The organism is Pseudomonas sp. NFR16, assembly GCF_900108875.1.
Classification (GTDB): domain Bacteria; phylum Pseudomonadota; class Gammaproteobacteria; order Pseudomonadales; family Pseudomonadaceae; genus Aquipseudomonas.
In genome coordinates this window covers 897,557-951,244 of the sequence record NZ_FNYJ01000002.1, presented here as the reverse complement: position 1 = coordinate 951,244, position 53,688 = coordinate 897,557, and the positions used below count along the sequence as shown (strand labels likewise).

General features: G+C 60.1%; 49 protein-coding genes, 2 tRNA genes, 1 rRNA gene and 2 pseudogenes. 19 read left to right on the top strand and 35 right to left on the bottom strand.

The features are described from left to right. The first annotated feature begins 19 nt into the window (after positions 1 to 19). Positions 20 to 135: ribosomal RNA gene (rrf, locus tag BMZ10_RS13035) — 5S ribosomal RNA — on the top strand. Between the two features lie 244 nt (positions 136 to 379). Here the strand turns inward: rrf and mksF are convergent. From mksF to mksB, 3 genes are read right to left on the bottom strand one after another with little or no spacing between them, the layout of a single operon-like run. Continuing rightward, positions 380 to 3,214: an Mks condensin complex protein MksF gene (mksF, locus tag BMZ10_RS13030; RefSeq protein WP_093462446.1), complete on the bottom strand. Its 2,835-nt coding sequence runs from the start codon at positions 3,212 to 3,214 to the stop codon at positions 380 to 382. Beyond that, positions 3,211 to 3,918, bottom strand: a complete 708-nt coding sequence (mksE, locus tag BMZ10_RS13025) for an Mks condensin complex protein MksE (RefSeq protein ID WP_093462443.1) — start codon at positions 3,916 to 3,918, stop codon at positions 3,211 to 3,213. Before mksE ends, mksF begins: the two co-directional genes overlap by 4 nt. Further along, positions 3,908 to 5,185 (bottom strand): Mks condensin complex protein MksB, encoded by a 1,278-nt coding sequence (mksB, locus tag BMZ10_RS13020; protein WP_093462618.1) that lies wholly within the window; start codon positions 5,183 to 5,185, stop codon positions 3,908 to 3,910. The genes mksE and mksB overlap by 11 nt, the downstream gene beginning before the upstream one ends. A 144-nt stretch (positions 5,186 to 5,329) precedes the next feature. On the opposite strand from mksB, the gene BMZ10_RS13015 reads away from it, so the two are divergent. Together BMZ10_RS13015 and rimI are read left to right on the top strand one after the other, a co-directional pair. Continuing rightward, positions 5,330 to 6,139, top strand: coding sequence for an energy transducer TonB (locus BMZ10_RS13015; RefSeq protein WP_093462440.1), 810 nt, complete (start codon positions 5,330 to 5,332; stop codon positions 6,137 to 6,139). Further along, positions 6,132 to 6,584 carry a ribosomal protein S18-alanine N-acetyltransferase gene (gene rimI / locus BMZ10_RS13010; protein ID WP_074759276.1) on the top strand — a complete coding sequence of 151 codons (453 nt, stop codon included), beginning with the start codon at positions 6,132 to 6,134 and terminating at the stop codon, positions 6,582 to 6,584. Before BMZ10_RS13015 ends, rimI begins: the two co-directional genes overlap by 8 nt. 136 nt (positions 6,585 to 6,720) lie before the next feature. Here rimI and BMZ10_RS13005 read toward each other — a convergent pair whose 3' ends face one another. Continuing rightward, positions 6,721 to 7,134: a serine kinase/phosphatase gene (locus BMZ10_RS13005; RefSeq protein WP_093462615.1), complete on the bottom strand. Its 414-nt coding sequence runs from the start codon at positions 7,132 to 7,134 to the stop codon at positions 6,721 to 6,723. A gap of 151 nt (positions 7,135 to 7,285) precedes the next feature. Here BMZ10_RS13005 and can point away from each other — a divergent pair, with 151 nt between their 5' ends. After that, entirely contained in the window at positions 7,286 to 7,927 is a 642-nt protein-coding gene (gene can, locus BMZ10_RS13000; protein WP_093462437.1) for a carbonate dehydratase, read from the top strand. Positions 7,928 to 8,075: 148 nt separating this feature from the next. Here the strand turns inward: can and BMZ10_RS12995 are convergent, their stop codons facing one another. The 5 genes and pseudogenes from BMZ10_RS12995 to BMZ10_RS12980 all read right to left on the bottom strand — a co-directional run bounded on the left by BMZ10_RS12995 (position 8,076) and on the right by BMZ10_RS12980 (position 12,497). Then, a complete protein-coding gene (locus tag BMZ10_RS12995) occupies positions 8,076 to 9,242 on the bottom strand; it encodes a hypothetical protein (protein WP_093462433.1) in 1,167 nt (388 codons plus the stop codon). 178 nt (positions 9,243 to 9,420) lie between these two features. Then, positions 9,421 to 10,209 (bottom strand): methyl-accepting chemotaxis protein, encoded by a 789-nt coding sequence (locus BMZ10_RS28305; RefSeq protein WP_371265967.1) that lies wholly within the window; start codon positions 10,207 to 10,209, stop codon positions 9,421 to 9,423. A 69-nt stretch (positions 10,210 to 10,278) separates the two neighbouring features. Then, a pseudogene (locus BMZ10_RS28300) lies at positions 10,279 to 11,094 on the bottom strand (MCP four helix bundle domain-containing protein); the annotation flags it as partial. 196 nt (positions 11,095 to 11,290) lie between these two features. Further along, positions 11,291 to 11,941: an HD domain-containing protein gene (locus BMZ10_RS12985; RefSeq protein ID WP_093462428.1), complete on the bottom strand. Its 651-nt coding sequence runs from the start codon at positions 11,939 to 11,941 to the stop codon at positions 11,291 to 11,293. Between the two features lie 92 nt (positions 11,942 to 12,033). Continuing rightward, positions 12,034 to 12,497 (bottom strand): annotated as a pseudogene (locus BMZ10_RS12980) (Lrp/AsnC family transcriptional regulator). Between the two features lie 123 nt (positions 12,498 to 12,620). Here BMZ10_RS12980 and mdeB point away from each other — a divergent pair. Beyond that, positions 12,621 to 15,326 carry an alpha-ketoglutarate dehydrogenase gene (mdeB, locus tag BMZ10_RS12975; protein WP_093462426.1) on the top strand — a complete coding sequence of 902 codons (2,706 nt, stop codon included), beginning with the start codon at positions 12,621 to 12,623 and terminating at the stop codon, positions 15,324 to 15,326. Positions 15,327 to 15,353: 27 nt separating this feature from the next. Here mdeB and BMZ10_RS12970 read toward each other — a convergent pair whose 3' ends face one another. Genes BMZ10_RS12970 through BMZ10_RS27720 form a run of 4 tightly spaced genes read right to left on the bottom strand, consistent with a single transcriptional unit; the run spans position 15,354 to position 18,020 of the window. Beyond that, the gene (locus tag BMZ10_RS12970) at positions 15,354 to 16,241 is read right to left on the bottom strand and encodes a metal ABC transporter substrate-binding protein (protein WP_093462424.1); all 888 of its coding nucleotides are present in this window, start codon (positions 16,239 to 16,241) and stop codon (positions 15,354 to 15,356) included. 26 nt (positions 16,242 to 16,267) lie between these two features. After that, positions 16,268 to 17,137, bottom strand: coding sequence for a metal ABC transporter permease (locus tag BMZ10_RS12965; protein WP_093462421.1), 870 nt, complete (start codon positions 17,135 to 17,137; stop codon positions 16,268 to 16,270). Then, positions 17,134 to 17,886: a zinc ABC transporter ATP-binding protein AztA gene (gene aztA / locus BMZ10_RS12960; protein WP_093462612.1), complete on the bottom strand. Its 753-nt coding sequence runs from the start codon at positions 17,884 to 17,886 to the stop codon at positions 17,134 to 17,136. The genes BMZ10_RS12965 and aztA overlap by 4 nt, the downstream gene beginning before the upstream one ends. Next, positions 17,883 to 18,020: a hypothetical protein gene (locus tag BMZ10_RS27720; RefSeq protein WP_177182087.1), complete on the bottom strand. Its 138-nt coding sequence runs from the start codon at positions 18,018 to 18,020 to the stop codon at positions 17,883 to 17,885. The genes aztA and BMZ10_RS27720 overlap by 4 nt, the downstream gene beginning before the upstream one ends. A 177-nt stretch (positions 18,021 to 18,197) precedes the next feature. Between BMZ10_RS27720 and BMZ10_RS12955 the strand changes: the two genes are divergently transcribed. Next, positions 18,198 to 18,800: a flavin reductase family protein gene (locus BMZ10_RS12955; RefSeq protein WP_093462419.1), complete on the top strand. Its 603-nt coding sequence runs from the start codon at positions 18,198 to 18,200 to the stop codon at positions 18,798 to 18,800. Between the two features lie 73 nt (positions 18,801 to 18,873). On the opposite strand, the gene BMZ10_RS12950 is transcribed toward BMZ10_RS12955, so the two are convergent. From BMZ10_RS12950 to BMZ10_RS12935, 4 genes are all read right to left on the bottom strand, one after another. Next, positions 18,874 to 20,454 carry an aldehyde dehydrogenase (NADP(+)) gene (locus BMZ10_RS12950; RefSeq protein ID WP_093462417.1) on the bottom strand — a complete coding sequence of 527 codons (1,581 nt, stop codon included), beginning with the start codon at positions 20,452 to 20,454 and terminating at the stop codon, positions 18,874 to 18,876. 13 nt (positions 20,455 to 20,467) lie between these two features. Beyond that, positions 20,468 to 22,126, bottom strand: coding sequence for a thiamine pyrophosphate-binding protein (locus BMZ10_RS12945; protein WP_093462414.1), 1,659 nt, complete (start codon positions 22,124 to 22,126; stop codon positions 20,468 to 20,470). 126 nt (positions 22,127 to 22,252) lie between these two features. Further along, positions 22,253 to 22,957 carry a hypothetical protein gene (locus tag BMZ10_RS12940; protein WP_093462408.1) on the bottom strand — a complete coding sequence of 235 codons (705 nt, stop codon included), beginning with the start codon at positions 22,955 to 22,957 and terminating at the stop codon, positions 22,253 to 22,255. Positions 22,958 to 23,224: 267 nt separating this feature from the next. After that, positions 23,225 to 23,301: transfer RNA gene (locus BMZ10_RS12935), tRNA-Met, on the bottom strand. A gap of 444 nt (positions 23,302 to 23,745) precedes the next feature. Here BMZ10_RS12935 and BMZ10_RS12930 point away from each other — a divergent pair. Both BMZ10_RS12930 and BMZ10_RS12925 read left to right on the top strand, forming a co-directional pair. Then, positions 23,746 to 25,803 carry a methyl-accepting chemotaxis protein gene (locus BMZ10_RS12930; RefSeq protein WP_093462404.1) on the top strand — a complete coding sequence of 686 codons (2,058 nt, stop codon included), beginning with the start codon at positions 23,746 to 23,748 and terminating at the stop codon, positions 25,801 to 25,803. 293 nt (positions 25,804 to 26,096) lie between these two features. Continuing rightward, on the top strand, positions 26,097 to 26,753 hold the full coding sequence (locus BMZ10_RS12925) for a class I SAM-dependent methyltransferase (RefSeq protein WP_093462401.1): 657 nt from the start codon (positions 26,097 to 26,099) through the stop codon (positions 26,751 to 26,753). A 217-nt stretch (positions 26,754 to 26,970) separates the two neighbouring features. Here BMZ10_RS12925 and ychF read toward each other — a convergent pair whose 3' ends face one another. The 8 genes from ychF to BMZ10_RS12885 all read right to left on the bottom strand — a co-directional run bounded on the left by ychF (position 26,971) and on the right by BMZ10_RS12885 (position 33,803). Continuing rightward, complete coding sequence (ychF, locus tag BMZ10_RS12920; RefSeq protein ID WP_093462398.1) at positions 26,971 to 28,071, bottom strand: redox-regulated ATPase YchF; 1,101 nt, start codon at positions 28,069 to 28,071, stop codon at positions 26,971 to 26,973. Positions 28,072 to 28,092: 21 nt separating this feature from the next. Continuing rightward, the gene (pth, locus tag BMZ10_RS12915; protein WP_093462395.1) at positions 28,093 to 28,677 is read right to left on the bottom strand and encodes an aminoacyl-tRNA hydrolase; all 585 of its coding nucleotides are present in this window, start codon (positions 28,675 to 28,677) and stop codon (positions 28,093 to 28,095) included. 75 nt (positions 28,678 to 28,752) lie between these two features. Then, positions 28,753 to 29,361, bottom strand: coding sequence for a 50S ribosomal protein L25/general stress protein Ctc (locus tag BMZ10_RS12910; protein ID WP_093462392.1), 609 nt, complete (start codon positions 29,359 to 29,361; stop codon positions 28,753 to 28,755). Positions 29,362 to 29,500: 139 nt separating this feature from the next. Then, positions 29,501 to 30,442, bottom strand: a complete 942-nt coding sequence (locus BMZ10_RS12905; RefSeq protein ID WP_093462390.1) for a ribose-phosphate pyrophosphokinase — start codon at positions 30,440 to 30,442, stop codon at positions 29,501 to 29,503. 47 nt (positions 30,443 to 30,489) lie between these two features. After that, positions 30,490 to 30,564: transfer RNA gene (locus BMZ10_RS12900), tRNA-Gln, on the bottom strand. Positions 30,565 to 30,599: 35 nt separating this feature from the next. Next, on the bottom strand, positions 30,600 to 31,451 hold the full coding sequence (ispE, locus tag BMZ10_RS12895) for a 4-(cytidine 5'-diphospho)-2-C-methyl-D-erythritol kinase (RefSeq protein WP_093462388.1): 852 nt from the start codon (positions 31,449 to 31,451) through the stop codon (positions 30,600 to 30,602). Positions 31,452 to 31,453: 2 nt separating this feature from the next. After that, on the bottom strand, positions 31,454 to 32,071 hold the full coding sequence (gene lolB, locus BMZ10_RS12890) for a lipoprotein insertase outer membrane protein LolB (protein ID WP_093462386.1): 618 nt from the start codon (positions 32,069 to 32,071) through the stop codon (positions 31,454 to 31,456). 4 nt (positions 32,072 to 32,075) lie between these two features. Next, the gene (locus BMZ10_RS12885) at positions 32,076 to 33,803 is read right to left on the bottom strand and encodes a tetratricopeptide repeat protein (protein WP_093462384.1); all 1,728 of its coding nucleotides are present in this window, start codon (positions 33,801 to 33,803) and stop codon (positions 32,076 to 32,078) included. Positions 33,804 to 34,061: 258 nt separating this feature from the next. On the opposite strand from BMZ10_RS12885, the gene hemA reads away from it, so the two are divergent. The 6 genes from hemA (at position 34,062) to BMZ10_RS12855 (ending at position 39,445) form a co-directional block, all read left to right on the top strand. Beyond that, entirely contained in the window at positions 34,062 to 35,339 is a 1,278-nt protein-coding gene (gene hemA / locus BMZ10_RS12880) for a glutamyl-tRNA reductase (protein WP_093462382.1), read from the top strand. Further along, positions 35,336 to 36,418 carry a peptide chain release factor 1 gene (gene prfA / locus BMZ10_RS12875; protein ID WP_093462380.1) on the top strand — a complete coding sequence of 361 codons (1,083 nt, stop codon included), beginning with the start codon at positions 35,336 to 35,338 and terminating at the stop codon, positions 36,416 to 36,418. Before hemA ends, prfA begins: the two co-directional genes overlap by 4 nt. Next, complete coding sequence (prmC, locus tag BMZ10_RS12870) at positions 36,419 to 37,252, top strand: peptide chain release factor N(5)-glutamine methyltransferase (protein WP_093462377.1); 834 nt, start codon at positions 36,419 to 36,421, stop codon at positions 37,250 to 37,252. Beyond that, positions 37,246 to 38,001, top strand: coding sequence for a molybdopterin-synthase adenylyltransferase MoeB (locus BMZ10_RS12865; protein WP_093462375.1), 756 nt, complete (start codon positions 37,246 to 37,248; stop codon positions 37,999 to 38,001). Before prmC ends, BMZ10_RS12865 begins: the two co-directional genes overlap by 7 nt. 10 nt (positions 38,002 to 38,011) lie before the next feature. After that, positions 38,012 to 38,812, top strand: coding sequence for a glutamate racemase (gene murI / locus BMZ10_RS12860; RefSeq protein ID WP_093462373.1), 801 nt, complete (start codon positions 38,012 to 38,014; stop codon positions 38,810 to 38,812). A 114-nt stretch (positions 38,813 to 38,926) separates the two neighbouring features. Continuing rightward, on the top strand, positions 38,927 to 39,445 hold the full coding sequence (locus BMZ10_RS12855) for an acyloxyacyl hydrolase (protein ID WP_093462609.1): 519 nt from the start codon (positions 38,927 to 38,929) through the stop codon (positions 39,443 to 39,445). A 143-nt stretch (positions 39,446 to 39,588) separates the two neighbouring features. Here BMZ10_RS12855 and BMZ10_RS12850 read toward each other — a convergent pair whose 3' ends face one another. The 7 genes from BMZ10_RS12850 to BMZ10_RS12820 form a co-directional block, all read right to left on the bottom strand. Then, on the bottom strand, positions 39,589 to 39,897 hold the full coding sequence (locus BMZ10_RS12850; protein ID WP_093462371.1) for a YkgJ family cysteine cluster protein: 309 nt from the start codon (positions 39,895 to 39,897) through the stop codon (positions 39,589 to 39,591). A 176-nt stretch (positions 39,898 to 40,073) separates the two neighbouring features. Then, positions 40,074 to 40,499: a nuclear transport factor 2 family protein gene (locus BMZ10_RS12845; protein WP_093462606.1), complete on the bottom strand. Its 426-nt coding sequence runs from the start codon at positions 40,497 to 40,499 to the stop codon at positions 40,074 to 40,076. Further along, positions 40,492 to 41,937 carry a deoxyribodipyrimidine photo-lyase gene (gene phrB / locus BMZ10_RS12840; protein WP_093462368.1) on the bottom strand — a complete coding sequence of 482 codons (1,446 nt, stop codon included), beginning with the start codon at positions 41,935 to 41,937 and terminating at the stop codon, positions 40,492 to 40,494. The genes BMZ10_RS12845 and phrB overlap by 8 nt, the downstream gene beginning before the upstream one ends. A 9-nt stretch (positions 41,938 to 41,946) precedes the next feature. Then, on the bottom strand, positions 41,947 to 42,885 hold the full coding sequence (locus BMZ10_RS12835; protein WP_093462366.1) for a MerR family transcriptional regulator: 939 nt from the start codon (positions 42,883 to 42,885) through the stop codon (positions 41,947 to 41,949). A gap of 5 nt (positions 42,886 to 42,890) precedes the next feature. Beyond that, on the bottom strand, positions 42,891 to 43,871 hold the full coding sequence (locus BMZ10_RS12830) for a YbgA family protein (RefSeq protein ID WP_093462363.1): 981 nt from the start codon (positions 43,869 to 43,871) through the stop codon (positions 42,891 to 42,893). A 105-nt stretch (positions 43,872 to 43,976) separates the two neighbouring features. Then, positions 43,977 to 44,192 carry a TIGR02450 family Trp-rich protein gene (locus BMZ10_RS12825; protein ID WP_093462360.1) on the bottom strand — a complete coding sequence of 72 codons (216 nt, stop codon included), beginning with the start codon at positions 44,190 to 44,192 and terminating at the stop codon, positions 43,977 to 43,979. After that, the gene (locus BMZ10_RS12820; RefSeq protein ID WP_093462357.1) at positions 44,189 to 45,175 is read right to left on the bottom strand and encodes an NAD(P)/FAD-dependent oxidoreductase; all 987 of its coding nucleotides are present in this window, start codon (positions 45,173 to 45,175) and stop codon (positions 44,189 to 44,191) included. Before BMZ10_RS12820 ends, BMZ10_RS12825 begins: the two co-directional genes overlap by 4 nt. Positions 45,176 to 45,475: 300 nt before the next feature. Between BMZ10_RS12820 and BMZ10_RS12815 the strand changes: the two genes are divergently transcribed. Both BMZ10_RS12815 and hemH read left to right on the top strand, forming a co-directional pair. After that, positions 45,476 to 46,378 (top strand): TIGR01777 family oxidoreductase, encoded by a 903-nt coding sequence (locus BMZ10_RS12815; protein WP_093462354.1) that lies wholly within the window; start codon positions 45,476 to 45,478, stop codon positions 46,376 to 46,378. 14 nt (positions 46,379 to 46,392) lie between these two features. Next, the gene (gene hemH, locus BMZ10_RS12810; protein ID WP_093462351.1) at positions 46,393 to 47,421 is read left to right on the top strand and encodes a ferrochelatase; all 1,029 of its coding nucleotides are present in this window, start codon (positions 46,393 to 46,395) and stop codon (positions 47,419 to 47,421) included. A gap of 123 nt (positions 47,422 to 47,544) precedes the next feature. Here the strand turns inward: hemH and BMZ10_RS12805 are convergent, their stop codons facing one another. Beyond that, positions 47,545 to 48,825, bottom strand: a complete 1,281-nt coding sequence (locus BMZ10_RS12805) for a uracil-xanthine permease family protein (RefSeq protein WP_093462348.1) — start codon at positions 48,823 to 48,825, stop codon at positions 47,545 to 47,547. Then, positions 48,825 to 49,463, bottom strand: a complete 639-nt coding sequence (gene upp, locus BMZ10_RS12800) for a uracil phosphoribosyltransferase (RefSeq protein ID WP_081565524.1) — start codon at positions 49,461 to 49,463, stop codon at positions 48,825 to 48,827. The genes BMZ10_RS12805 and upp overlap by 1 nt, the downstream gene beginning before the upstream one ends. Before the next feature lie 257 nt (positions 49,464 to 49,720). Between upp and BMZ10_RS12795 the strand changes: the two genes are divergently transcribed. From BMZ10_RS12795 to BMZ10_RS12785, 3 genes are all read left to right on the top strand, one after another. Then, the gene (locus BMZ10_RS12795; RefSeq protein WP_093462345.1) at positions 49,721 to 50,278 is read left to right on the top strand and encodes a hypoxanthine-guanine phosphoribosyltransferase; all 558 of its coding nucleotides are present in this window, start codon (positions 49,721 to 49,723) and stop codon (positions 50,276 to 50,278) included. Positions 50,279 to 50,972: 694 nt separating this feature from the next. Next, positions 50,973 to 51,458 carry a hypothetical protein gene (locus BMZ10_RS12790; RefSeq protein WP_093462342.1) on the top strand — a complete coding sequence of 162 codons (486 nt, stop codon included), beginning with the start codon at positions 50,973 to 50,975 and terminating at the stop codon, positions 51,456 to 51,458. Between the two features lie 68 nt (positions 51,459 to 51,526). Next, on the top strand, positions 51,527 to 51,814 hold the full coding sequence (locus tag BMZ10_RS12785) for a PA4642 family protein (protein ID WP_093462339.1): 288 nt from the start codon (positions 51,527 to 51,529) through the stop codon (positions 51,812 to 51,814). A gap of 290 nt (positions 51,815 to 52,104) precedes the next feature. On the opposite strand, the gene mqo is transcribed toward BMZ10_RS12785, so the two are convergent. Beyond that, complete coding sequence (gene mqo, locus BMZ10_RS12780) at positions 52,105 to 53,610, bottom strand: malate dehydrogenase (quinone) (RefSeq protein ID WP_093462336.1); 1,506 nt, start codon at positions 53,608 to 53,610, stop codon at positions 52,105 to 52,107. Positions 53,611 to 53,688 lie beyond the last annotated feature (78 nt).

Sequence of the window (53,688 nt, the reverse complement as noted above, 5' to 3'; positions counted from 1 at the left end):
CGGTTCGGTACCCGAATTTCTTGACGACCATAGAGCATTGGAACCACCTGATCCCATCCCGAACTCAGAAGTGAAACGATGCATCGCCGATGGTAGTGTGGGGTTTCCCCATGTGAGAGTAGGTCATCGTCAAGATTAAATTCCAGAACCCCATTTGCGAAAGCAGATGGGGTTTTGTTTTTGCGCGTGAAAAACCTGCGGCGCCTGCCCCGTATCCCCTACTCTGCAAGTCCGCTTTACCCGTCACGGGCTATCATTCGTCGGCCCGCGCCACCCCTTAAGCTTTGCTAATGCGCCTGTCGTACCCGGCGGTACAAGATAGCGCCCATAAAAAACCCCGCATCGCTGCGGGGTTCAGTTGACGCTCATGCTATCTGGGTTACCCAGCGGTTTCCGCCGTCACTTCAACGGCCTTTACCGCTGTGACTTCGTCACGACGACGAATGTATTTCCAGTCCGCTTCGTCGATATAGATCCCGGCCGGTCCACTGCCGCCTTCAAGGTCGATTGCGACATGGGCCGAGACCTGCGGCTTTACGCTCGCCAGGATCGGCACGAAGCCCAGTTGCAAGCTGGTTTCAAGCAATGCAGCCTGGTTTCGTTCGTCGATGTCCGCTGCTTCATCCAGGTAATAAGGCAACCGCACACGACCGGCTTGTTCGCGATCCATCAAGTGCAACAACAAGTACATGTTGGTCAGCGCTTTGATCGTCATGGTCGTGCCATTGGATGCCGCGCCATCGATATCAGTGTGGATAACCGGTTGGCTGTTGACCTTGGTGATTTCGAATGCAAGTTCGAAGAGGTCTTTGAGACCCAGCTGGTTATGGTTGGCAGCCACGAGGCGCGCCAGATACTCCTTCGCTTCCTCGTTCTTATTATCTTGCTCAGCGCTTTGGCTCAGATCGAACACAGACAGTGTTTCGCCTTCCTCGTACTGACCGGCGCTGTGGATAATCTGATCGATGTGCTTGAGCGCTTCCTTGTTTGGGGCAAGGACGATACGGAAGCTTTCGAGGTTGGAGACCTGGCGGCGGTTGATTTCACGGTTGAACAACGCCAATTGATGCTCGAGGCTGTCGTAGTCGCTACGGATATTGCGCAGTGTGCGAGCGATATCGGTAACCGCCGCACGGCGGGCCTTGCCCAGCGTCAGAGCTTCGTCCTGGCGATGCGCGTAAGCGTTGATCAGCAACTGGAGGCGACGCTCCATGTCATCTTCGCTGTCGAACTTCGCCACGCCTTTGAGACGCACCTGCGCGTACAGCGCCTCAATCTGGCCATCGCAACGCAGCAGTCCTTGCCAGCTGTCCTGGTAATCGTTGAGCAGCGGCAGCAGGTTTTCGAGCGAGTCATCCACCGGTTCTATGAAAGGCGTGCCAAACGGCAGGTCTGCCGGAAGCAGTTGACGCCGACGCAACGCATCGTCCAGCGTGCGTTGCTTGGATTCGAGGTCGCCAATCTGACGACCGACCAGCTGCAGTTTTGCCGACAGTTGCTGGACGCGTTCGGTGAAAGCGTCGCTGGAACGTTTGAGTTCGTCCTGCGCTGCTTCCATCTGCGCGAGCTGTTCGAGCTTCTCGCCTTCCTCTGCGCTCAGGGTCTGTGTACGGCGGAAATCTTCCAGCGCCTTTTGCGCATCCAGCACCTGTTGGTAAAGCGCTTCGGTCTGGGTCTTGCTCGCTGCTCGGTCAGCCGCAACGGCTTGTTGCGTTTTGAGTTGCTTGAGTTCTTTCTCCAGACGCTCTTTCTGATCACGCAGGGCAGCACGATCGGCCAGCGCTTGCAGGGCAGGTGGCTCTATGTGGGACAAGTTGATCGACAGGCCCGGGACTTCGAAGCGCTCGCCCTTGAAACCATCGAGGATTGCTTCGAGCGATTTGACCCAAGCCTCGCCGTCGTCCAGTGCGATCCCTTGTTCACCCAACGGCAAACTGAACAGCGCGCTGTTGAACAGGCGCATCAAACGCTCGACATCCGGTTGTGAGAATTCTTCGCGCAGCCGGGCATAGCTGTTGTTGTCTGCGTGATCGAGTTGCTGTTTGACCGACTTCAGGCGCTTTTCCAGATCGCGCAGACGCTCATCCAGATCCTCGGCGCTGAACTGACGGGACTGAGCCAGCGCACCGGCCAGTTCGTCGTGCGCGTCTTTTGCGGCCAGCAGTTGCTGTTCGAGAACACGGACGTCATCCACCAGGGCAAAACGATTCTTCAGCACGGCCAGCTCGCCGATCCAGCGCTGGATATTGCTGATCTCACGCTCAAGCCGCATCAGCTCCTGCGTGCTGCCGCGTTGATCGTTCTGCAGGGCGTCCTGCTCGCCGCGGTAGTGCTCGGCCTGAATGACGAGCTCTTCCTTGCGCGCGTTGGAATAGTCCTGCCACGTGCCCAGCAACGAGTCGAGCAACGGCGACAGGCGATGCAGTTTGCCGCGCAGGATGTCGCGTTGTTTTACGCCGTTGGCCAGCGCTTCGACCAGCGGGCCGGCGAGCACCAGTGCGTTGTAGTCCTGCTCCATTCGGCGTACGTCGCGGAAGGCTTCTTCGCACGCGGCAATGTAATCCACGCTACCGGAACGCAGGCTGTGCTCGAACGCGTCGAGGAACAGCTGCTTGAGCTTGGCGGCGGTGATTTCGCGCATGTGCAGCAGGTTAATGAACAACGCCCGGAAGGTCTTCAGGCTCTGTTCGCTGGTGGAGCGCAGGGGGATCAGCGTCAGGTCCAGAGGAATCGACGTGTGTCCGCCTACCAGCAGGCGGCGCAGCTCGTCAGGCTTGAGTTCGTAGGCCTTGAGCCCCTGGCTTTCCAGATTGGTGAACAGCTCTTTCTGACGCAGGCAGGTGTCATTCTTCTGGTAATGAGCCAGGTCCAGCTTGCCGGCATAGGCGAAGAACTGGTGCCCGAAACCGCCACCCGGTCCGCGGCCGACCACGCCGATAACGTGCGGGCCGTGGGGCAAGGCGATCTCGACCAGGATGTAACTGGTGTCCGAGGCAAAATAGAAGCGACGCGACTGATCCAGGCTGTATTTGCCGAAACTCATGTCCGACATGCGCGCCAGAATCGGGAATTGCAGCGCGTTGATCGACGCACTCTTGCCCAGGTTATTTGCGCCGTAGACCGACAGCGGGTGTTCCAGCGGAAACAGCCCGAGGCTGTAACCGGCAGTGTTCAACAGCGCGAAGCGGCGGATGCCGTAGCGTTCCTGGCTCATGCGTCAAGCTCCTGTTCTTCGGCGATCGCGCGGGCAAGGGCCTGCTCTTCGGTTTCTTCAACATCATCGAAAACGGTCAGATCCAGTGGATCGTCGGTCTGCAGCAGCTTTTCGTCGCTGTCATCGTCGATCAGTACCGGCGTCGGCAATGGCAGATCGCTGTGCAGACTGGCGGCCAGATCGCGGTCTTGCTGGACGGACAGGCAGACATCGAGGAAGCGGTGCATCGGTGGGAGGAAGCGATAGATGCCGACCTCTTCAGCAGCGAAACCGAGCTGGGTCATGCGACGCATGATCTTTTCTTCCAGCTCTTCCTGCGTCTGCACTTCGGCCTGGAGGAACAGATCGCGGTACTTCTCGAGCAGTGAAGGCAGCTCGTCGCGCCCCAGACTCCCGCCATCGAGCACGGCGACCGGGTCGCGGCCCTGATCGGCCAGATGCTCGACGAGAATGAAGGTGAACAGCGCCAGGCGCTGAGCGGTCTTGTTGACCTGCGCGGCAGCCAGGTCCGGCACGAAGTAGTAAAAGCCGCGTGTGTCACAGATCAGCTCGAAGCCCAGTGCCTTGAACAGTGTGCGGTATTGATCCTGGAAGTTGGACAGTTGCGCATACAGCTCAGGGTCGCGGCGGCTGATGTGGTAACCCTTGAACAGCTCGCGGAATATGGGCGCGAGCTGGGACATTTCGGATAGATCAAGATGCATGGGCGGTGCCCTCGGAATTCTCTGGGTTTGCGTCTTTGCTCGAGAGCAGGGCGAAGGAGCGCAGGCTGACGCGGTGCTCCTGGGTCAGGTATTCGCGGCGTTCGAGACGCTCGCGCTTGAAGCGTTTTTCCCGCGACAGGCGCGAGAACCAGTAAAGCAATTCGTCAGTCGCGCCGGTCGGTTCCTGCTCCAGCAGCCAGACCATCAGATCCGGCATTGGCAGCGCCTCTTCACAGCGCTCGACCATTTCCTTGACGGTGCGCGGCGCACGCGGCGGCTCGCCCTTGCGGGTGAGACTGGCCTTGGGGAAGCGCGCAGGTTTTGGCTCGAAGCGCGCCAGGGCGTAGACGTACGCTTCGACCTGGTTCGCGCTGCCGAGAAAGGTGCTTTGCGGACGCGTGAACATGGGCATGGCGGCCTGCGGAACGGCGTCGATGCCTTTACGGCGAATGGCTGAAAGAGCAAGCGCCGCCCCTCGAGTGACGGCGTTGTGACGACGTGCTTCTTCTCGCAGCGGCAGCAACAGCTCGCGGGCATGACGCAAGGTCAGCTGAGCGCTGGTCTGCATTTCGAGAATGCGCGCATGGGTGCGCAGAAGCATGTCGTCATCGACCAGTTGGCCCAGGCGTTGCTGATCGGTGAGCATGCGCAGCAGCACATTCTCGACCTTGCGCACCCCTTGCTCGAACGCGCCATCGGCGTTCACCAGCTGAATCATCGGCTCGACGTATTCGTCCCACGTCGCCAGTACCTCGGCGTAGCGCTGACGCAGCGGGATCTGGCGATCACTCGTCTTGGCGCGTTCGGCCACCGAGACCAGCGCCTGTTCATCGTTGGCCAGCTTCTTGAGGACGTCGCGCACGCGCATGTCCAGCAGCCGCAGTTGGCGGGCAAGGTCATTGGCATCACGGGCCTCGAACGCTTCCTGAATGTAACCGGCCAGTCGTTCGAGGTGACGCAGATACGCTTCGATTTCCAGGCACAGGCCCAAGCGGTGTTCACGGCGCAGATACGACAGAAAGTCGTGAATCTGTGCGTTGAGCTCGAACCGGTTCGGGCTTTTCGCCACGGGAACCAGGATGTCGAGACGAATCCACACGTCCAGCAGGTTGGTGATGTCCTGGGGCGTGCTTTCCAGTTGCTGGGCGGCCAGTTGCAATCGCAGTTCGCTCAGGCTCAGGGTGCCTTGGTCGAAATGCTCGCACAGTGGCTCAAGAAGCGCCCAGTGTTCGGCAAGGGCGCGCAGGACGCGCTTAGGTTCGATCATCGGATGGCCGCTGGTTGGCAAATAAAAGCGGCAATTGTACTGCATCGTCGGGCCTGGTTTTCACCCTCAGTCGATCAACTGCGGCGTGATTCGTCCAAGGCCTGTAGAATCCCTCTCCTGAATTCATCCACAGGTGGCTGACCTTTGCTCAACGAGCCTCGCCGTCGCGCTTATCTGACCGCCATGCAGGTGGTCAGTTGGCTGCCGCGCACCGAATTGCCATTCGCCGCACCCTCGCGCGCAGAGCTGCTTGCGCCTCTGCCAGCGCTGGTCGATACGCCCGCGCAGGTGGTGCACCCGGCTGCCGCATTGCCTGCCAGCAACGAAGCACTTGCGGCGAGCAGTACGCCGGCGGCCCGCACGGTCGAGCGGCCAAAGATCGAGGTGCCACGCCCGTCATCTTCAGTCAGGCCAGTGGCCAAAGCCGACGAGGATGACGCTGCGCCTGCGGTGGTCAAGGCCGCTGTCGTACCGCCGCCACGTTTCGCCTTGCAACTGTTGCGCGCGGGCAGTTGCCTGGTGCTCGTCGAGCTTGCCACCGGTGAGCCGTTCCAGAGTCGCGATCCTTCGTATCTGCTGCTCAAGGACATGTTGCGTGCGGCTGGTCTGCCGGACAGCCCGCAGATCATCGGCGAGCCTGTGCGCTGGCCTTTGCTGGTGCGGGGCCAGATGGATCAAGGGCCTGAGGCTGCGCGGGATTTCGTTCAGGGTTTCCTGTACGCCCGTGTCGAAGAACAGCCCTGCACATGCTTGTGGCTGATCGGACTTCCAGCGGTACGTTTTGCCGCCGAAGCCGACGCCGAATCCTACAATCTCGAGCTCCAGGTCGACGGCCTCGGGCTGGCCTGGGCGCTGCCGGGTCTTGAACTGTTGATGGACGAGCCTCAGCGCAAGGCCGATGTCTGGCGCGCGATGCGTCGATTGATGGGCCGTTGGAAGAGCGTAAATGAGTGATGCCGTAACGTTTCGCCGCATGACCGAAGCGGATCTGGACGCTGTACTGAAAATCGAATATGCCGCATTCAGTCATCCATGGACGCGCGGCATTTTTCTCGATGGCCTTAAGTCGTATGAAATCTGGCTGATGTTCGAAGGCAATCAGCAGGTCGGGCACGGCGTGATCAATGTGATCATCGACGAGGCGCATTTACTGAACATCACGGTCAAGCCGGAGAGCCAGGGTCGCGGGCTTGGCCTGTTGCTGCTCGACAAGCTGATGAAGCGGGCCTACGAACTCAATGGGCGCGAGTGCTTCCTTGAGCTGCGTGCCAGTAATCAGTCGGCCTACCGACTGTATGAGCGCTATGGCTTCAACGAAGTCGGCCGACGTCGCGATTACTACCCGGCCGTCGGTGGTCGCGAGGATGCGCTGGTGATGGCGTGTACGTTGGTCGATTAGGTTTTTGATGGTGCGGCAAGCTTGCTCGCGATGACAGTCTGACACCCGCCGAAGGCCAGGCGGATATGCGGGCGTCTTCGCGAGCCAGCTCGCACCAGCAGCAACAGTTCAATCAGGCGACTGATGTTCTGCCGACTCAGACGCCAGGTTTGCCATCCAGCGGGTCGAGAATCGCCATTTCTTCCTCATCCAGACCATCGCCGCCACCGATGTCGTCTTCATCGACGATACTCAAATCGAAATCGGCAGGGCCGCCTTCTCCTTGTTCCCGTGCCGAGCGCGCGCCGTCTTCATCGATCAGCGTCTCCGGACTCATGTCATCGTCGGTCGGGTTATGATCGTCGGTCGAGGCGCCGGTCATCCCGGCTTCTCTGACGCGCTCGTCTGGAATATAGGTTTCCAGCTCGTCGGCAGGGATGGTGTCACCGATTCTGCCGCTCGGCTCATTGTTGTCGTTAAAGTTGAGCTCTTCCATCGAGCCCATACGGTCTTCGTTGTCATCGATGGGTTCAGGCTGAGTGGCACCGAAAGGGCGACGTGAATCGTTCATGGCAAAATCCTCATTGTTGACGGTCATAGTTGGGTGGACCTGACGTGCCGGTGAAGATTCCCTCCGGTTCTCGATCGGTAGTGGCCTGAAGGCGTGACCTGAAGCGCCGAGCCCCTGTCATAGCTGAGCATCATTTCCGAGGCATCAACGCATGAACGAACTACAAGACTTGATCGACAACAACGAACGTTGGGCTGCCGCCATCAAGGAAGAAGACCCCGAATTCTTTGCCAAGCTGGCGCGCCAGCAGACGCCTGAATTCCTCTGGATCGGTTGTTCGGACGCTCGTGTCCCCGCCAACGAAATCGTCGGCATGCTGCCGGGCGATCTCTTCGTCCACCGCAACGTTGCCAACGTCGTGCTGCACACTGACCTTAATTGCCTTTCGGTCATTCAGTACGCGGTCGATGTGCTCAAGGTCAAACACATCCTCGTCACCGGCCATTATGGTTGCGGCGGGGTGCGTGCATCGATGCAGGACCGTCAATTCGGCCTGATCGATGGCTGGCTGCGGACCATCCGCGACCTGTACTACGAGAATCGCGAAGTGCTGGCCAAGCTGCCCACCGAAGAAGAGCGCGTGGATCGTTTGTGTGAGCTGAATGTGATCCAGCAGGTGGCGAACGTCGGCCATACCAGCATCGTGCAGAACGCCTGGCATCGTGGCCAGAACCTGTCTATCCACGGCTGTATCTACGGCATCAAGGACGGCCGCTGGAAGAGTCTGGACGTGACCATCAGCGGCTTTGAGCAGTTGCCACCCCAGTATCGGTTGCGTCCGCTCGGGGAATGATTGCCTGAAGGCGCCCAGTGAGTGCGGCGCGATTCTCAAGCGGCAATCCGTGGTAATCGCGAGCCCTGGATTGCGCTTTGTCTGACCTGAGTTTCAGGTCAGACAAAGCGCAGCCAGGGGCAACGGCGCTCCTGCCCGTGAGGCAGTGTCAGATCTTGACCTGCTTCATTTCAGGCAGCGGTTTCTGCAGCTGCTTGAGCTGGCGTGAGACAGTCCCCGTGCGGCATTTGGCAGCTGCCTGATCGGGCGTCATCTTGCGGACCGAGGTGTAGAACAGCTTGCAGGTCGAGACCTTGTCGGTCACTTGCCAGCGGGTCATGCACTGTTGCAACAATGCCGCCGGATCTGCTCCCGGTTTCTGCCCCATGCCGGCTTGCCAGCAGGCGGCGCTCAAATCCTGCCCCATCACCTTCAGGCCAGCGTCGTCGGCCTTGGTTTCGTCCCCGCCATAATTGCTCTTGTCCGCTGCATACCAGATGTAGCTGGGATGATTGGAGCCAATCACCGAAACCGCCTGTCCGGTTGCGGGGCTGATCGTCGCCAGGCCCAGCAAAGGCACGTCGACTTTGTATTGTTCTTTGATCCAGCTGCGTACAGGCGCACCGAAGGCGACCATCGGCAGCGAGGTACCTGGTGAACGCTGGCTGACCTGCCTCACCATGGTTGTCTGGTAATCATTGAAGTAGCTGTAGACGCCTTCCAGATCCTTGCCTGCATTGGACGGCGCGGCGATTGGCGCGATGTCGATAATGGTCTGATAGGCGGGGGTCTGATCGGCAGGGATGTCGTTGTCGGTCAGCAGTTCAGCCCAGCGATCCGTGGTGGCCGAACGCAGATAATCCTGCGCCTGGGTCAACGAATAATCAGGCGGGAAATGCAGCAGCTCGACGCTTTTGCGGTTTTCCAGCGCCATGCCCAGCGGCAGGAACAGATACCAGTTGTAGGCAAACTTCCCGTCTGCATTGAGTTTTGTCGCACCGGTATACGCCAGATCGCCCGCATCCAGTAGAGCAGTCAGCGGCTTGTCGTAGCCATCCGGTACGCCGCTGATATCCGCGTAAAGCGCGTCGTTATCCGTGCGCACAGCCACTTTGGCGGCGGCGTACCCGTCGCGCTGCACGCTCTGCGTCAGGTAATGCTCGACCGTTTGCCCGAGTGTCCAGTCGCGAAAGCAAATGACGTTGCAGTTGTTGGGATAAGCGAAAAGACGAGTGACACGTTCCGTGCTGCCCAGCTTGACGCTGACGTCCGCCTGAGCCATGAAGCTCAGCGTCAAGGCGGCGAGGGCGATACTCAATGATGCGGTTTGGGTCATGCTCATGTCCTTGTTGGCGTGGCCATCCCTCTGCGTGGATGGTGTTTCAATGATGAAACACTTCAACATGGCTGGAAATGGATTCAGACGTGAGCCAGGGAGATTTTTGCACGCGCTTGAGACATCTGTATCGGGTGACAGCGATGACGGTCCCGCGCCACCGCTGCCAAGCGCAGGCTTAAAGGACGAAGCGTTGAACCATCGTGTTCAGATCGGTTGCGAGCATTGCCAAGGCGTTGCTCGCCACGGTCGTCTGCTGCGCACCCGATGCCGATTGCGTTGACAGGTCGCGGATGCTGCTCAGGTTGCGGTCGACCTCATGCGCCACCTGCGCCTGTTGTTCGGCCGCGCTGGCAATCAGCATGTTGCGATCGCTGATTGTCGACGTCGAGCTGATGATCACCGTCAGCGCCTGGCTGGTCGCGGCCGCCTGCTCAAGCGTCTGACTGGCCTGCGCCGCCGTGACGCGCAGGGTTTGCGCGGTGTCCTGAGTACTTTTCTGGACATCGTTGATCAGGCTCTCGATTTCCGTCGTCGAAGCGCTGGTGCGTTGCGCCAGTGAGCGGACTTCATCGGCCACCACGGCAAACCCGCGGCCTGCCTCGCCAGCGCGGGCAGCTTCGATGGCCGCGTTGAGCGCGAGCAGGTTGGTTTGATTTGCGATCGCGCGGATCACTTCCAGAATCTTGCTGATGCTCAGGGTACGCTCGGCCAGGCCGTCGGCCTGATGCGAGGAATCAAGCACGTTGTCGGTCAGTTCCTTGATCGAGTCGATCGTACCGCTCAGGCGCAGACGACCTTCAGCGGCGGCCTCGTTGGAGGCCTTCGATTCCGTCGAGGTATTGCTGGCGTTGTCGGCGACTTCCACCGCCGCCTGGCTCATCTGGTTCACGGCCACGGCGGCCTGTTCGATCTCATCGTTTTGCGCTTGCAGGTTCTTCGCGCTGGCCTCGGCGATCGCACCCATTTCCTGTACCGACTGGCTCAATTGGCTGGCAGCGGCGTAAATCTGATCGATGGTGCCGTGCAGGTTGCCACGCATCTGACTGAGCATCTTCAGCAACTGCGCGGTCTCGTCCTTGCCTTCTGCAACGGGCTGGGGACTCAGATCGCCCTCGGCGATGGTGCTGGCGATCTGCAGCGACTGACGCAGCGGTCGGATGATGCTGACGCTGAGACGCCAGGCCAGCAATAACGTGAGCACCAGTGCAACGACGATGGCGCTGACGGCGATGATCCGAGTCTGTTGAAAACGGCTGCCTGCGCTCGACACGGCGGCCGCCGCGCCTTGCTTGTTCAGCTCGCGCAGCAGTTGAACCTGCATGTCCATCAGGTCGCCCTGCAGGCTCAAACTGGTGTTGAGCAGCATTCGGGCATCATCGAGTTTGCGTTGCTCGATCAGGGCCATCTCGTCGTGCAGCCCCGGCATGAATGCGCTGTAGGCGTCTTGCAGGGCCTTGATCGAGTCGCGCTCGGTGCTGTCGGTGGCATGGGCGAGGTAATCACTGAAGCCTTTCTCGACCTCGTTCTTGAGCTGTTCGACGTTGATCTTGCTGGTGACCACGGCGCCCGGATCGTCAGCGTTGGCGATCAGTCGGGCGCTCTCTCCGCGCAGCTTGATCAAGTCGATGGCAATCGCGTCCGCCATGGCAATGCTCGGCAAGGTGCCACTTTCAACGGCTTCCCCCTGATCGCGGATGCTCTGCATCTGAAACAGGCAAAACGCGCCGAGGGCCACTAACAGCAAAGCCGTCACGCCAAAGCACAACACCAGCCGCTGAGCGATCCTGAAACGCCGCAAAAAGGCGGGCCTGGACGAAGCACGAACTGAACGACGCAATAACCTTTTCACTGCAAACCAATCCCATCGACGAATTCACCGGAGACTTGGTTATAGAGACCTTCCGTGATGTCTTTGTGACATCGGAGCAGAAATGTTGCAGATTTGTGGTGATTTGACGGCGTTCCGATGAGCGGACGTTTTCATCCCTTCGGCTGCACGCAGTTTCAAGCGGCTGCATGAGCGACTGGGTGCGCCAGACGTGCGCTTACCCGCCGATTTCTTCCATGAGTTCCTGCAAAAACCGCTGTGCGCGATCATGTCTGATTCGGGCCATTCGCTTGCCGGTAGTGGTCTGAAAACCTTCGGCCAAGGTGAAGATCTTGGTCTTGAAGTGGTCCACCGCGAAGCGTTTGTCATCCAGCGCCCGTCCTTCGGCCTGTGGATCGTAGGGGTCGTAGAGATGGCTGCCCATGCGCCCTGACACGTAAAACAGCCGGGCGACGCCGATCATGCCGATGGCGTCGAGGCGGTCTGCGTCCTGGAGGATTTTTGCTTCCAGCGTGTGGGGCGTGATGTTGGCCGAGTAGCTGTGGGATTCGATGGCGTGGGCGACCGCCTGCGTGCGCTCCTCGTCCCAGCCCATTTGTGACAGAAGCTCGGTCGCCTTGGCGGCTGCCAGACGCGAGGCGCTGGAGCGAAAGGGTGAGTTTTTCTCGATTGCAACGCAGTCATGCAGCAACGTCGCCGCCAGCAACAATTGAGGATCGCCGCCTTCCTTGTCGCGAATCGCGCAGACATTGCTCCAGACCCGATGCAGGTGCGACACATCATGAGAGCCATCGACTTTTTCAGCCACGGTGTGTGGGATCAGCTTGTTGGCAAGGTCCTGGAAAGGCGCGAAGGAGAGGGCGGTCATGGAGGGTCCTTTCGATGCGGGCTGGCGGTCGTGACCAGCATAAGCAAATTGACCGGCAAGGCGGGTTTCGGTTCGTCGCGCCCGCGAGGCGTTCACGGCCGCAGTGGCAGGGCGGTTTTGTAGCGGACCTGTTTGAGCGACAGGCTGGAGCGGATTTTCTCGACTTCCGGCATTGGCGAGAGGCGTTCGATGATGAAGTGCTCCAAAGCCTGCATATCGGCCATGACCACCCGCAGCAGATAGTCGGCGTCCCCGGTCATCAGGTAGCACTCCATCACCTCCTCGCACTCGCACACGCGGCGCTCGAAATTCTCAGGGCTTCGCGGCTCTGCTCCTTCAGGCTGATGGATATGAAAACGTTCAAGCGCAGGCCCAGGTGCTCCGGCGCAAGCAGCGCGACGTATTCCCGGATGCAGCCTGATGCTTCCAGCGCCTTGACCCGCGCCAGACAGGGCGAGGGTGACAAGTGCACACGTTTGGCCAGTTCGACGTTAGAAAGGCTGCTGTCGCGTTGCAGTTCTCTGAGTATCTTCAGGTCAGTGCTGTCGAAGTTCATCGTGCTTCAATCCGCAGGTTTTGAAGTTTTTTATGCTGAGAATCATGGTTCTTTTCTCGCAGATCGGTCATTAAAGCTGCGGGTTCAAGCATAGAATTTTCCGTAAATAATACGGAGGTGTCTATGAGCCATTTCGAGTCCGGCATCCGAGCTGCCGCTGTTGAGCGCAGTCACCCTGATCACCAGGAGCTGATCGAGTGGCGGGACGCGCTGTTGTCGCTGGCTGAAAATGCCGGGCCCGAACGCGCTCGCGAGATCCTCGACATGCTCGCCGCTGTGGCCCGCGACCTGAAAATCGGCTGGCAGCCCGCCCACGGCACGCCCTACATCAACACCATTGCTGTGCATCAGCAGCCTGCGTTTCCGGGAGATCTGGCTCTCGAAGAACGTCTGGCTTCGATCATGCGCTGGAACGCGCTTGCGATGGTCGTACGCGCTAACCAGGCTTATGGTGAGCTGGGCGGGCACATCGCAAGCTACGCCAGTGCCGCGGATCTGTTCGAGGTCGGCTTCAACCATTTCTTCCGCGCGCAGAGCGACAATCCCGGCGGCGATCTGGTGTTCTATCAGCCGCATTCGGCGCCCGGTATCTATGCCCGGGCGTTTCTGGAGGGGCGTCTGGACGAGGACGATCTGGCTCATTATCGCCAGGAGATCGCCGGCCCACGCGCAGGCGCACGCGGCCTGTCGAGTTATCCTCATCCATGGCTGATGTCCGACTTCTGGCAATTTCCTACGGGTTCGATGGGCATTGGTCCGATCAGCTCCATTTATCAGGCGCGCTTCATGCGCTATCTGCAGCATCGTGGCTTGCAGGAAACGTCGGCCCGGCATGTCTGGGGCGTGTTCGGCGATGGTGAAATGGACGAGCCGGAAAGCATGTCGGCACTGACGCTGGCGGCGCGTGAAGGGCTCGATAACCTGACGTGGGTGGTCAACTGCAACCTGCAACGGCTCGATGGACCGGTGCGCGGCAATGGCCGGATCATCGACGAACTGGAGGCGCTGTTCAGCGGCGCGGGCTGGAATGTGATCAAGCTGGTGTGGGGCTCGGACTGGGATCCGCTGTTTGCGCGTGACGCCGATGGCTCGCTGGTGAGAACCCTGTCGCAGACGGTCGACGGTCAGTTTCAAACGTTCGCCGCCAAGGATGGCCGCTATAATCGCGAGCACTTCTTCGGCCAGAGCGAGGCGTTGGCGCGACTGGCTGCTGGCTTGAGCGATGAGCAGATCGACCGGCTCAAGCGCGGTGGGCACGATCTGGTGAAGATATTCGCGGCCTACGACGGCGCATTACGACACAAGGGACGGCCGACGGTGATTCTTGCCCAGACCAAAAAGGGCTTCGGCATGGGCGAAGCGGGGCAGGGCAAGATGACCACGCATCAGCAGAAGAAACTCGATCGCGAGGCGCTGCTTGCCTTCCGCAACCGGTTTCACCTGCCGCTGAGCGACGATCAGGCCGAAAACCTCAGCTTCCTCAAACCCGACGCCAGCAGCGCCGAAATGCGCTATCTGCGCCAGCGTCGTCAGGCGCTTGGAGGGTCCATGCCCAGTCGCAAGCATGGGGCCGAGTATGTCGGCGTCCCGGCGAGCGACCGCTATGCCACGTTTGCGCTGCAAGCGCAGGGCAAGGAAATGTCGACCACCATGGCGTTCGTGCGCATGCTCGGCAACCTGCTCAAGGATACGCAGCTTGGCCCGCGCGTGGTGCCGATCGTGGCGGACGAGGCCCGCACGTTCGGCATGGCCAGCCTGTTCAAGCAGATCGGAATCTATTCCAGCGTCGGCCAGCGCTATGAGCCGGAAGACATCGGCTCGATCCTGAGTTATCGCGAAGCCATCAATGGCCAGATCCTCGAGGAGGGCATCAGCGAGGCCGGTGCGATCAGTTCGTGGGTGGCGGCGGCGACCAGTTATTCAACTCACGGTTTGCGCATGTTGCCGTTTTACATCTATTACTCAATGTTCGGTTTCCAGCGCGTGGGAGATCTCATCTGGGCCGCCGCAGACCAACGCGCCCGAGGGTTTCTGCTGGGTGCAACGGCGGGGCGTACGACGCTGGGCGGGGAGGGGTTGCAGCATCAGGACGGCTCAAGTCATCTGATGGCAGCGACCGTACCGAACTGCCGCGCCTACGATCCGGCATTTGCGGGCGAGCTTGCAGTCATTCTCGACTATGGCATGCGTCAGATGCTTGAGCACGATGTCGACGAGTTCTACTACGTGACATTGATGAACGAAAACTACGCACAGCCTTCGCTGCCGGACGGGGTCGACCAGGCGATCATTCGCGGCATGTATCGCTTTGACGAGCATGTGGTCGAGAAGCCAGCTGGGCGGGTTCGCTTGCTCGGCTCAGGGACGATCCTGCGCGAAGTGATCGCAGCGGCTCAGTTGCTGGCGCAGGACTGGCGCATCGAAAGCGAAGTCTGGAGCGTCACCAGTTTCACTGAGCTCGAGCGGGAGGCGCGCGAGGTCGAGCGCTGGAATCGACTGCATCCACAACACGCCCGGCGCGTCAGCCATCTGGATGCGTGCCTGCCTCAGGGCGCACCGGTGGTTGCTGCATCCGATTACGTACGAGCCGTTCCGCAGTTGATCGCCGCAAGCGTCGCGAGCAACTACACGGTGCTGGGTACGGACGGTTTCGGCCGCAGCGACACCCGCGCGCAGTTGCGGAGTTTTTTTGAGATCGACCGGTTTCACATCGTACTGGCTGCAATAACCGCATTGATGGGTGAAGGCGCGGTGTCGGTGGATCTGGCGGCTCAGGTGATCGAACGCTATGGAATCGAGGTCGACAGCGGCGAACCGTGGGCTCGCTGAACGAGGCGCCTGGCGCTCGCGACGGCCTTACTTGCCCTGCATCGCCGCGGTCAGCTTGTCGACGTTGTAACGAAACATCTTCACGTAAGTCGACGCCGGGCCGTCGGCCGGGGACAGCGATTCCACATACAGCTCGCCGCCAGGATGGGCGCCACTGGCCTTAGCGATCTGCTGGACCAGGCGTGGGTCACCGGAGTTCTCGAAGAAGTAGGCGCTGACTTTTTCCTGCTTGATCTGATCGATCAGCTTGCCAACGTCAGCAGCCGACGCTTCGGTATCGGTGGAGAAACCCAAGGGTGACAGAAAGGTCACGCCATAAGCGTCGCCGAAATAGCCGAAGGCATCGTGTGACGTGAGGACCTTGCGCTGTGCGACCGGGATGGCATTGATCTGCGCGCGAGCGTAGGCGTCCATGTCCTGCAGTTGGGCGATATAACGATCACCGTTGGCCTTGTAATCTGCTGCGTTGTCCGGGTCCGCTTTCTGCAGCGCCTTGATGATATTTCTGACGTAGACGACGCCATTCACTGCACTGTTCCAGGCATGCGGGTCGGTGATCTTCTTGCCGTCTTCTTCCATGCTGCGGGTCATGATGCCGTTGGATAGCACCACCGGCTGGCCTTTATAGCCGGACGCGGTGATCAACCTGTCGAGCCAGCCTTCCAGGTGCAGGCCGCTGACAAACACCACGTCAGCTTTTTTCAGCGCCTGCGCATCATTGGGTGTCGGTTCGTACACATGCGGATCGCCATTAGGGCCGATCAGCGATGTGACATGCACATGTTCGCCGCCGACGTTATGCACCATGTCGGCAATGACCGTGAATGAAGCCACGGTTTCCAGGGTTTTTGCCTGGGCGAAGTTCGCCAGGCCGGACAACGCCAGCATGGCGGTCAGCAACGTCAAACGCTTCATGGGATTTCCTTTCGCTAAAAGAACGATCAGCCGGACAGATGAACCCTCGGGAACAGACGGCGCAGAAAACCGCTGTGTCCAAAGAACAGTGAGAACACATAAAAACCGCTGGCGGTCAGCACGATGGCCGGCCCCGACGCGACGCTTGCGTGGTAGGACACGATCAGGCCGATGAAGCCCGACAGGGTAGCGACCGCTGTCGAGATCACGATCATGCCGGTCAGCGAACTGGACCAGAATCGCGCCACCGTGGCGGGAAGCATCATCATCCCGACGGCCATCAGCGTCCCCAGCGCTTGGAAACCCGCGACGAGGTTGAGCACCACCAGCAGCAGAAACAACACGTGATACAGCGAGCCGCGACCGCCGACCGCCCGCAGGAATCCGGGATCGAAACATTCCAGGATCAGCGGCCGATAAATCAGTGCCAACAGGATCAGGGTGAACGAAGCGATACCGCCCACCATGAAGATCGCTTGATCATCGATGGCCAGAATGGTGCCGAACAGCACGTGCAGCAGGTCCACGTTGGAGCCGTGCAGCGAGACGATCAGTACGCCGGCGGCCAGCGATGTCAGGTAGAAGCTGGCGAAACTGGCGTCTTCGCGCAGCGTGGTGAAGCGGCTCACCAGTCCGGACAGCAGCGCCACGGCGAGTCCGGCGATCAAGCCGCCGAAGCCCATCGCCGGCAACGACAGCCCTGCAAACAGGAAACCCACCGCTGCGCCGGGCAGCACAGCATGGCTCATCGCATCGCCCACCAGACTCATGCGGCGCAGCATCAGCAGCACGCCCACCGGCCCCGAGCCAATGCCCAGCGCCAGACACGCCACCAACGCGCGGCGCATGAACCCGAAATCGACGAAGGGCTGAATCAGCAGGCTGTACAGCGTCACAGTGAGGGCTCCTCAGCGCTTGCGCACGCCTGAGCGTCCGGGCTCCAGTGTTCAGCCATGTTCTTGGCCCGGCGCAGGTTGTCGGCGTGCAGAATGTCAGCGGTATCGCCCCAAGCGATGGTTTCGCGCGCCAGAAGCAAGGTGCTGGGGAAATGCTGGCGCACTTGCTCGATGTCATGGAGAACGGCGATGACCGTGCGGCCTTGGCCGTGCCAGTTGCGGATCAGCGTGAGCAGATCGCGCGTGGTGCGCGCGTCGATGGCCGTGAACGGCTCATCGAGCAGGATCACCGAGGCATCCTGTAACAGCAGGCGGGCAAACAGGACGCGCTGAAACTGGCCCGACGACAGCGAGCCGATGCTGTGCTGTTCGAAACCGTCCAGCCCGACGGCATGCAGGGCTTGCTGCGCCTGCTCGGCATGCTTGCGCGTCACACCGCGAAACGCTCCAATGCTGCGCCAGGCGCCCATCATCACGGTGTCGGCGACGCTGAGCGGAAAGCTGCGGTCGATCTCGGCTGCCTGCGGCAGATAGCCGATATGCCGCGTGGCCAATGCGCCGCGATCGACGCGTCCGAGTGCAGGCTTCAGCGTGCCGGCGATGGCCTTGATCAGCGTGGATTTGCCCGCACCATTCGGCCCGACGATCGCCGTCAGACTGCCCGCGGCAAACCGGCCGCTGACGTGATGCACCGCCGGGCGCCGCTCATACGTCACCGTCAGGTCGTGAAGATCGATCACGGCACTCACGGAATCGCCACCGCCCAGGCGATGCCCAGCCAAAGCACTGCCAGCAGGACCAGAGCGACCAGCGCCCGCTTGCCGGCCGACTGGGCCAGCGCTGAGGCTGCAAGCGTGGGAGAACGTCGAAGGGGAGATTTCACGAAAAATCAGGCCTGAAATGTTTTGTTATAGTATTACATCACCTTTTTTGTCCCTCAGGGAAGGGCTATTTTTCGACGGTTCAGCAAGCGGACAGCCGGACGTTGCGTGCGGTGTTTTCCTGCGTGCTCAAATCCCTGTAATTTCCTGAACAGATTTTCTTTTCCGGGATTGTTTCCATGACCGCTTCTTATCGACGTTCAGTACCTTTGGCCAAGTGCTACCGCCTGCTCAACCACGGCCCGACTGTGCTGGTCAGTGCAGCGCATGCCGGACAGCGCAACATCATGGCGGCCGCGTGGGCGATGCCGCTTGATTTCCAGCCGCCGAAGGTAACGGTGGTGCTGGACAAGGCCGTGTGGACGCGGCAGTTGCTGGAGGGCTCAGGCAGCTTCGTGATCAATGTGCCAACGGTCAGTCAGGTGGATATCGTCGAAACCGTCGGCTCGACGTCCGGCCTGGAAATTTCTCATGAGAAGGACGTCGACAAGTTCACGGCTTATGGGCTTGAAACATTCGCCGGCGGGGTCGTCGATGCACCGCTGCTGGAAGGCTGTGCGGCCTGGCTTGAATGCCGTCTGATGCCGGAGCCACACAATCAGAATCAGTACGACCTGTTCATTGGCGAAGTGGTGGCGGCCTGGGCGGACGAGCGCGTGTTTTCGGATGGGCACTGGCATTTCGCAGGTCACGATGAGCTGCGCACGCTGCACCATGTGGCGGGTGGTCACTTCATGGTGATCGGCGACGAAGTGGTGGGCAAGGTGCTGGAGCGGCCTTGAAGCCGCGCCCGTTTGCCAGCGTGCCCCGTCAGAATCGAGTGGGGCACGTGGCGCAAGCGGGAGAGTACGCCGGTCAGTCCCTCGACAGCTGGCCGTTGACCAGGCGCCAGGTTTTGAGAGGGTTGCTCTGCTGCAGCGCCGGCGGCAGCAGCGAATCAGGGACGTTCTGATAGCAGACCGGACGCAGGAAGCGGTCGATGGCCGTAGCACCCACTGAAGTGCTTCGGCTATCGGACGTCGCCGGGAACGGTCCGCCATGGACCATTGAGTAGCTGACTTCGACACCGGTCGGGAAATCGTTGAACAGAATGCGCCCGGCCTTGCGCTCAAGCGTCGGCAGCAACGCCTGAGCCATCGCCTGATCACCCTCGTCGTAATGCAGCGTCACAGTCAACTGACCGTCGAATTTCGAGGCCACTTTCTGCAGGTCGGCAGCGTCCTTGCAAACGATCAACAGCGCACTGGGCCCGAAATTCTCGTCTTCCAGCGCAGGGTTGGCGAGGAAGGTGGACGAGTCCGTGCGGAAAAAAGCAGGTCGCGCCTGAAACGAACCCTCCGCCTCACGGCCCTCGGCCACCAGTGTCACGCCCGCTGCGTTATGCAGATTGTTCAAGCCGTTGCAGTAGGCGCCATGAATGTTGGGCGTCAGCATCGTCGTCGGGGTTTTGTCGGCCAGCGCTGTCGCGGCGGCTGAAACGAAGCGTTCCAGCGCATCGCTTTCCAGGGCCAGCAGCAGGCCCGGGTTCGTGCAGAACTGTCCGGCGCCCAACACCAGTGACTCGACGAAACCTCTGGCGATGCTTTCAGCCCGGGCCGACAACGCCGAGGGCAGCAGAAAGACCGGGTTGATGCTGCTCATTTCAGCGTAAACCGGGATTGGCACAGGGCGCGCCTGAGCGGCAGCGACCAGCGCCAGTCCGCCACGGCGGGAGCCGGTAAAACCGACTGCCTGGATCAGCGGGTGGCTGACCAGCGCCTGACCAACCGAAATATCCTTGTCGATCAGCAATGAGAACACGCCATCCGGCATGCCTGTTTCGCGTGCGGCTTTTTGAATCACTCGGCCGACCAGCTCGCTGGTGCCCAAGTGAGCCGGGTGCGCCTTGACGATGACCGGACAGCCGGCAGCCAGCGCTGATGCGGTGTCGCCGCCCGCTACCGAGAACGCGAGAGGAAAGTTGCTGGCGCCGAAGACTGCGACCGGGCCCAGGCCGATGCGGCGCAGGCGCAGGTCGGCGCGTGGCAGGGGCTGGCGTTCGGGCATCGCGGTGTCGACCACCGCGCCATGCCAGCGACCGTCGCGCAGCAGGCTGGCGAACAGCCTGAGCTGGTTGACGGTGCGCATCCGCTCTCCCTCAAGCCGCGGTCTGGGCAGCCCGCTTTCAACGTGAACCCGCTCGATCAGCACGTCACCCAGATCCAGCAAACCCTGCGCAATGGCGTCCAGGAACGTGGCGCGCTGTTCGTCGCTCAGTTGCCGGTAGCGGTCGAACGACGCTTCGGCCAGTTCGCAAGCTGCCTGAACATCGGCGGGCGTGCTGGCGCCGAAGGTGGGCGTGAGTGGCTCGCCAGTCGCGGCGGCGAGGGCGAACACGTCCCCTCCCTGGCCTTGAACCGTACGTTGACCGATGATCGTTTCACCAAGAATCTGCATTGCGCAACACCTCTTAATCAAGACGAGCCTGGGGTGTGATCTGCCGTGGATCGACGCGCAACTCGATCAGCGCAGCGACGCCCGCTGCTTGCGCACGCTGAAAGGCTGCCGGGAAATCTTCGCTGCGTTCGACCCGTTCGGCATGAGCACCGAAGGATTTGGCCAGAGCGATAAAGTCCGGATTCGCCAGCCCGGTGGCCGACACGCGTCCCGGATATTCTCGCTCCTGATGCATGCGAATGGTCGCAAGCATGCCGTTGTTCACCACAATGACCACTATCGGCGCGTTGTATTGCATTGCCGTGGCCAGTTCCTGAGGGTACATCATGAAGCAGCCATCGCCAGCAAAACAGACGACAGTTCTGTGCGGGGCATGCAGCTTGGCCGCAATGGCTGCCGGCAAGCCGTAGCCCATCGCGCCATTGGTCGGCGCCAGTTCGGTGGCTGGCTGGCGGTAGCGATAGAAACGATGAACCCACACGGTGTAGTTGCCTGCGCCGTTGGTGATGATCGCGTCGTCCGGCAATACCTCATTCAGGTGCGCCACCACCGCGCCCATGTCCACGCCCGCCAGTTGCGGGTGCGCGAGCGGCGGTGTCGAATGCTCCAGATAGTCGGCCCGGGCTTCGCTGGTCCAGGTTTTCCAGGCGCTGCTGACAACCGGCTCCATGGCTGCGGCGGCGTGGGCGAATTCGCGAAGCGACGACAGGATGGACAAGCGCGCGTGATAGACGCGATTGAGTTCCTGAGGATCGGGGTGCACATGGATCATCGGCTGTTGAGGCGTCGGGCTCTCGATCAGCGTGTAGCCCTGGGACACCGTTTCGCTCAGCCGGGAGCCGATCACCAGCAGCAAGTCGCTCGTCCTTACTCGCTCCAGAAGCTTGGGCGAGATGCCCAGACCGAGTTGGCCGACGTAATGTCTGTCGCGATTGTCGAACAGGTCCTGGCGTCTGAACGACGCAGCCACGGGCAGATCGTTGGCGTGTATGAAGCGCCGCAGCGCATCGCTGGAATCTGCGTCCCAGCCTGTTCCCCCGACGATCACCAGGGGCTGTTTTGCCGCAGCGAGCAGGCTGCGCAGCGCCGTGAGTGAGGCGCTGTCAGGCGATGCGCGCGCAATGCGCACCGGTTGCGCGTCGGTCACTGCGGCGCTGCCGAACAATATCTGTTCGGGCAGGGCAACGACCACCGGGCCTGGACGACCCGACATGGCGATGCTGAACGCTTTACTGACGACTTCCGGAATGCGCTCGATGCTGTCGATTTCGGTCGCCCACTTCGCCAGACCGCCGAACATCTGCACGTAGTCCACTTCCTGAAAGGCTTCGCGCCCCTTGAACGCGCTTTCGATCTGGCCGACGAACAGAATCATCGGTGTCGAACCCTGTCGGGCAGTGTGTACGCCGTTGCTGGCGTGGGTCGCACCGGGGCCGCGCGTCACGAAGCAGATGCCGGGGCGACCGGTCAGCTTGCCGTAGGCGTCGGCCATGTTCGAAGCCGCGCCCTCGTGTCGGGTGACGAAGGTGCGAATCGAGGTCGCGTCGTACAGTGCGTCGAGCACCGGCAAATAACTTTCGCCGGGAACGCAATAAATCGTGTCGACGGCATTGCGCAGCAGCGCCTGGACGAGAATCTGGCCGCCATTACGCGGTTGCTTGGCATCGGGCATGGACGTTGAATTCCTTGATTCGGGTTTCCCGCAGGACGTGCGTCGAGGGCGGCCGACAGTGGCGCTCCCGACGACAGGTCCAATTGGGTGTAGACCAGAACCACGGCAATTGCATCGATTGCCGTCTTATTGCTGGACCGCGCTGTACCCTTCAAACGCCGTCTGCTGCTGGATCGCGGCAATAATGTTTTTGCGTGTGGCAGGTTGCTCGTTGCCGTCTTTGTCCACGAAGCTTTCGCTCTGCAGCTCGGCGTCATCGCCTTCTCCGACAAAGGTGAATCCGAGGAACTCGAAAGCTTCACGGTCCACATTGGCTTTCGAACGTGGAGTGCGCAGCGGCAGCGTCGCGGTAGCGCCATCCTTGCTGATGACGAACACTTCGGCTTCTTTTTTCGCCCGCGCGGTTTTGCTCTTGCCGCCGCCCGGATTGCTCACTGCTTGATGAGTCTGGTTGAGCACCTTCAACGCGAGGCTGTACACCAGCTCCTGGAAGCTTGGGTCATCTTTGTAGCTGGAGAGAATCCGGCTGATCGGGAATTTTTTGCTGAGGTCTTCCAGCGCAGCCATGTCCGCCGCCTCGGCGTCCTTGAGCTGTTTGAGCTGACCCATCAACTCGTACGCCTGGTCATCGTCGAAACGGTCGTGAGCCTGACGGATGGCGACGCGCAACTCGCGAATCTGATCGCTTTCCTTTGCACTCTGAAAGGCATCCAGCACCATTTCGCTGATGGTTTTCGCCTGCGGCACATGCTGTGAGAGGTTGATGGCGTCTTCGTAAGCTTGCTTGGAAGACAGAGCGGTCACGGCTGCATCGGTTTGAAAATCAGACATTGAACATCCATTACTTCATTGACGGGATTTGAGACGCGAAAAGCGCTGGGCGTTTCGAAGGGGGGTTAATCTATTGGACGAGCCCTCGGTTGTCACGAGTGGCCTTTGTGATTCGAAGCCGTCGTTTGCCGGCAGTGGTCAACTGCATGGAGTCGATCCGGGAAGTTAACGCGACGCCTGGACCCAATGGGTCAAGCGCAGAGACTGGCGGGTGTCAGACAGCCAGAAACAACAAAGCCCGCACAAGGCGGGCTTTGTTGAGGTACTTGGTGGCTACACAGGGACTTGAACCCCGGACCCCAGCATTATGAATGCTATGCTCTAACCAACTGAGCTATGTAGCCAAGTGGCGCGCATTATTCGCTCGAATCGAAGTTGTGTCAAGCGCCTCTTTGAAAATTTTATGCGTGTGATCAATCGGTTAGGGTTTCAGTCCTCCCGCCGTCGAGAAATGCAGCGGGAATGTCACGACGGTGACAATTTATGCAGCATCCATTGAGTTGTTTCGCCCCACTTTGGCGCATTCGGCGTGCACCGTCTTTGCGCTCGTGCCCATTTAGATGGCTTCGTGCTATCGGTCCATTTCTTGCTTGAGCCAGCCCAAGGGTGGGCTTGGCTGAATGTCGCTCTATCCGTCCATCACCGACCGCTTACACGTCCTCGACACAGGAGACGGGCGGTTATCGTTTTTGAAACAGAGACATGGCATTTTGCCTGTAAGCAATGTTGAGGACCTTGGTCGCGGTCACGAGCTGCGCCATGAGGTTATCGCTGAGGAGTAGTCGGGTATGCAGAGTCTTTTGTCGCCAGGAATCCGCCTGCTCGGACAGTTTGGGTTTGCACGCAAGTTTCAGGTGCTTTTCATCTTGTTCATGCTGCCGCTGGCCGGCAGCCTGTGGATGATCGGGCAAGACTACCGCAGCAAGCTGGCCGTCATTTCCGAGGAGCAGTCCGGAGTTCGTCAATTGCTTGCTCTGGATCAACTGGACGCTCAATTGACGTCGCAACGTAACCTGGCCGCGCGCTGGAAAGCCGCCGATATCCTTCATGATCCGACGCCGGCTGCCAAAGCCGCCATGTCTGCGCTCGACGCCGCGAATCCTCAGCTCACGCAAACCCTGTCTACCCTGGCTGACGAGCTGAAAGCGCGTCATGTCAGTGCCGACACGATGGCCCGTTTCCAGGCGCTGCAGGCATCGATCAAAGGGATGGACTCCGAATCGCTGCGTACCGTGGGCTGGTGGCCCGATGGATACGATCGTTTTACGGCGGCGCTGACGTCGCTGCAAAGTCTGCGTGAACAGATCGCTATCGACAGCGGGCTGATCCTTGACCCGTGGCTTGAAACCTACCTGCTGATGCAAGTCGCCACGCAACAGGCGCCGGATCTGATCGAGCGTATTGGTCGGATGGCCAGCATCGGTCAATCGTCGATTGCTTCGGGGCAGTTCACCTTGCAGAGCCGTTTGCAGATGCGCGATCTGCGCAGCCGCATCGGCGACGCTCGCGACCAGTTGGTCAAGACCGTGAGTTCCTTGCAGGCGAAATCCTACCCTGGCATGGAGGTCTGGACGCGTCAGTACAACGACAGTCTTCAGCGCCTGGACACCGAACTGAAAACCCTCGATGACGGCGTTTTCGGTGGCACGATCAAGCTCGATACATCAGCCTTCGAGCGCAGCGTCGACAGCACGCTCCAGGCTTTGGCTGCGTTGCGTAATCAGTCCTTGTCCTCGTTGCACAGCCGGCTGGATTACTACCATGATCGCAGCATCCGGCAGTTCATCCCGGTTGCCGCGACGTTCAGCATTCTTGCTGTGGCCGCGCTGTATCTGTTCATGTGCCTGCAGGCCTCGATTCGTCGCAGCGCTCAGGGCATCACGACCCTGGCCGAATCCCTTCGTGACGGCAATCTGTGCGTCGAGGTTCCAGTGCAAGGGCGTGACGAGCTGGCGGCGATCAGCACCGCGCTGAACGTTGCGGTCGTGCAGTTGCGTACCAGCCTGCTGGGCGTCAACCACGAAACCCAGCAGCTCGGCTCGGCGGTGCTGACGCTCAATTCGCAGTCGGGCAGCACGCTCAATGAGGTGGAAGATCAGCAGCAGCAGATCAGCCAGATCGCAGCGGCGGCCACTCAATTGGCCGCGACGTCGCTGGGCGTTGCCAAAAGCTGTGAGGAAGCCTCCGGCAGCGCGCAACAGACGCGGCAGATTGCCGAGGACAGCAGTCGCGACAGCCAGCGCACTACAGCGAGTATTCAGCAGTTGAATCAGAAACTCACTGATACGGCCAATGCCCTGGGCCGTGTCAGCGAGCAAGGTCAGCAGATTCAATCGGTGGTCGACACCATTCGCGGCATCGCTGAGCAGACCAACCTGCTGGCGCTCAACGCTGCTATCGAAGCCGCTCGGGCGGGCGAGCAGGGACGTGGTTTTGCCGTGGTGGCCGACGAGGTGCGTAGTCTGTCCCAGCGCACGCAGGCCTCGACTGCGCAAATTGCCGGCACGGTCGACAGTCTACGCTCGACGGTCAGTCAGGCCGTCACGTTGATGGAAGCCGCATGCGGCCAGGCGGTGAGCGATGCGCAATCGGTCACCGGCCTGGGTGAGCGCCTGGGCGAGATTGCCAATGCCGTTCAGGTCGTCACCGACACCCTGGCGCAGATCGCCACCGCAGTGGAGGAGCAGGCAGCGACGGCCGATGAAGTCAGCGGCAATATCCAGCAAGTTGATCAGGCGGCGGGGCGATTGCTGGAGGGCGCACGCGCGGTGAATCAGGCCGCCGATACGCTGAGCAAAGGCAGTCGCGCATTGAGCGACAACACCGCCAGATTCCAGCTCAGCTGATGACAGCCCCGGCAGTTAAAGCCGGTCCTGTGGAGAGCACGAAGAGCTCGCAGTCTCCGTAGGACCGGCAGGAACACCCTCCATTCAACGGCGTGATACCCGACGCCTTCCCGGCTAAAGCCGGTCCTACAAGAGCCCGCCGAGCACGTGGCGTCGGTCGGGCCGCACGGACTGCGCTATGTCGGTGAGCACAGTGCCTTCATATACCCTCAGATAGTGGTGGCTCGATCGCGGCTGACGTATAAGAATCGTCATTTTTCGGGCTTCCACTCATTCTTTCGCAAGGCGTTCTCATGACTGACAGCAGTGCCGCAGGCGCGGCGGTTTATTCTCCTTTCACCTTGGCGCTGTATGACGCGTGGGTGCTGGGCATCTCCAATCGTTACGCCTGGCGTTGCCCGACCAAAGAGGTCCTGCTGCCATTCTTCCGCGCCAACACGGGCCTTCGGCATCTGGACATCGGCGTGGGCACCGGTTATTACCTGGCCAACGCGCAACTGCCGGCGGACACCCAGATCACGTTGCTTGACCTTAACCCGAGCAGCTTGGAAGCGGCCAGGCGCAGGATTGATCGGCCAGGTACACGAACCCTTCAGCACGATGTCATGACCCCCATTCCGGGCGATGAGCTGTTCGACTCCATTTCGCTGTTCTATCTGCTGCATTGTTTGCCAGGCCCGCTGGACGCCAAGGCCGCCATCTTCGGCACGCTCAAACATAACCTGCAGCCGGGCGGCGTCCTGTTTGGCGCGACGATTCTGGGTGATGAGGCCGGGCACAATGGTTTCGGCCGCAAATTGATGGCGGTGTACAACAAGAAAGGCATTTTCGGGAACCGCGGCGACACCCAGCTCGGCTTCGAAGCGCACTTGCGCCAGCACTTTCGTGACGTCACGCTCAAGCGCGAGGGCAAGGTCCTGCTGTTTCGCGCGGCCCAACCGATCGTTTGACACGCGCCTTCAGCTGAGCGGCAGCACAACGCGGGTTTCGAGCCCGCCTTGCTGGCGGTTGTGCAGGCTCAGCGATCCGCCGCGCTCAAGCCGACCTCAGCGTGTATAAGGACTGATTGCCCGGCTCGCCTCACAAAGCAGCCATAAAAAAGGCCCCCGCATCCGTTGATGCGGGGGCCTTGTCGTTCAGCAGGGGCGCGGACGTTGCCGCGATAAATCAAACGTTGAAACGGAAGTGCAGCACGTCGCCGTCCTTGACGATGTAGTCCTTGCCTTCCAGACGCCATTTGCCTGCTTCCTTGGCACCGGCTTCACCCTTGTACTGGATGAAGTCGTTGTAGGCGATGCATTCGGCGCGGATGAAGCCTTTCTCGAAGTCGGTGTGAATCACGCCCGCCGCTTGCGGCGCGGTTGCACCCACGCGCACGGTCCAGGCGCGTACTTCTTCGACACCGGCAGTGAAATAGGTCTGCAGGTGAAGCATTTCATAGCCGGCGCGGATGACGCGGTTCAGACCGGGTTCTTCGAGGCCGAGGGCTTCGAGGAACATGTCCTTTTCCTCACCGTCATCGAGCTCGGCGATCTCTGCCTCGATCTTGTTGCAGACCGGAACCAGCATCGCGCCTTCTTCTTCGGCGATGGCACGAACGACGTCCAGATGCGGGTTGTTTTCAAACCCGTCTTCGGCCACGTTGGCGATGTACATGACCGGCTTGGTGGTCAGCAGATGGAAGCCTTTGATCACGGCTTTCTCATCGGCGCCCATGTTCTTCATCAGGCTGCGCGCGGGCTTGCCTTCGGTGAAGTGAGCGATCAGTTTTTCCAGCAGGCCCTTCTGGACCACGGCATCCTTGTCGCCGCCCTTGGCGTTGCGCGCGACTTTCTGCAGCTGTTTCTCGCAGCTGTCGAGGTCGGCGAAAATCAGCTCCAGGTCGATGATCTCGATGTCACGCTTGGGGTCGACGCTGTTGGAGACATGAATCACGTTCTCGTCTTCGAAGCAGCGAACCACATGAGCAATGGCGTCGGTTTCACGGATGTTGGCCAGAAACTTGTTGCCCAGGCCTTCACCTTTGGAAGCACCGGCTACCAGACCCGCGATGTCGACGAACTCCATCGTGGTCGGCAGGATGCGCTTCGGATTGACGATCTCGGCCAGCGCCTGCAGGCGTGGATCCGGCATCGCCACGATGCCGCTGTTCGGTTCGATGGTGCAGAAGGGAAAGTTCTCCGCCGCAATACCGGATTTGGTCAGGGCGTTGAACAGGGTGGACTTGCCGACGTTGGGCAGGCCGACGATGCCGCAATTGAATCCCATGGTGTTTCCCCTCGTGTGATGTCAGGCCTTCTGGCTGTGCAGGACGCGCATCGCCTTGGCGAAGTCGCCAGCGAGTACATCCGGCAGCACGCCGAGGGCAAAGTCGATGCTGGCGTCCAGTTTTTCCTGTTCGGCGCGGGGCGCACGACCCAGTACGAAATTGGAGACCAGACTGGCATCGCCCGGGTGGCCGATGCCAAGCCGCAGACGATGGAATCCGTTCTGGTTGCCGAGCTGCGCAATGATGTCGCGCAGGCCGTTATGCCCGCCGTGCCCGCCACCCAGTTTGAGTTTGGCGACGCCCGGAGGCAGGTCGAGTTCGTCGTGAGCCACCAGAATGGCGTGTGCAGGGATCCGGAAAAAACCTGCCAGAGCCGCAACCGACTGGCCGCTGCGGTTCATGTAGGTCGTCGGGATCAGCAGACGAACGTCCTGGCCTTGATGGCTGAATTTAGCCGTCAGACCGAAATACTTGCGGTCAGCGGTCAGATTGACACGCTGTGCGCTGGCAATACGCTCAACGAAAAGAGCCCCTGCGTTATGCCGGGTCTGTTCGTATTCGGGGCCTGGATTTCCCAGGCCGACGATCAGTTGGATGGCGGTCACGTCAGGGGCTCTTCCTTGGGTCGAGTGTGATGATGCCGGGCATCATCACGGGTTCAACCGGCTAGCGAGTAATGATTACTCAGCTTCGCCTTCTGCGGTGCCTTCTTCGTCCTGAACAACACGTGGAGCGTGGACGTTTGCGATGTCCAGGTCCTTGCCGTGTGCCAGAGCGACGAATTCAACACCTTGTGGTGCTTTAACGTCGGACAGGTGAACGTTGTCACCGATTTCCAGCGCGCCCAGGTCAACTTCGATGAACTCAGGCAGATCTTTAGGCAGGCAGGACACTTCCAGTTCAGTGGTAGTGTGCGAGATTTCGCCGCCTTTCTTGACCGGAGCTTCTTCGTTGATGAAGTGCACAGGAACGGTAGCGGTCAGTTTCTGGCCGGCTACAACGCGGATGAAGTCGGCGTGCATGATGAACTGCTTGGCCGGGTGACGCTGCATGGCCTTGATCAGTACGTTCTGCTTGGCACCGTCAACGCTCAGTTCGATAACGTGGCTGTAGGCAGCTTCGTTTTCGAACAGCTTGGCGATTTCCTTGGCTTCGATGGTGATCGAGATAGCTTCTTTGCCACCACCGTAAACAACGGCAGGAACAGAGCTGGCGAGACGACGCAGGCGGCGGCTCGCACCTTTCCCCAGGTCGGTACGCGCTTGGGCGTTCAGAGTAAAGTCAGTCATTTTGTATCTCCAAAATAGCCATCGTCGGGTAGCGTTTGCGACCAGCGCCAAACCGGGATGGGCAAAAAAGCCCCGCCCCAACAGTGCTTGTTGGGGCGGGGCGCTTTTCGTCAACGGATGGTTCGAGAGGGCAGGGCCCTTAACGGAACATCGCGCTGATCGATTCTTCGTTGCTGATGCGGCGAACCGCTTCTGCTACAACCGGTGCGATATCCAGCTGGCGGATACGGTCACAGGCCTGTGCTGCTGCGGACAACGGAATGGTGTTGGTCACCACCAGTTCGTCCAGCACGGAATTTTCGATGTTCTCGATTGCGCGACCCGACAGCACAGGGTGTGTGCAGTACGCAAAGACCTTGGCGGCGCCATGTTCTTTGAGGGCCTTGGCCGCGTGGCACAGGGTGCCGGCGGTATCGACCATGTCGTCAACCAGAATACAGGTGCGGCCTTCGACGTCGCCTATGATGTGCATCACTTCGGAGTGATTGGCCTTCTCGCGGCGCTTGTCGATGATGCCCAGATCGACGCCCAGGGACTTGGCAACCGCACGTGCACGCACGACGCCGCCGATATCCGGGGAAACGATCATCAGGTTTTCGAAGCGTTGGTCTTCGATGTCATCCACCAGAACCGGGGAGCCGTAGATGTTATCTACCGGAATATCGAAGAAGCCTTGAATCTGGTCAGCGTGCAGGTCAACGGTCAGCACCCGGTCGATACCGACGACGGTGAGCATGTCCGCAACCACTTTAGCGCTTATAGCCACACGAGCAGAACGCGGACGGCGATCCTGACGGGCATAACCAAAGTAAGGAATGACAGCAGTGATTCGAGTCGCCGAGGAACGACGGAAGGCATCAGCCATCACGACGAGTTCCATCAGGTTATCGTTGGTCGGAGCGCAGGTCGGCTGAATAATAAAGACGTCTTTACCACGAACGTTTTCATTGATCTCAGCGGTAATCTCGCCGTCGGAGAACTTACCAACAGAGATGTCACCGAGAGGGATATGCAGCTGACGTACGACACGCCGAGCCAGATCGGGGTTGGCGTTCCCCGTAAAGACCATCATCTTGGACACGCGCAGTACCTGGAGGCTTAGGGTATGCCTGGATGACTATAGGAAAATGGCAGGGGCGGCTGGATTCGAACCAACGCATGGCAGGATCAAAACCTGCTGCCTTACCGCTTGGCGACGCCCCTGTATCTGTTGCTCGAGTGCCTGGCACTCGGTTCTCTTAGAGCAGTGTCTGTAACTTTCGGTGCAACATCGAGACGTTGCTGCCTTTCGCTACAAACCCTGTAAGGGTCTCTGTAAGAAGGGCCGAGACTTTATCAGCTTCAGCTTTGTTTGGGAAGGCCCCAAACACACAACTTCCAGTTCCGGTTAATTTTGCTTCGGTAAATTTACCTAGCAAATTCAAAGCGTTACGTACATCTGGATAACGCCTTGCTACAACCGGTAAGCAGTCGTTTCGACTGTTTCCCTTGGGAACGGGGCGCACTTTAATGGGCGCAGTGTCACGTGTCAACAGTGGATCTGAAAAAATTTCTGCTGTACTTACAGATACTTGCGGCACAAGTACGAGATACCACGGTTCTTCGGGGGTTACAGGCGTCAGTATCTCGCCCACGCCCTCGGCAAAAGCTGCGAATCCACGGACGAAAACCGGGACGTCAGCCCCAAGCCTGAGCCCCAGCGCCGCCAGCCGATCTTCATCCCACCCCAGCTTCCAGAGGTGATTCAGACCCAGCAGCGTAGTGGCCGCATCTGAGCTTCCGCCGCCGATGCCGCCGCCCATGGGCAGGATTTTCTTCAGCCAGATGTCGACGCCCAGGGTGCAGCCCGATTGTTCCTTGAGGGCGCGTGCGGCCTTGACAATGAGATTGCTGTCGTGAGGCACGTCGGCAATCTCGGTCTGCAAACGGACCTCTCCGTCCTCGCGAAGTGCGAAACTCAGTTCATCGCCGTAGTCGAGAAACTGAAAAATTGTCTGCAGCTCGTGATAGCCATCGGGGCGGCGCCCGGTGATATGCAGCATGAGATTGAGTTTAGCGGGGGCCGGCAGCGTGAGCAGGGGGTGCGCCATGTTCACTGTCCCAGTTTGCGTGGTTGCCAGTCCTTGATGACCAGCGTGACATCCAGATCCTGGCCGTGCAGTTTCATGCGCTCGGGCAGCGTGTAGCCGTTCTGTTCGGTATAGCTCAGGTATTCGATCTGCCAGCCATCCTGCTCCAGGCCGGACAAGCGACTGTCGCCGTCCAGGGTCAGGCGGCTTTTGCTGTCAGGCGCCGGCAGGCCGCGAACCCACCAGACCAGATGCGAAACCGGCAATTGCCAGCCCAGTTGATCCTTGAGCAATGTCTCGGGATCGGGCGCGTCGTAGCGGCCCTGATTGGCGACTTCCAGCGACACGGCACCCGGGCGTCCTGTCAGGCGGGCCGCGCCACGGCCCAGCGGACCCGAAAGGCGAATGTCGTAGTAATCCTGACGTTGCAGCCAGAACAGCGTGCCGCTGCCGGAGTCCTTGGGCGCACGAATGCCGACTTTACCGTTGATCTGCCAGCCATCCAGGCTGCTCAGCTGTTCCTTGTTCACACGCCACTGGCTGGCGTTGCCCTGACCTTGCACGGCTTCGCGGGAAGTGACGCCGGCGCAACCGGCGAGCAGGGCAATGAGGCTGAATACGACTACGTGGCGCAATAACATAAATTCAAAGAGTCTCGGAGCCGGTCAGGCGTTTGAGGGTGCTGCGCAGGACCGGGCTGTCAGGTTGCTGTTCGAGGGCCTTGCCCCAGATTTTGCGTGCTTCGCGCTGTTGGCCCTTGGCCCACAGGACTTCACCCAGGTGTGCGGCGACTTCGTGATCGGGGAAGCGCTCGAGCGCCTCGCGCAGCAGCCGTTCGGCCTCGTCCAGATTGCCGAGGCGATAATTGACCCAGCCCAGGCTGTCGAGCACGGCAGGATCTTCCGGATTGAGCTGATGCGCGCGTTCGATCAGTTCCTTGGCCTCGGCGTACCGCGTGGTGCGGTCGGAAAGCGTGTAGCCCAAGGCATTCAGCGCCATGGCGTTGTCAGGCTCGCGCTTGAGAATGGCCCGCAGATCAGCCTCCATCTGCTGGAGATCGTTGCGTTTTTCGGCCAGCATGGCGCGGGTGTACAGCAGGTTGAGGTCGTCCGGGTATTGCTTGAGCGCGGTCCCCAACACCTGCCAGCCACGATCGCTCTGGTTGTTGTTGGTCAGGGTCTCGGCTTCGATCAGGTACAGCTGAATCGCGTAATCGGGCTGATCGGCACGTGCCTGAGCCAGACGCTTGGAGGCTTCGGCTGTGTTGCCATTGCTCATCAGAATATCGGCCTGGCGCAGTTGCGCGGGCAGATAGTCATTGCCAGGTCCCACCTGCGCGTATTCGCCAAGGGCGTTCTGCGGGTCGTTGCGTTCTTCGTAGATCCGGCCCAGGTTCACATGCGCCGAATCGACATGACTGCCGCGTGCGACGAGGTCTTCCAGATAACCCTGGGCTTCGTCCCACGCCTTGTTTTCAAGGCAGACCAGCGCCAGCGAATAGCGCAATTCGTCGTCGTCCGGGTACTGCTGCACCAGACTTGAGAACTGCACTTTGGCGTCTTCCATGCGGTTCTGTTCGACCAGCATGCGCGCGTAGGTCAGGCGCAGGCGTTTGTCGTCAGGGTATTTCTTGATGCTTTTTTCCAGCAGAGGAATCGCTTCCTTGCCCCGGTTCATGCTTTGCAGCAGCCGGGCGTGCAGAAGAATCGGCGCTACTTCGCCCTCGCCGGGCGGGTTGTCTTCGAGGAGCTTGAGCGACGCCGCGCTGTCGCCTTCCTGCTGCAACAGGAGCGCCTTGCCGAAGATCAGTTGACCGTTTTTCGGGTACTTGACCAGTAGACGATCAAAGCTTGCGATCAGGCCCTTGCGCGTATTGGAGTCGGTTTCCGCTGCCGACAGCGCGAGGAAGTCGAAATGCGTGTCGCCCTGACCCTGCAACACCTTTTCCATGTAGCGCATGGAGTCGTCGTAGCGTCCTGCGCGTGCCAGCTGGATGGCGGCCGCGCGCTGGGCTTCGAGATTGGCCGGATCGTTCTTCGCCCAGATCATCGAGGTGTCCAGGGCAGCCTGATCGGCGCCCAGGTACTCGGCGATGCGGAAAGCGCGCTCGGAGATCCCCGGATCCTGGGTCTGGATCGCCTGGGTCACGTAGTTGTCCAGCGCGATGTCGAAACGGTTACGTTGCCCGGCCAGCTCGGCGGTCAGCAGGCTGACGACGGTTTCCTGGGTGAACGAGCCGTAAACCCGGGGCTTGGCTTCAGGTGCAGGGGTCGCTTCTTTCGCCGGAGCAGCGGGCTCCGTGGAAACAGAGGCCGTAGACTGACAGCCACCAAGAACGACAAGGGCAAAGAACAACGCGGAGGATTTATTCATATAGAAGAGAGGGCGGCTTACCTGCGGTTTGGAAGCATCATGACACAAGGCAGGGAGCAAACCCACAGCCCGCGCGAAATCTAGAGACCCTCAATCTACAGCGTGCGCCCGGACAATTTGCCGCACGCGCAGCGCTGTAATGCGGATCACTATAGGGACAATAGACTCTTGCGGACGTTCTGAATCTCTTGCGGTGGTTGTCCTGAATCTATTGAAGTAGGACAATTGCCGGCTTCACGTCACCATCAGCGACCTTGAATGGCCTTTCTTGCTCTGGGTATCAACCATAAGACTGCATCAGTGGATGTCCGCGAGCGCGTGGCATTTACGCCTGAGCAGCTGGTTGAGGCATTGCAGCAGCTCTGCCGCCTGACTCAAAGTCGGGAAGCGGCCATCCTCTCGACCTGCAACCGCAGCGAGCTCTATATAGAGCAGGACCAGCTGACCGCCGAGGTCGTGCTGCGCTGGCTGGCCGATTATCACCATCTCAATATCGATGAGCTGCGCGCCAGCGCCTATGTCCATGAAGACGACGCGGCCGTACGCCACATGATGCGCGTGGCGTCGGGGCTCGATTCGCTGGTGCTGGGCGAGCCGCAGATTCTTGGCCAGATGAAATCCGCCTACGCCGTGGCCCGAGAGGCCGGCACCGTCGGTCCCTTGCTCGGCCGATTGTTTCAGGCGACGTTCAGTGCCGCCAAACAGGTGCGGACCGACACTGCCATTGGCGAAAACCCTGTCTCGGTGGCATTTGCCGCGGTCAGTCTGGCCAAGCAGATTTTCAGCGATCTGCAACGCAGTCAGGCATTGCTGATCGGGGCAGGGGAGACCATTACGCTGGTCGCCCGGCACCTGCACGATCTGGGGGTCAAGCGTATCGTGGTGGCCAACCGCACGCTGGAACGCGCAAGCATTCTGGCTGAAGAGTTCGGCGCGCATGCGGTGTTGTTGGCTGATATTCCGGCCGAACTGGTCAATAGCGACATCGTCATCAGTTCCACTGCCAGCCAGCTGCCTATTCTGGGCAAGGGCGCGGTGGAAAGCGCCCTGAAACTGCGCAAGCACAAGCCGATTTTCATGGTCGACATCGCCGTGCCGCGCGACATCGAGCCTGAAGTCGGCGAACTGGACGACGTTTACCTGTATACCGTGGACGATCTGCATGAAGTCGTCGCGGAGAACCTCAAGAGTCGTCAGGGCGCAGCCTTGGCCGCTGAGGAGCTGGTCAACCTCGGTGTCGACGAATTCATGTCGCGCCTGCGCGAACTGGCGGCGGTCGATGTGCTCAAGGCCTACCGCCAGCAAAGCGAACGTCTGCGTGACGAAGAACTGCAGAAGGCCCAGCGCATGTTGGCCAACGGCAGCAATGCCGAGGATGTGTTGATGGCGCTGGCCCGTGGCCTGACGAACAAACTCATGCATGCGCCAAGCGTGCAATTGAAAAAGCTGTCCGCCGAAGGCCGCGTCGATGCGCTGGCCATGGCCCAGGAACTCTTTGCCCTCAACGAGGGCTCCACGGATAAACCCCCGCAATGAAAGCTTCACTGCTCAATAAGCTGGACGTGCTCAGCGACCGTTTCGAGGAATTGACCGCGCTGCTGGGTGATGCGGAAGTCATTTCCGATCAGACCAGGTTCCGTGCTTACTCTCGCGAGTATGCGGAAGTCGAGCCAGTGATCCAGGCGTACAAGCAACTGCAAAAAGTGCAGAGCGATCTTGAGGGCGCTCAGGCGTTGCTCAAGGACAGCGATCCTGACATGCGTGAAATGGCCGTCGAAGAAGTGCGCGAGGCCAAGGATCAGTTGCTGGTGCTCGAAGGCGAACTGCAAAAGATGCTGTTGCCCAAGGACCCGAACGACGGTCGTAACGTGTTTCTGGAAATCCGCGCCGGCACCGGCGGCGACGAAGCGGCCATTTTTTCGGGCGACCTGTTCCGCATGTATTCGCGGTATGCCGAGCGTCGCGGCTGGCGGGTAAAGATTCTTTCCGAGAACGAAGGCGAGCATGGCGGCTTCAAGGAAGTCATCGCTCGGGTCGAGGGCGACAACGTCTACGGCAAGCTGAAGTTCGAATCCGGCGCGCATCGCGTGCAGCGTGTGCCGGAAACCGAATCCCAGGGCCGTATTCACACCTCGGCCTGTACCGTGGCGGTGCTGCCTGAGCCCGATGAGCAGCAGGCGATCGAGATCAATCCCGCCGACCTGCGCGTCGACACCTATCGCTCGTCGGGTGCGGGTGGTCAGCACGTCAATAAGACCGACTCGGCAATCCGCATCACGCACTTGCCCACCGGTATCGTGGTGGAGTGTCAGGAAGAGCGCTCTCAACACAAGAACCGCGCCCGAGCGATGGCCTGGCTGTCGGCCAAGCTTAACGACCAGCAGACGGCAGCCGCCGCCAATGCCATCGCCAGTGAGCGCAAATTGCTGGTAGGTTCAGGCGATCGTTCCGAACGCATTCGCACGTACAATTTTCCACAGGGACGAGTGACGGACCATCGCGTTAATCTGACGCTGTACTCGCTGGATGAAGTTTTGGCCGGTGGAGTCGATGCAGTGATAGAGCCGTTACTTGCCGAGTATCAGGCAGATCAACTTGCGGCACTGGGTGAGTAAATGACCATCATCGCCAGCTTGTTAAGAAGCGCCGAACTGCCGGACTCTCCGACAGCGCGTCTGGATGTCGAACTGCTGCTGGCGGCTGCCCTGGGCAAGCCGCGCAGTTTCCTGCACACCTGGCCCGAGCGTATCGTCAGCACCGAGGCGGCGCAGACGTTCGACGGCTATCTGCAACGCCGACGAACCGGTGAGCCAGTGGCCTACATCCTGGGTCAGCAGGGCTTCTGGAACATCGATCTTGAAGTCGCAACGCACACATTGATTCCACGTCCGGAAACCGAAATGCTGGTGGAAACTGCATTGGAGTTACTGCCTGGCCCGATCCCGCATCGCTTGCTCGATCTGGGCACCGGCACCGGCGCCATCGCGCTGTCGCTGGCCAAGGATCGTCCGCAGTGGTCTGTCACAGCGGTGGATCGGGTGGATGAAGCCGTCGAGCTGGCAGAGCGAAATCGCCAGCGTCTGCATCTGGACAACGCCACTGTGCTGAGCAGCCATTGGTTCAGCGCCGTACAAGGTCAGCGGTTCGACCTGATCCTGAGCAACCCTCCTTATATAGCCTCCAATGACCCGCATCTGGTCGAAGGCGATGTGCGTTTCGAGCCCAGCAGCGCGCTGGTGTCCGGCACGGACGGCCTGGACGATCTGCGGCTGATCGTCTCGCAGGCGCCAGAGCATCTGGAAGCGGGGGGCTGGTTGCTGCTGGAACATGGCTACGATCAGGGCCCGGCGGTACGCGATCTTCTGCACAGCCACGGTTTCGAGCAGATCCAGACACGTCGGGATCTGGGGGAACATGAACGCATTACCTTCGGGCGCGTGCCGTGCTGACTGACGACGAGCTGCTGCGCTACAGCCGGCAGATTCTCTTGCAGCAGGTGGATATCGACGGTCAGTTGCGCCTCAAACAGAGCCGCGCGCTGATCGTCGGCATGGGCGGACTCGGTTCGCCGGTGGCGCTGTACCTGGCCGCTGCCGGCGTCGGCGAACTGCATCTGGCGGATTTCGACAGCGTCGATCTGACCAATCTGCAACGCCAGATCATCCATGACACTCAGAGCGTCGGTCAGAGCAAAGTCGATTCAGCCATGAGCCGGCTGACGGCGATCAATCCGCAGGTCCGACTGGTCGCTCATCGCGCCGCCCTGGATTCGGATTCGCTCGCAGCTACCGTTGAGGCCGTTGATGTGGTGCTCGATTGTTCCGACAACTTTTCAACGCGCGAGGCCGTCAACGCTGCATGCGTGGCGGCAGGCAGGCCTCTGGTGAGCGGCGCCGCCATTCGCCTCGAAGGGCAGCTGTCGGTATTTGATCCGCGTCGCGCCGAGAGCCCGTGCTACCACTGCCTGTACGGGCACGGCAGCGAAAGTGAACTCACCTGCAGCGAGGCCGGCGTGATTGGGCCGCTGGTCGGATTGGTCGGCAGCCTGCAAGCGCTTGAGGCCCTGAAGGTGCTGGCCGAATTTGGCGAGCCGCTGGTCGGCCGGCTGTTGCTGATCGATGCCCTAAGCACTCGATTCCGTGAGCTTAAAGTCAAACGCGATCCGGGCTGCAGCGTCTGCGGCAGCGCTCGCCAATGAACGGTCGCGTATGAACAGAGACAGCGACGCCCCGGTAGGCGTGTTCGACTCAGGCGTCGGCGGCCTGTCGGTGCTGGGCGAAATCCATCAGTTGTTGCCGAGCGAATCGCTGCTCTACGTCGCCGATTGCGGGCACATTCCGTATGGCGAGAAAACCCCTGAGTTCATTCGTCGCCGCTGTGTGGCGATCGCCGAGTTCTTTCGCGAGAAGGGCGCCAAGGCGTTGGTTTTGGCCTGCAACACCGCAACGGTCGCAGGCGTTGCGGACCTGCGCGAGCGCTACCCGGACTGGCCGATCGTGGGCATGGAGCCCGCGGTCAAACCCGCCGCCGCAGCCACCCGCAGCGGCGTGGTCGGTGTGCTGGCGACGACCGGCACTTTGCAAAGCGCAAAGTTTGCCGCGCTCCTTGATCGGTTCGCAGCGGACGTGCAGGTCATCACTCAACCGTGCCCCGGCCTGGTCGAACTGATCGAGACCGGAGACCTCGCCAGCGCGCACATCCGGCAACTGCTGCACAGCTACGTCGAGCCTTTGCTGGTTGGTGGCTGCGACACGATCATTCTCGGTTGCACCCACTATCCATTCCTTAAGCCGCTGCTGCGCGAGATGATTCCGCCGTCCATATCGCTGATCGACACCGGCGCTGCTGTTGCCCGCCAACTGCAGCGTTTGCTCGGTCAGCGAGACCTTCTGGCCACCGGAACAAGTCATCCCACCCAATTCTGGACGAGCGGTGATCCAGAAAATTTCAGAAACATCCTACCGTTGCTCTGGAAAAAATCTGACAGTGTGCGAAGCTTCGTTTCGTGAAAAAAACGTGAATAGCACTGTTTGCCGCTGAACTAATGTTCAGCGCCGGATTTCTACAGCACGTCTGTTGATATAAAAATTTTTCTAACTGCACTCGAAAATGGGATGTTTCAGATGAAGCGACTGTTTTGTTTGGCTGCGATTGCGGCCGCTTTAACGGGGCAAAGTGCAATCGCACAAGCTGATGGGGTTGAGTTTTCGGTGGGGCAGACCGGCGAATCGACCATGACGTATCGCTTGGGCGCGCAATTTGATTGGGATAAGAGCTGGTGGCAAACCGGCGTCGGTCGTCTGACCGGTTACTGGAGCGGTGCATACACCTATTGGGAAGGCGACAAAAACTCGAGCAACAACAGCCTGTCGTTCTCGCCTGTCTTCGTTTACGAATTTGCCGGCGATAGCGTCAAGCCATACATCGAGGCTGGTATCGGTGCTGCTGTATTCCAGCGCACGGAAGTCGAAGGCAATAAACTGGGCAGCGCGTTCCAGTTCGAAGACCGCCTGGGCTTCGGTCTGCGCTTCGCCGGTGGACATGAAGTCGGCCTGCGTGCCACTCACTACTCCAATGGCGGCATGACCACCAACAACGACGGTATCGAAAGCTACGCCATTCACTACACGATGCCGTTCTAAGCGATTTATCGCTGCGGCTCGTCGAGCTGTGGGAGTCCGTCGGCTGACGCGGGTGCATCCGCAAAGGATGCAGCGTCTGCGCGTCAGCCTTCGTGAGCGAACTCACTCCTACAATGCCTGCAACAATGGCGGATCCGTGACACTCACAGATACGCCGTCGCAATCCCTTCCCGCTCCGTGATGCACTCGGGCGCACCCATCTCGAATTCTCTGCAGATCAACGGACGTCTGTCGTAAATCGTGCACATCATCGTGTCGCGATCGAGCGCGGCGCACCAGCCATCGTCCAGGCGCAGCATCACTTCACCGCCCCAATCGTCAGTGTCGATGAAACGCTCGGGAACACCGGTGTCGGTGATCAGCATCACTTCAAGCTGGCAGCAGCACGCCGCGCAGGTTGAGCAGGTGACGACAGGATCGGCAGGGATTTGAAGCACGGGGATGGCAGTCATGGGCGGCAGTGTAAAGCAGCGCACAGCAGACCGGTGGTCAGTCTGACGGACGTGGCTGTCAACGAAATTACTACGAGGCCGTCATGAGTCAGGCCCCGCCGAGGCCCGACCTTCAGCTGCTTATCGGCCAACGTCAATGCCGTGTGCCTCTGGCGCCTGCCAGCCAGGCACGAGTTTCAAGCCAGCCTCCGTTTAAGCCAGCGAATCATGCGGCCCATGACGGGCACGTGTTCATACAGCAACGCGCCTGCGTCGAAGAAGTCGCGGTGCTGAAAGACTTTGTTTTCTGCCCACAACAGATGCGAGCAACCCTGGACGGCAATCGGTTCGCCCTGGTTCAGGCGAGGATGGCAGTAGGTCCTGGTCCAGCGCAGATAGCCCTTGCCTTCGCGCACCTGGTCGAAGGCGTGGAATTCAAACTGCAGATCACTGACGTTGGCGTAGAGCTCGGCGAAATACCGGCGCACTTCTGCCAGGCCCTGGGCCTTGCGCATGGGGTCGGCGAACGCGATATCGTCCGCGTACAGTTCGCCCAGGCGCTCAAGGTTGTCTTTGTTCAACGCGGCGAAGCGTCGGGCATAGTCGCGCAGGAATTCACTCATGGTCATGAGTCTCTGCTTGTCGATGCGGCAGTGATTTGAAGGCCTGAAGTGCTCGCTCGCGGCTCGACTTCAAGTCGACGATCGGCGCTGGATAGCCTTCCACGCCGAATAATCCGCCCAGCGATGCCGGGTTATGAATGTCGCGCTTGTTCAGCTCTGCAAGCTCCGGAATCCAGGTTTTGATGAAGTGGCCGTTGGGATCGAACCGTTCGGACTGGCTGATGGCATTGAAGATCCGGAAGTAGGGCGAGGAATCGGTGCCGGTCGACGAACTCCACTGCCAACCGCCATTGTTGGCCGCCAAATCGCCGTCGATCAGGTGCTGCATGAAAAAGCGCTCACCTTCGCGCCAGTCGATCAACAGGTTTTTGGTCAGGAACATCGCCACCACCATGCGCAAGCGGTTATGCATCCAGCCGGTTTCGAGTAATTGGCGCATGGCGGCATCGACAATCGGCAACCCCGTCCGACCTTGCTGCCAGGCCTCCAGATCCTTGGGCGCCTGACGCCAGTTCAACGCCTCGGTTTCCGGACGGAATGCGCGATGGCGGGAAACGCGTGGAAAACCCACCAGCACGTGTTTATAGAACTCGCGCCAGATCAGCTCGTTGATCCAGGTCACTGAACCGGTGTTTCCGCTTTCGAACTCGCCGTTGTTGCTGCGCAATGCCGCGTGCAGGCATTGACGGGGTGACACGACGCCAGCGGCCAGGTAGGCAGACAGCTGGCTGGTGCCCGGTTTGGCTGGAAAATCGCGCTCGTCCTGATAGTAATGCACCTGCTCATCCGTGAACTGTTCCAGGCGCTTGCGGGCTTCATCCTCGCCTGCCGGCCACAGTTTGCGCAATGAATCGGGCGGGGTAGCGAATCCCTTCACGTGCGTTGGAATCTCGTCGCTTTTGACCGAGACCGCCTGCTGCGCTTTCGGCAGGCGTACGAGCGCAGGCATGGAGTAGTGCAGGCGCCCGTAGCACACCTTGCGAAACTGGGTGAAGACCTTGAAGTAGTTGCCGCTTTTGGTCAGCACGCTGCCGGGCTGGAAAAACAGCTGATCGAGATGACGCCTGAAACCGATGCCGTGCTTGTCCAGCTCGGCTTCGACCTTGCGGTCGCGCCCGGTCTCATTGACGCCGTATTCATCGTTGACATGGACTTGCTCGATCCCGTGTTGCCTGCACACATCGAGCAGCGTTTTAGGCGCGTGCTGCCAGGTGTCGGCATGAACGATCACCAGCGGCACGTTGAGCGCAGCCAGCGCCTTTTCGAGTTCCACGAGGTTGCGCAGCCAGAAATCCACCTTGCAGGCTGCATCGTCATGGCGTAGCCACTGGGCTGGACTGATCATGTACACGGCCAGCGTCGGGCCCGATTCCATGGCCGCGCTCAAGGCAGTATTGTCGTGTACGCGCAAATCACTGCGCAGCCATATCAATTGCATGGTCATGTCCTAGATGAGCCCGAGATGCTGCAGTGCGGTCTGGGCGGTCAACGGGTCTTCAGCGAGCGTCAGTCCGGCGATCTCACTGGCAGATACGGATAAGTCGGCCGAATGGATGCGCACCGTCGGGCCAAGGATCAACTTCGGGCACTCGATGTTCTGAAGCAGGCGAGGCAACTGCGCCACATTCAGCGACTTGCTCGAATACAGCAGCACCGCGCGCGGCTTGAGGTACTCGCAGGCGAGGGCCAGTTCACCGGCAGGCAGCGGCCAGTCGAAGACCTCCACGGGGCAATCGGTGCTGCTCAACAGCCAAGCGGTCAGCCATACGTGAGGCTCCAGCGGCAGATCGGACTGGTTGATCAGCAGTAACGGCGCGCCATTGACTTGCCGGTTGTTGTGGTAAAGCCGGGCGCCGAATTTGCTGCGCAGCCAGGAATGGAAAAACACGCGTTCCAGCTGTGCGCCGAACTGGCCCTGCCAGCGTTGTTCGAGCGAAGCGAGCAGCGGCAATAACAGCTGCTCACACAGCGTGCGCGGCGGATACAGCGACATCGCGCGGTTCAGCGTGTCGTCCAGCCGACGCTCTGCGAGCGCTGTGATGGCGTCCTGCAAACTCTGACGCAGCTGATCCCAATCGTTTTCCGGATGGGGCGGCGGCGCTTCTTTCTCGTCAATGAGTTGCTTGACCTGACTGACCGATACGCCGCGATTGAGCCAGGTGAGGATCGCCAGCACACGATCCACGTGTGCGGTGCTGTATAGCCGATGCCCCTTTGGCGTGCGATGAGGCACGATCAGCCCGTAGCGTCGCTCCCACGCGCGCAGGGTGACGGCATTGACGCCGGTCAGGCGCGCCACTTCGCGAATCGGCAACCAGCCTTCTTCGAGCGCGCTGGCGTACGCCTGCGGATCATTGTCCAGTACTTCCAAGTGGTTGTTTTTCATGTGTCTCAGATCGCGTTGCGCAGGCTTAGGTTTTCCGGATGCGGTTGCAGGTAAACCTGTAGCGCGATGTAAGGGTCCGGGTGTTGACGGAAATGGTGCTTGAGCAGTGTCAGCGGTACGACCAGAGGGACGATGCCCTGGTGGTACTGGTTGATGACGCCCTGGATCTCTTTCTTGTCGGAGGCGCTGATGGTCTGGCGCAGGTACCCGCACAAATGCTGCAACACGTTGGTATGAGTGCGGCGCGTAGCAGGCTTCTTCAGGGCGGCCATCAACTGAGAAAAATAACGCGGGGCGATTTCGCAGGGATCGTTACGGCCCATGTTGCCCAACAGGTTGCCCAGCACTTTGTACTGGATAGGGTCGTTGGCCATGAGCTGATACTTGTAGCGCGAGTGAAATTCGGTGAGCGCGCGTCGCGTGATACCGCCTTTGAGCACCTGTTGCCAGGCGGAATAGGCGAACACACGCGTTATGAAGTTTTCGCGCAGCACCGGGTCGTTGAGTCGGCCATCTTCCTCGACCGGCAGATCCGGATGTCGGGCGCAAAACGCCTGAGCGTAGATACCGCGTCCACCTGCGTCGAAAGGCGCACCGTTGTCTCGGTAGACCTTGACCCTCTCGAGGCCGCAGGACGGCGATTTCTGCATGAAGATGTAGCCGCAGATATCGTCCATTTCCTGGGCCATGTGCTCGCCGTAGTCGGCCAGCGCCTGGGTGACATTCATGTCGGTGTGAACGGTGCCAACGGCCTGCGGGTTTTCCGGATCGCCGACCAGCCGAATCGCTTCGCGGGGGATGCCCATACCGATGGCGACTTCAGGGCACGCAGGAACGAAGTCGAAGTGTTCACTGAGCGCGCGGGTCAGCAGGTGGGATTCTTTATGCCCGCCGTTATACCGGACTTCGACGCCCATCAGGCAGGCACTGACGCCGAGCTTGGGCTTGGATGCATCTTCCGGTAATGGATCGGATACGGCAGACATGGCAAGACCTCGATAAGCGACTTGTACAGAAAGTAATGCCTGTACAATATTTGTCCATCATAGGTTTGCCGTTATACAAGTCAAATCATTTGTACAAGGTCGCGATCACTTCCATCCGATTCGCCAGCATTGGTCATCGGTCAGCGCCTGCCATGCCATTCGCTCACTGCGTTTGGTCAGCACGGCCTGCAGTTCGATCTCTAGCACGGTGCCGTCATCGTCACGGAACAGATCAGTGACCAGGAAATGCTTTTCGCGTTTCTGGGGATGCGCTGCTGTCCATTTCGACAGCAGCAGCTTTTGCGGATTCAGGCGATTCACTTCAGGTGTTCAAGCAAACGACGGGCCGCTTCCTGTCCGCTGAGCCATGCGCCTTCGACGCGGCCCGACAAGCACCAGTCGCCACACACATAAAGGCCCAGATCAGGATCGGACAGCGCGCCGACTTCGCGTCCTCCGGCAGGTCGTGCGTAGAGCCAGCGGTGAGCCATTGTGAAGGCCGGGGCAGGGACCGCGCAGTTGATCAGCTCGGCGAACGCGCCGTGCAGATGGTCGATGACCTCTTCTTTGGGCATGTCCAGATGCTGACGGCTCCAGGCGCTGGTCGCATGTAGAACCCAAGTGTCCAGCTTACTGTCGCGCCCCGGTTTGCTGCGATTTCGGGCGAGCCAGTCGATCGGGCTGTCCTGCACGAAACAGCCTTCGAGCGGGGTATCCAGTGGCGTCTCAAACGCGAGCGCGACCGCCCATGTCGGCTCCATCTTCACACCGGCCACCACGCTTGCCAGCTTTGGCGCGGCAGCCAACAGCGTGGTGGCTTGGGGGGCTGGAATGGCAATCACTACCTGGCTGAACGGGCCGTGGCTGCGGCCATCGGCATCCTGCAGGTTCCAGTGTTGCTCGCCATGAAAGACTTCAGTGATGCGGCAGGAAAACGTGACCGGCATGTCGCCGAGCATGGCCCGCGTGATTGCGCTCATGCGCGGCGTGCCTACCCAGCGCACTTGCTCGTCGGGCGACAGGCTCAGTTTTGCGCCGTGATAGTTGTAGAGCACCGGTGCCCATTCGGCGACATGGCCTTGCGCCTGCCACTGCTGAACGGCGGCGGCGAAGCGGCGATCGCGTGCGGTGAAGTACTGCGCGCCCATGTCCAGCGCGCCTGCATCGCTGCGCTTGCTGGACATTCTTCCGCCGCTGCCGCGGCTCTTGTCGAAAAGGTGGATGGCATGCCCGGCGGCTTGCAATGCGCGGGCAGCAGAGAGTCCGGCGATACCGGTACCGATGATTGCGATAGGTACAGTCATAGGGGCCTCGTTACCTTGTCTGCACAGACTACGCCGTAGTTAAAACCTGTACAATGCTGTTTTTCGGTATAACTTGTCGTCCTTCGACGTTCAGGACGATGGCCTTGCTCAAGCCTCAATGTTGAGTCTGACGCTTCACCCGAATCGTTCAACCCTCCGAACGGATAAATCGAACCGCGTCAGCAAGACCGTTCTCTATAGCGTGGCCTATGGTTCAACTGTTCGCTTCGTTCACAAGCGCGTTGTTTGTGAAGAAATAGACTACTGATTTGCGACGAACGCCACGCGAGGAACTCACTCATGCACATCTTGCTGACCGGCGGTACAGGGTTGATAGGTCGTCGTCTGTGTCGACACTGGCTCGATCTGGGCCACCAATTGACGGTGTGGAGCCGCAGGCCCGATGAGGTGCCAAGGCTGTGCGGGGCTGGTGTGCGGGGCATTGCCCATCCGGACGATATGGGCGCACAGCAGGTCGATGCCGTGGTCAATCTGGCGGGCGCGCCGATCGCCGACCGGCCCTGGACCCGCAAACGCAAAATGCTTCTTTGGGACAGCCGGATCACGTTGACCGAACAACTCGTGACCTGGCTTGAGCGGCGTGAACAGAAACCTGCGGTGCTGATTTCCGGTTCGGCGGTGGGCTGGTACGGCGATGGGGGCGAACGCGAGCTGGACGAAACGTGCGCGCCGGTCAGCGAGGATTTCGCCAGCCGGCTGTGCATTGCCTGGGAAGAAACCGCTCAGCGTGCCGAAGCGCTGGGCATTCGCGTCGTCCTGCTGCGCACCGGTCTGGTCCTGGCTGGCGAGGGCGGCATGCTGCAGCGGCTGCTGCCGCCGTTCAAAATGGGCATGGGCGGCCCGATCGGGAACGGACGGCAATGGATGCCGTGGGTTCATATCGACGATCAAATCGCGGCGATTGATTTTCTGTTGAACCGGGACGACGCTCAAGGTCCTTATAATGCCTGTGCGCCATCACCGGTGCGCAATCGCGATTTCGCCAAGACATTGGCCGCTATTCTGCACCGCCCGGCCTTCATGCCTATGCCCGCGGTTGCGTTACGCCTGCTGCTGGGCGAGTTGTCGATTCTGCTCCTGGGCGGCCAGCGTGCCCGCCCCGGTCGCCTGCAAGAAGCAAGTTTCACTTTCCGATTCACCGATCTGCGCGCGGCCCTCGAACAACTTTCAGGCCGCCACTGACATCAAGGTGTTGCATGACCGATCACGCATTATTGCTGGTAAATCTGGGTTCTCCTGCGTCTACCGAAGTCGCCGATGTGCGTCGCTATCTCAATCAGTTCCTGATGGACCCTTATGTGATCGATTTGCCGTGGCCGGTGCGTCGCTTGCTCGTCTCGCTGATTCTCATCAAACGTCCGGAGCAGTCGGCTCACGCTTACGCTTCGATCTGGTGGGAAGAGGGCTCGCCGCTGGTGGTGCTGAGCAAGCGCCTGCAACAGGCGATGACCCGGGAGTGGACCCAGGGCCCGGTCGAGCTGGCCATGCGTTACGGCGAGCCATCGATCGGCACTGTGCTGACCCGGCTGGCCGCGCAGGGCATCAGGAAAGTCACCCTTGCACCGCTCTATCCCCAGTTCGCGGACAGCACGGTCACGACCGTGGTCGAGGAAGCACGGCGAGTCATTCGCGAGCAGAAACTCGATTTCGAACTCGCGCTCTTGCCGCCGTTTTTCAATCAGCCCGAGTACCTCGATGCGCTGGTCGAAAGCGTGAGGCCGCACCTGACGCAGGACTACGATCATTTGCTGCTGAGCTTTCATGGCCTGCCCGAGCGGCACATTACCAAACTCGACCCGACGGGCAGTCACTGTTTCAAGAACGGCAACTGCTGTGAGAACGCGACACCCGAGGTTCTCGCAGTCTGCTATCGCGCGCAGTGCATGCGTTCGTCAGCCGAGTTCGCCAAGCGAATGGGCATCCCGGACGGCAAATGGTCGGTGTCGTTTCAATCGCGCCTGGGCCGGGCAAAGTGGATCGAACCTTACACCGAGGCGCACCTGGCCGAGTTGGCTGGGCAGGGCGTGAAGAAGCTGCTGGTGATGTGCCCGGCGTTCGTGGCTGACTGCATCGAAACGCTGGAAGAGATCGGCGATCGCGGCGCCGAACAGTTCAAGGAGGCCGGAGGCGAGGAGCTGGTGCTGATCCCTTGCCTCAACGACGACCCGAACTGGGCCAAGGCTCTGAATACGTTGTGCGAGCGGGCGCCGGCGATGATTGTCTAGGCTTGCGTGCAGGCAGTGCGCGGGCTCGCGATGAGCAAGCCTAGTGCCGCGGTGGGCAACAATCGGGCATAAAAAAACGGCGCGCCAGTGAATGGCGCGCCGTTTTTCATTTGCCGGCAGACGCTACGGCAACTGGTCATCCAGATGCTTGTTCTTCCAGCCATCGTTACCCGGCAGAATCAGGTTCAGCAGGATCGCCGTGACGGCGCACAGCGCGATGCCTTTCATGCCGAAATCGTCGGGGCCGTTGCCGGTGCCGATCAGCACGCCGCCGATGCCGAACACCAGTGTCACCGACACGATCACTAGATTGCGCGCTTCGGCCAGGTCGACCTTGTGGCGGATCAGCGTGTTCATGCCGACCGCTGCGATGGAGCCGAACAGCAGGCACAGAATCCCGCCCATGACCGGCACCGGAATACTCTGTAGCAGAGCTCCGAACTTGCCGATGAACGCCAGGGAGATGGCGAAGATTGCCGCCCAGGTCATGATTTTCGGGTTGTAGTTCTTGGTCAGCATCACCGCGCCCGTCACTTCGGCGTACGTCGTGTTGGGCGGGCCGCCGAACGCACCGGCGACCGTCGTTGCGATACCGTCGCCGAGCAGGGTGCGATGCAGACCGGGTTTCTTCAGGTAGTCCCGGCCGGTCACGCTGCCCACGGCGATCACGCCACCGATGTGCTCGATGGCCGGCGCCAGCGCCACCGGAACGATGAACAGGATCGCTTGCCAGTTGAACTCAGGCGCCGTGAAGTGCGGGACGTCCAGCCAGGGCGCCGCGGCGATTTTCGCCACATCCACCACACCGAAGTAGAACGACAGCGCAAAGCCCACCAGCACGCCCGAAATGATCGGCACCAGCCGGAAAATGCCTTTGCCGAACACCGCGACGATCAAAGTCGTCAGCAGCGCAGCCATCGAGATGATGATCGCAGTGTGGTACGGAATCAGCTCGGCGGCGCCATCGCCAGTACGGCCCATGGCCATGTTGGCGGCAATGGGCGCCATCGCCAGGCCGATCGAGATAACCACCGGGCCAATGACCACCGGCGGCAGCAGGCGATCGATGAACCCCGTCCCTTTGATTTTTACCGCCAGCCCCAGGAACGTGTAGACGAAACCGGCCGCCATCACGCCGCCCATGGTCGCTGCCAGACCGAACTGGCCCTTGGCAAGAATGATCGGGGTGATGAACGCGAAGCTCGACGCCAGAAACACGGGCACCTGACGACCAGTCACCAGTTGAAAGCACAGCGTGCCAAGGCCTGCGGTGAACAGCGCGACGTTGGGATCGAGCCCTGTGATCAGCGGCATCAGCACCAGCGCGCCGAACGCCACGAACAGCATTTGGGCGCCCGACAGTACGGTCCGCCACAGTGGATCGTTGAACTCATCCTGCTTCATCAGGCGTCCTTTTGCTTGGTGCCGAAAATCTTGTCGCCGGCATCGCCCAGACCCGGAATGATGTAACCGTGTTCGTTGAGGCGTTGATCGATGGAGGCGGTGTAAATGTTCACGTCGGGATGGGCCTTCTCGACGATGGCAATGCCTTCCGGCGCGGCGACCAGGACCATGGCGCGGATATCGCGGCAGCCGGCTTTTTTCAACAGATCGATGGTGGCAACCATCGATCCGCCGGTCGCCAGCATCGGGTCGATGATCAGCGCCAGGCGCTGGTCGATCTCAGGCGCAAGCTTTTCCAGATAAGTGTGCGCTTCGAGGGTTTCCTCGTTGCGTGCGACGCCCACTGCACTGACCTTGGCGCCAGGGATCAGACTGAGCACGCCTTCCAGCATGCCAATGCCCGCGCGCAGAATCGGCACGACGGTGATTTTCTTGCCTGCGATCTTTTCGACCTGAACGGTGCCGGCCCAACCCTGAATGTCGTAGGTTTCCAGCGGCAGGTCCTTGGTCGCTTCGTAGGTCAGCAATGCGCCGACTTCCTGAGCCAGTTCACGAAAGTTCTTGGTGCTGATATCGGCACGGCGCATAAGGCCGAGCTTGTGACGGATCAGCGGGTGGCGGATCTCACGAATGGGCATAAGGGGAAGGCTCCAGCGGGCGGGCAAAAAAAACGGCTTAGATTAATCTATTCAGCTGTAACTTGTCTCAGGGTCTGCTTCCGTCTCATCGAGGCCCCGGCACGGCCCGTGATGAGAGGGGAGCCGCCCTTTGGTCAGTTTCGGGTTTCGTACATTAATGGGACGCTTGTGCAACGTTAGTCCAGAAAAGCTTGCCCTGGACTTGGCTCATGCGTACCTTTGCCCGCTTTTCCTTACACTGCCCCCTGGAGAGCGTCATGTCCGCTGATCTCGAGCATATCCGTCAAGTCATGCACGAGGCTGACTGCCTGTACACGAACGACGAAGTCGAGGCGTCCATCGCTCGCGTTGGTGAGCAAATCAACAGTGTGCTGGCCGACCGCAATCCGGTCGTCTTCTGCGTGATGAACGGCGGTCTGATTTTCGCTGGCAAATTGCTGACGCATCTGAACTTCCCGCTGGAAGCGTCCTACCTGCACGCCACGCGTTATCGCAACGAGACCAGCGGCGGCGAGCTGTTCTGGAAGGCCAAGCCTGAAGTGTCCTTCATTGATCGCGACGTGCTGATCATCGACGACATTCTCGACGAAGGTCACACCCTGGGCGCGATCATCGACTTCTGCAAACACGCCGGCGCCCGCGCTGTGCACACCGCCGTGTTGATCGACAAGGATCACGACCGCAAGGCGCGCCCTGATCTGAAGGCTGATTTTGTCGGCTCGCCATGCATCGACCGCTACATCTTCGGCTACGGCATGGACTACAAAGGTTACTGGCGCAACGCGGCCGGGATCTACGCCGTCAAAGGCATGTAAGCAGCGTTTGCCTTTTCTGTAGGAGCGAGCTTGCTCGCGATGGCGTTGGTACATCCGGCACACTCGTATCGTCTGGCGGATTATCGCGAGCAAGCTCACTCCTACACGATTTCTGCGGCGTCGCCTGGTATTGGGTCAAGCACAAAACCTGTGAGCGAGCTTGTCCGCGAAGGCTTGATGCACTACCCGTAGGAGCGTGGCTTGTCCTGCGATCGGCGAAGGAGTCGTCGTAAAGCCCGGCCATGCAGTCTGCCTGACATACCCGTCCGATTCTGCTGCCGCTACGCGCCAGATCGCGGGCAAGCGCGCTCCTGCAAGGGATTTGTGGGGTTGCCTGGTGTGTGTCGAGCAGGCGATAACTCTCCGGCGAACATATCGGCCTCATCGTGAGCAAGCTCACTCCCACAGGGATCTCCGGGCATTCGCGATTCTCCTCCCTGACACGAATCCTGTAGGAGCGCGCTTGCCCGCGAAGACTGAATTCCAGACACTGCATCTGCACGGCATGCACCGGCCTCTTCCCGGCCGAAGCCGGTCCTACAAACGCTGCAGGTTTTTCGTAGGACCGGCTTTAGCCGGGAAGGCGTCAGGTATTACGCCGTTGATCGAAGGGGCGTTAAAGACAGTTGGCTCACGCCCACAGGTCCCGGTTTCGCCCATGTTAGAGTGCTTGCCACTTTTTCGGGAGGCGCCCATGACGTTATCGTTTCGTAGCAAGACTGCGTTGCTGTTGCTCTTGATCCTGCCACTTCCCGCCCTCGCAGAACCCATGCATGCTCAATATCTGCCGCCTGACGAGCTGTCGGTGCGCGAAGGTGAGCCCGAGCAGCAGCAATTGCTGCAGGTCACGGAGTATTCAGTCGTGGCCGGGAGTCAGCGCCAATCCAATCAGACGCCAATCCCGGTGACGTCGCCGCTGGTGCTGCGTCTGAAAGGCAAAACGATGAACAAGGGCGCAACCATTTCTCAGGTGCTGATCCATTTCGACGGTGAAAGCAAAAGCCTGAAGAAGCCGGCCTATGACGAGCCATCCCGGACGCTGACGCTTTATTACCCTGCAACGCAATATCGCGTATTGGTGGATCTGCTGCGCAACGAGAAGGTTTACTGCCAGTTTCTCAGCTACGCCAATGGCCACGTCTGGGCCGATCTGCACACCGGTAGCGTACGCGCGCGTTGAGCACGCGGCCGGGCGGGGGGTAAACTGCCCGCCCGTGAAATGTCCCCGCAAGTCAGTTGGAGTCAGCAATGCGTAAAGATAAGAAGCAGGTGATTGGCGATGAAATCGGCGACGCCCAGATCAAACTCTTCCTGGATTTCGAGCCGGTCGATGCCACTTCCCCTTCGCTGCACAAGCTGATCAAGGCCTACCGCGGTCTGCGTGTCGACGATTTCGAGCGCTTTCTGGTGTTTTTCAAAGAAGCCGGCTACGACCTGGACGGCAAGGACGAGCACGGCAACGACTTCATCACACTGATCAAGGATCAGCGCAATGCCGAGGAATACATTGAGTTGATCGAGAAAGCCCGGTCCTGAATCACCCTTCGCGCGTCAGTATCTTCGGCTGACGCACGGTAACTGCGAAAACTTCATCAGCGGATCGCGGTTTCGCAACCTTCCTGCAAGATGTCTCCTGCTTTTTGTGCTGCATCGGTGGGAAGGTGGCGGCTGAATGTGGCGCGTCCGTGGTCAGCGGAGCTGATTCGATGAAGACGTATACCGTCGGGTTTGTAACGGAGTGTTCAGACACTTCTGATTCAAAACTGAAAACCCCGCTGCGTGGGCGGGGCTTTCAGTGATCTCACTGATTCAGGGCAAGCCCTGGATCAAGCGAAGCTTGCCGCTTGGCTGCTTGGGACCAGGTCCAGACTTTCGTCGCTCTGGGCACTGACGCGTTGATACAACTGCGCATCGGTTTCCAGGGCTTTTTCACGAGCCGGGAAGATCTCATTCAGCTTGGCGGCCCATTCGGTGCGAGCCTTGTCCGGGAAGCAGCGTTCGATCAGGTCGAGCATGATCGACACCGTCACCGAGGCGCCGGGCGACGCGCCGAGCAGTGCTGCGAGGGAACCGTCTTTGGCCGAAACCAGCTCGGTGCCGAATTGCAGAACGCCGCCTTTCTTCGGGTCCTTCTTGATGATCTGCACGCGCTGACCGGCCACTTCCAGGCGCCAGTCCTCGGCCTTGGCCTCTGGATAGAAACGACGCAACGCTTCCAGACGCTGCTCCATGGACTGACGCACTTCGCTGATCAGGTATTTGGTCAGGTCCATGTTGTCGCGGGCCACCGCCAGCATCGGAGCAATATTGGCTGCGCGGATCGACAGCGGCAGGTCCATCAGCGAACCGTGCTTGAGGAACTTGGTGGTGAAGCCGGCATAAGGGCCGAACAGCAGGGACGTCTTGCCATCAACGACGCGGGTGTCCAAATGCGGCACCGACATCGGTGGCGAACCGACCGCGGCCTGGCTGTACACCTTGGCCTGGTGGCGTTTGACGACTTCGGGGTTATCGCAGCGCAACCATTGACCACTGACCGGGAAGCCGCCGAAACCCTTGCCTTCCTCGATGCCGGACATCTGCAGCAACGGAAGTGCTGCGCCACCTGCGCCGAGGAACACGAATTTCGCGTCGATTTCGCGGGTGCTGCCGCTGTTGACGTCCTTGATGGTCACACTCCAGCCGTTGCCCTTGCGGGTCAGGCCAGTGACGCGTTTGCAGTATTTGACCTGCGCATCAGGCGCGCTCGACAGGTGCTTGAGCAACTGGTTGGTCAGGTTGCCGAAGTTGACGTCGGTACCGTGCATGACGCGGGTCGCCGCGATGGGCTCATCAGCCGGGCGGCCGGGCATCATCAACGGCATCCACTCGGCCAGCTTGGCTTTGTCTTCGGTGTATTCCATCGAAGAAAACGCGTGGTGCTTGCGCAGCGCCTCATAACGTTTTTTCAGGTACGCCATGCCTTTTTCGCCCTGCACGAAGCTCAGGTGCGGAACCGGGGTGATGAACGAGCGTGACGAACCGAACGTGCCTTTGCGCGCCAGGTAAGCCCAGAACTGCTTCGACACTTCGAACTGCGTGTTGATGTGGATGGCTTTTTTGGTCTCGATCGAGCCATCGGCGGCCTCAGGCGTGTAGTTCAGCTCACACAGCCCGGCGTGACCGGTTCCGGCGTTGTTCCATGGGTTGGAACTCTCCGCCGCACCGGAATCCATCAGCTCGACGACCTCAAGCTTGAGGCCTGGGTCGAGCTCTTTGAGCAGTACCGCAAGGGTGGCACTCATGATGCCGGCCCCGACAAGTACTACATCGACTGCTTCGTTATGCGCCATTAACGCGTCTCCAAAATCTGCAGCACCAAATTGACGGCATGGGTTCCCGTGGTCATTTGCCGGCTGCGGGCGGCGCTT

Excerpts from the sequence above, each read along its gene's own strand:
- BMZ10_RS12795 (WP_093462345.1), top strand. The coding sequence starts at position 49,721 with ATGTCCGCTGATCTCGAGCATATCCGTCAAGTCATGCACGAGGCTGAC.
- BMZ10_RS12835 (WP_093462366.1), bottom strand. The coding sequence starts at position 42,885 with ATGAAAAACAACCACTTGGAAGTACTGGACAATGATCCGCAGGCGTAC.
- BMZ10_RS12930 (WP_093462404.1), top strand. The coding sequence starts at position 23,746 with ATGCAGAGTCTTTTGTCGCCAGGAATCCGCCTGCTCGGACAGTTTGGG.
- BMZ10_RS12985 (WP_093462428.1), bottom strand. The coding sequence starts at position 11,941 with ATGACCGCCCTCTCCTTCGCGCCTTTCCAGGACCTTGCCAACAAGCTG.
- hemA (WP_093462382.1), top strand. The coding sequence starts at position 34,062 with ATGGCCTTTCTTGCTCTGGGTATCAACCATAAGACTGCATCAGTGGAT.
- mdeB (WP_093462426.1), top strand. The coding sequence starts at position 12,621 with ATGAGCCATTTCGAGTCCGGCATCCGAGCTGCCGCTGTTGAGCGCAGT.
- BMZ10_RS12910 (WP_093462392.1), bottom strand. The coding sequence starts at position 29,361 with ATGACTGACTTTACTCTGAACGCCCAAGCGCGTACCGACCTGGGGAAA.
- BMZ10_RS12845 (WP_093462606.1), bottom strand. The coding sequence starts at position 40,499 with ATGAGTGAATTCCTGCGCGACTATGCCCGACGCTTCGCCGCGTTGAAC.
- hemH (WP_093462351.1), top strand. The coding sequence starts at position 46,393 with ATGACCGATCACGCATTATTGCTGGTAAATCTGGGTTCTCCTGCGTCT.
- BMZ10_RS12820 (WP_093462357.1), bottom strand. The coding sequence starts at position 45,175 with ATGACTGTACCTATCGCAATCATCGGTACCGGTATCGCCGGACTCTCT.
- lolB (WP_093462386.1), bottom strand. The coding sequence starts at position 32,071 with ATGTTATTGCGCCACGTAGTCGTATTCAGCCTCATTGCCCTGCTCGCC.
- BMZ10_RS12955 (WP_093462419.1), top strand. The coding sequence starts at position 18,198 with ATGACCGCTTCTTATCGACGTTCAGTACCTTTGGCCAAGTGCTACCGC.
- BMZ10_RS12925 (WP_093462401.1), top strand. The coding sequence starts at position 26,097 with ATGACTGACAGCAGTGCCGCAGGCGCGGCGGTTTATTCTCCTTTCACC.
- BMZ10_RS12855 (WP_093462609.1), top strand. The coding sequence starts at position 38,927 with ATGAAGCGACTGTTTTGTTTGGCTGCGATTGCGGCCGCTTTAACGGGG.
- BMZ10_RS12785 (WP_093462339.1), top strand. The coding sequence starts at position 51,527 with ATGCGTAAAGATAAGAAGCAGGTGATTGGCGATGAAATCGGCGACGCC.
- can (WP_093462437.1), top strand. The coding sequence starts at position 7,286 with ATGAACGAACTACAAGACTTGATCGACAACAACGAACGTTGGGCTGCC.
- prmC (WP_093462377.1), top strand. The coding sequence starts at position 36,419 with ATGACCATCATCGCCAGCTTGTTAAGAAGCGCCGAACTGCCGGACTCT.
- mqo (WP_093462336.1), bottom strand. The coding sequence starts at position 53,610 with ATGGCGCATAACGAAGCAGTCGATGTAGTACTTGTCGGGGCCGGCATC.
- prfA (WP_093462380.1), top strand. The coding sequence starts at position 35,336 with ATGAAAGCTTCACTGCTCAATAAGCTGGACGTGCTCAGCGACCGTTTC.
- BMZ10_RS12995 (WP_093462433.1), bottom strand. The coding sequence starts at position 9,242 with ATGACCCAAACCGCATCATTGAGTATCGCCCTCGCCGCCTTGACGCTG.
- BMZ10_RS12970 (WP_093462424.1), bottom strand. The coding sequence starts at position 16,241 with ATGAAGCGTTTGACGTTGCTGACCGCCATGCTGGCGTTGTCCGGCCTG.
- BMZ10_RS12815 (WP_093462354.1), top strand. The coding sequence starts at position 45,476 with ATGCACATCTTGCTGACCGGCGGTACAGGGTTGATAGGTCGTCGTCTG.
- BMZ10_RS12885 (WP_093462384.1), bottom strand. The coding sequence starts at position 33,803 with ATGAATAAATCCTCCGCGTTGTTCTTTGCCCTTGTCGTTCTTGGTGGC.
- BMZ10_RS13005 (WP_093462615.1), bottom strand. The coding sequence starts at position 7,134 with ATGAACGATTCACGTCGCCCTTTCGGTGCCACTCAGCCTGAACCCATC.
- mksE (WP_093462443.1), bottom strand. The coding sequence starts at position 3,918 with ATGCATCTTGATCTATCCGAAATGTCCCAGCTCGCGCCCATATTCCGC.
- upp (WP_081565524.1), bottom strand. The coding sequence starts at position 49,463 with ATGCCCATTCGTGAGATCCGCCACCCGCTGATCCGTCACAAGCTCGGC.
- BMZ10_RS28305 (WP_371265967.1), bottom strand. The coding sequence starts at position 10,209 with ATGGGTGCGATCGCCGAGGCCAGCGCGAAGAACCTGCAAGCGCAAAAC.
- BMZ10_RS12850 (WP_093462371.1), bottom strand. The coding sequence starts at position 39,897 with ATGACTGCCATCCCCGTGCTTCAAATCCCTGCCGATCCTGTCGTCACC.
- BMZ10_RS12830 (WP_093462363.1), bottom strand. The coding sequence starts at position 43,871 with ATGTCTGCCGTATCCGATCCATTACCGGAAGATGCATCCAAGCCCAAG.
- ispE (WP_093462388.1), bottom strand. The coding sequence starts at position 31,451 with ATGGCGCACCCCCTGCTCACGCTGCCGGCCCCCGCTAAACTCAATCTC.
- BMZ10_RS12805 (WP_093462348.1), bottom strand. The coding sequence starts at position 48,825 with ATGAAGCAGGATGAGTTCAACGATCCACTGTGGCGGACCGTACTGTCG.
- mksF (WP_093462446.1), bottom strand. The coding sequence starts at position 3,214 with ATGAGCCAGGAACGCTACGGCATCCGCCGCTTCGCGCTGTTGAACACT.
- ychF (WP_093462398.1), bottom strand. The coding sequence starts at position 28,071 with ATGGGATTCAATTGCGGCATCGTCGGCCTGCCCAACGTCGGCAAGTCC.
- BMZ10_RS12950 (WP_093462417.1), bottom strand. The coding sequence starts at position 20,454 with ATGCAGATTCTTGGTGAAACGATCATCGGTCAACGTACGGTTCAAGGC.
- phrB (WP_093462368.1), bottom strand. The coding sequence starts at position 41,937 with ATGCAATTGATATGGCTGCGCAGTGATTTGCGCGTACACGACAATACT.
- BMZ10_RS12790 (WP_093462342.1), top strand. The coding sequence starts at position 50,973 with ATGACGTTATCGTTTCGTAGCAAGACTGCGTTGCTGTTGCTCTTGATC.
- mksB (WP_093462618.1), bottom strand. The coding sequence starts at position 5,185 with ATGATCGAACCTAAGCGCGTCCTGCGCGCCCTTGCCGAACACTGGGCG.
- BMZ10_RS12945 (WP_093462414.1), bottom strand. The coding sequence starts at position 22,126 with ATGCCCGATGCCAAGCAACCGCGTAATGGCGGCCAGATTCTCGTCCAG.
- BMZ10_RS12940 (WP_093462408.1), bottom strand. The coding sequence starts at position 22,957 with ATGTCTGATTTTCAAACCGATGCAGCCGTGACCGCTCTGTCTTCCAAG.
- rimI (WP_074759276.1), top strand. The coding sequence starts at position 6,132 with ATGAGTGATGCCGTAACGTTTCGCCGCATGACCGAAGCGGATCTGGAC.
- murI (WP_093462373.1), top strand. The coding sequence starts at position 38,012 with ATGAACAGAGACAGCGACGCCCCGGTAGGCGTGTTCGACTCAGGCGTC.